Source organism: Desulfobacca acetoxidans DSM 11109 (assembly GCF_000195295.1).
Classification (GTDB): Bacteria; Desulfobacterota; Desulfobaccia; order Desulfobaccales; family Desulfobaccaceae; genus Desulfobacca; species Desulfobacca acetoxidans.
In genome coordinates this window covers 3130001-3187671 of the sequence record NC_015388.1, presented here as the reverse complement: position 1 = coordinate 3187671, position 57671 = coordinate 3130001, and the positions used below count along the sequence as shown (strand labels likewise).

Sequence of the window (57671 nt, the reverse complement as noted above, 5' to 3'; positions counted from 1 at the left end):
CGTCGATACCATGAATTATTTGACCAGAGGGCAGACGCCTGCCCACTTTTTTCGGGTCGATGTCGAAGACCGCCACAAATTCATAGCCCTGCTTGGGAAAATTCTCATGGGCTATCAGTGCCAGTCCCAGGTTACCGATGCCAATCAGGGCCATGCGCCAACTGCGATTGAGTCCAAGAATTTTTTTGATTTCGAATAGTAATTCCTTAACAAAATACCCCACCCCGCGCACCCCAAATTCTCCAAAGTAGGCAAGATCCTTGCGTACCTGAGCCGGGTTGACGCCGCATTTCTGGGCCAGTTTATCAGAGGCGATGATATTAATGTGACTGCTGAGTAATTCCTCGAGCACTCGGGAATAGAGGGACAGCCGGGTAATCGTGGCAGCAGGGATTTTAGAGAACTTCATGGGATTTTCTGCAACGGAAATATTCAAGCCGATCTTTAATGTGACTAGAGTTTAGAGTTTCACGTCTCAAATCATCAGAGGAAATAGTATTATCCGCATCTTTCATTGGATAGGTACAAGATGTTTATCCTTTGATTGCAATCTCGGATCTTGAAACAGGGAATACAAAAATATATTGAGGCACTATTTTTTGTGATTGTTTGCACAAAAGATGTTTTTAAAAAAGAGGGGCCCGCAGGGGCCCCCCCCTCTTCGGTTACAAGAGATTGACTGCTTAAATCTTGAAGCCCAAGGCTGCGGCGATGGGTTTGGTCATCGGGTAAGCGTAGAGGATGATCAGGGCGATGACCAGAGCATAAATACAAAGAGATTCGATCATGGCCAAGCCGATGAGCATGGTGACGGTGATTTTACCGGAAGCTTCAGGATTGCGGGCAATGCCTTCCACCGAGCTCTTAACGGCGAGACCCTGGCCGATGCCGGTACCGAAAGCGGCGATGCCGATGCCAAAACCGGCGGCGATCATAGCTGCGGAAAAAAAGCCGCCTAAACCAGCGCCACCGCCAGCGGCTTCAGCCGCCATAGCCAGAGAGGCTAGCCCCAGGGTGAATAACAGGGTCATTCCGGCAATCATCAGTTTTTTCATTGAAAAAAACCTCCTTAGAAAATGTGATTATATAGTGAAGTGGCCTTCTTCCAAAAATTAGTGGGCTTCTTCCATGGAACTGGCGAAGTACATCATGGAGAGCAGAGAAAAGATAAACGCCTGCACGGTACTGGTGAAGACTGCCAGGAACATCATCGGCAGGGGGGCCAGGAATTTCCCCGCTAACAAGAGCAGGATAGCCAGGACCAAATCTTCACCCATGATATTGCCAAACAGACGCAACGTCAGGGAAAGCACCCGAGCGGAGTGGCCGATGATCTCAATCGGCAGAAACAAAGGCGCCAAGGCCGGCAAGGGGCCGGTGAAATGTTTGATATACTTTACCCCGTGATATTTGACCCCCAGGTAATGGGTAAAGATAAAGACGCACAGAGCCATGGACAGAGGCGTATTGATGTTGGACGTGGGGGAGAGGAACCCCGGGAGCAATCCGATTAAATTGCATAACCAGATATAGATAAAGATGGTGGCGATAAAGGGGAAGAAGGAACGACCTTCTTCGCCGGTGATGTCCACCATGAATTCTTCCAGACCGCCAATCAATAGCTCAAAAAAGCTCTGCCCGCCGGCCGGCACCACTGCCCGCGGTTTGGCCGCCAGATAACCCAAGCCGACGAGGATGGCCATAATCAGCCAGGAATAGGTGACATGGGGCGGGATGTGGAGCCCAAACATCCCTTGCAGGACATCAAGAATGAGAATTGGATGTTCCATCGACTGCTAACGCCTCCTTAAAAAAAATCTTCCGGAACTCAAAAATGCCTAACACAATGAGGGTGAGCATCACCGTGGACAATCCCAGCACCAGGCCAAAAATGTCCACCCATTCATACTTAACCAAAAAGAAAATGATCACCGCCAGAACCGAGAAACGCAGGATGTATTTGAGTGTCATAAAAAAGACGGCCTGCCGTCCGGCAGTCTGCCATTCTTCTCGGCTGCGATAGGTGCGATTAAGGGTCGAGCGCAAGATGTAGGCCATCGTATAAAAATTGCCTATGATCAAAAGACCACCCACCAGGATGCCGCCGGCACATTGCGGCCCGCGCCCCAACCAGCCCAGGCAGGTAAGAGCGGCCAAGGTGATCCAACAGGAGAGTTTCATAGTGCGAGGAGTCAGGAGTTCTCCACTCATATCACATCTTAGTCCGTTTACCCATGAGGTATACATTGCGAAAACCGGCAATGATACCTAGAATCAGGCCGATATAAAAGAATGCCATGTTATCAAACTGTTCGGACAACCAATACCCAACTCCGCCGCCGATGAGGATGGCGAAAACCAGGGCAAAACCGATGGCACTAGCTCGGTAACCACCCGAAAATAATTCTTTGAGAAATTTCTTGGTATCTTCTCGCACAATCCACCCTTGAGGCGTTGTCCCCCTCCGACTCGTGCAAAAACTCACAAGTGGCTAAATATCACACCATCGCATTCAAGTCAACCTTTTTTTCGTGAATAGAAAACTCTTCCCTACCACTGTCCTGCGTCTCCCTAAGTGCTTGGAAGTGAGGTTCTAATAGGTACCTGTTTTTGCTATCCAACCCCAAACTAAAAGGTGCAAACCGAAAAATTTTTCCAGTATCCATATTGACCGTTCACCTGACCGATTGCGGAGTTTCCGGTCTGGTGGCCGGTAGTTCGATGACAAAGGTAGCTCCGCCGGGTGCAGTCGAATCTACGTAAATACGGCCACGATGTTGTTTGATGATGCCGTAGCTGATCGAAAGGCCCAGGCCGACTCCCCGGCCCACTTCTTTGGTGGAGAAGAACGGGTCAAAGATACGATGCAGGTGTTCCGGATGAATGCCGGGGCCGTTGTCACTGACGCGAATCTCCACCGCACCGAGGACGTTCTGACCGGTGGCAACGGTGAGAACCCCGTGGCCAGCCATGGCATGGGAGGCGTTCATGAAAAGATTGATAAAGACCTGTTCCAGTTTGTTTTTATCCCCCAATACAGGCGGCAGTTCTGGGGCCAGTTTTTTTTTGATGCCGACATCCTGAAAATTCAAATGGTTTTCCACCAGGCTTAGTAGTTCTGCCAACATGCTGTTCAGGTCAACCGGTTTAAGACGAAAGGGCTGCTGCCGGGAAAAGTCCAGCAGGCCTTTGATGATCTCTTTACATCGGGTAGCCTCTCGGATGATTTTTTCCACCTGCTGGCGTTCTGGTCGATCAGGGGCCAGGTCTTCCAGCATCAGATAACTATAGACCAGAATGCCGCCCAAAGGGTTATTAATTTCATGGGCCACACCAGCGGATAACTGGCCCACGGCGGCAAGTTTCTCGGAGCGGGCCAACTGATCCTCTAACCTTTTTTTCTCCGTGATGTCTCGAATATGGGTTTGAAAGGCCCGCTGTCCTCCGAAGATAGTGGGGAACGAGACAACCTCGATGTCGAATTCACTGCCATCTTTCTTCATACCTTTGATCTCGAAGATGCGGGGGCGGTTGAATTGTCGATTAATCTCCCGCAGATGGCGCAGCAGCGGCGGGTGATGAATGGGAGAGATAAAAGAAAGGAGGGGTACGCCGGTGAGTTCCTCGGGGCAGGAATAGCCGAACATATTCAAAAAGGCGGAATTGGCAAACATGACTTGATTACGGGTATGGAGGGCGATGCCATCCAGGGAGGCCTCCACCAGCAGGCGGTACTTCTCCTCCGACTCCATAAGGTTGTGTGCCAGACGTTCCCTCTCGGTGAAATCCAGCATGGCTTGCACCGCACCTATGATCTGTCCGCGGTCATTAAAGATGGGGGAGGCCACGAGGAAGAGATACCGATCTCCTCCCGCCGGCTGCGGAAACTGTATTGAGGCTTCGTAGGCGCCAGGGAAATGGATCGACTTATGAAGTTTCTGCTTATTATAGTACTTTTCCAGGGCCTTGATATTTTGATCTACCACCAGGTCGGCCAAGGTAGGCCGCTCCTGGGTGTAAAAAGGGAGCCACTGTTTTTTACTGTCAATCATCTGCTGGCGACTATACCCAGTCAGTTCTTCACAGGCCTTATTCCAATAGATAATCCGGTGTTGGCGGTTAATCACAAAGGCCGGTACCGGCAGTCCCTCCAGGATGCCTTCGGTGGTTTTTTTCTCCTGCAACAGTTCCTGCTCATTACGCTTACGCTCGGTAATGTCTTTGGCGATGATGTCCAGACTGACGAGGTGTCCGGCCTGGTTATTGCGGGCGGCGCCGCTTAACAGAACCTGAATAGCGCCCCCATCACCCTTTAGGAGGGTTGCTTCAAAATCCTGCACCGATCCGTGAACCTTCAGTAGCTGTCGGAAGCGCTCCCAATCCCGCCAGGGATAAAAGCAATCCTGAAGGTTGACGGTTTCTAAGGCCTGGGATTTAGAGGCTAGACCTAGCATGGCAATGCCAGCCGGGTTGATATCGAGGAGACCGCCGCCGGGGGCGACCACCAGAATCATATCTTTGGAACCTTCGAAAATCCGGCGATAGCGCCTTTCGGAGATTCGCAGATCCTGGCAAAGTCTGGCATTTTGGATGGCCATGCCGATCTGATTACCGAGGATGGCGAAGAAATTTTTCCGCTCGGGGAAAAAAGGTGCGGCGGATGTGTGCCCCAGGTTTAAAAAACCGATCAATTGCCGCTGGTGGCGCAACGGAATACTAACCAGAGAACAGAAGGAGGTCTCTCGGATGAGCTCTAAGAAGGTTGAAGTTGCCAGGCGGTGATCCGTCGCAGCATCAAAAATGATCAGCGGAGAGGTAGCGTTGATCAGGTGCGGACCAACTACCTCAGCAAGATGAGCCTCATTGATGTGTGATAAGTATTCCTCGGGAAAGCCGGCCGAAGCGGCATGAGAAAGATGACCGGTTTTGGGGTCCCACAGAAGCAGCATACCGGCATCGACCCCCAGGAAGGTAACGATCCGGCGCAAAACCTGTTCCAGCATCTCGAGGATGTCCAGGTTTTGGCCGCTGAGAGCGGCAATCTCATTGAACAATAATAGTTCTTGGAACTGCTGCGACTCGCTAAGCTCGGCGGCCATGCCGCTGAAAGCAATGCCGCCTTCGTGGATTGTAAGACTCTGATCGGACATACAAAGACCCACATAAAAATAATTCGTCAGTATTCAACCGCCAACTGTTAGCAATGGGCAATAAGACGCATATTATCAGGGGGAGCAAATCTTGTATCCGTTCCATCAATCGGTGGTCGGAACTCAGAATAGATTCCAATAAACCAGGGAGCCCCGCATGAACTTCAGGACGGTGGTGGGTGCCTCATAACCCCGTCTGGCGCAGTCGTCTCCCAACTGGTAGGTCCAATAAGAGTCGCCGTTGGCCCGGGTTTCCATCTTCATGGGAGGACCTAACAGGGCCTGTACCTGCTCAGGGGTCATGTAGGGTTTTAGCTGGGAGACAGCGGTATAGGCTACCGGCCCCACCTCGTTTTGCCGCACCTGGCAGACCACATCGGCGTGATGATTGCAGGCAGAAAGGACCAGCAGGCCAACAAGGCAAAAAATCGGCACCATTTTCATTTCAACCTCCCGAGTTCATTGAAATACAGCAGTGTCCGGTTAGGTTCTCACATAATGTTGGTCAAAAAATCCGTGGCATCGGCAAATGTAGGTTGCGCACCGCCCACTATTCCCTCACGGATGCAGCCCCACCGCCTTTTCCCATTCCGGCAGCGACAGGGAGAGAAGTGTTGCCGGTCCGCCTGGTGGCACCGCCTGCCGCGCCAACACCAGGTAGGGGACGCTGGCCAAGGCACAACCCATATAGCCCTCTTCGATCCAGGCAGTCTTATAGCCCATGAAGATTTCTTTGTATTTTACCTGGGAGTTATCGCCACAATACAGGATGCTCAAGGCGATCTTTTCCATGAGGCGGTCCAGAAAAAATTGGCGGGCGGCCTCGTCCGCTGCAGGTATGGCCTCGCCGACGTCTTCGATAAACAGGTGGGCGTTCTGGCTGCGGTCTTCGGCAATGGCCACGGCCAAAGCGGCCCACAGGGAATTAGGTCCCTTGACCGCATGGGACTTGAGGGCGCAGGTGACCCTGGCTCCGGGAATCGGGGGGAAGCGTCGGCGGTCGCTCAGACCTAAAAGTTTCTGGCCCGCCTGCAGAAGCGGTTCCAGTGAATAGACCGGTATTTCCACGCCGTCCTTCCGGGTTTTAAAAAATATTGGCAGGAGAGAACCATCGGCGATCTCTGGAACCGGGGCAATATCGTATCCCCACAGGAGACCGTTGGGGCCGCAGAAAGAAGAGGCCGTAACGGCATTGATCTGTCCCAAATAGGTGCCGGTGGTTTCGGCGCTGTCATACGAGACGATCTCGGCCAGAGTGGCATCCATCTCTTCGAGAGGACTTTCCCCGATATCAAGCTTCATTAACGTCAGATAACCCAGGCCACTGGCCCCAGGATTGCCGTAGCCGTCACAGAACCGCTCATAGGGACCGATGGCCCCGGCCACGGCATCTTCTCGCGTCATGACCATATTGATGACCTCAACCTAGTCCTCTCCCGGGGGAGAGGGGATTTCAGGAAGGTTATTTTCTGACTTATCGGCAACCTTGAACCCTAGAACTTTACTATACATCAGAAATATCTATCCTAAAAGGGGAAATGCGCAGAATACCAAGGCGGTGCTGGCAGGTTCCAAAGGTTTTTCACCGCAGTTCTAACCGCGTGCAAACATTTTTCGCACAAAAAAACGATATACTTAACCTGCAACACCTGGTACAATAAAAATGTAGTCCAAGCGAGGACCAGATTCAATCTCGACCAGGTAGAGTATAATACAAAGATTTCATGCCTAAACAAGCGGCCCGGGGGTGAGTATTACGCTGCTGCAGATTCTCCAGACCACGCCAGTGAGGGGAATAGTAGGAGAGGTGAAAAAAAACTATATATTAGACACCAATGTCCTGTTGCACGACCCGGGATCGATCTTCGCTTTCGAAGACAATGACATTATTCTACCGGTGTCGGTCATTGAAGAGCTAGATAAACAAAAGACCCGAAGCGACGAGATCGGCCGCCATGCCAGGGAAGTCTCCCGGCAGTTGGATGGCTTACGCAGTCTCGGCCCGCTTTCGGGTGGGGTCCGGCTACCTCAGGGCGGCAGTATCCGGATTGAACTGAACTGCCGCAATACCTTCGAAAATGCCTGCGACATCGATTTGAATACCACTGACAACCGCATCCTGGCTCTGGCCTTCCATCTCCAACAATGCACCGATGAACCTGTGATTTTAGTGACCAAGGATTTGAATCTGCGCATCAAAGCCGATGTCCTGGGTCTCAAGGCAGAAGACTTTTATAGCGATAAAGTTGATTATCCTAAATTGTATGCTGGAGTCGGCGAGTTGGTCGTGTCTGAGGCGGAGCTGGAAGGATTCTTTAAACAAGGGGCAATGGAGTGGCCGGGTAACGGCCTGGCGCCTCACCAGTTCTGTATATTAAAGAGTGCCGAGAATCCCTCTCAATCAGCTCTGGCCCGCTACTTTCAGGGCCGCCTGCGGAAGCTGAGTTTGAACGGACTCGTGTATGGACTCAAGGCCCTCAATAAAGAGCAGAAGTTTGCCCTGGAGTTGCTGTTGGACGACGGGGTTAAGATCGTTACCCTGGTTGGCAAGGCCGGTACCGGCAAGACCATCCTGGCCCTGGCCGCCGGCCTGGAAAAGGTCTTTGAAGAAAGCGCCGGCTATAACCGGCTGCTCATCACCCGGCCGATTGTGCCGCTCGGCAATGACCTGGGTTACCTGCCTGGGGACAAGGAAGAAAAGATCAGACCCTGGATGCAGCCTATCTACGACAACCTGGAGTTTTTGTGCAATGAACATATCCAGGCCAACGGTTGTATGGACTATCTCTTTAACACCGGCAAAATCGAACTGGAGGTGTTGACCTATATCCGGGGGCGGAGTATTCCCCGGCAGTTCATCATCTGCGACGAGTCCCAAAATCTGAGTCCCCATGCTGTCAAAACCATCCTTACCCGGGTTGGTCGGGGCAGCAAGATCATCTTTACCGGCGACCCGGAACAGATCGACCATCCCTACCTGGATGCCTCCTCCAACGGCCTGAGCTACCTGGTGGACCGGATTAAAGGCGAGGAAATCTCCGGCCATGTGACCCTGATAAAAGGGGAGCGGTCGGGAATTGCCGAATTGGGAGCAAGGCTGCTGTAGTATATTTAATATTCCTGCGCCATCCTTCCCTATCCTTGGCTTCGGTGGCCACTTCCGGCCATTTGACAAGTTGGCCCCGGTAGCCCGAAAGTGTCTCGGTATACCTAACAGTGAGGGGAAATTAACATGACTGCCTTGCTCTGATTCCTGTCAGGCACCTCTCATTCCTTCAGCCTTGGGTCAATGGCCTCCCTGATGCCTTCACCCAGCAGATTATAGCCCATCACGGTGATGAGAATAGCCAGGCCCGGGAAAACCGAGAGCCACCAGGCGATCTCGATATTGTCTTTGCCGGCGGTAAGGATATTACCCCAACTAGGGGTCGGAGGCTGGACTCCCAACCCCAGGAAATTAAGGGCGCTTTCGGTGAGGATGGCCCCGGCTACTCCGAGGGTGGCGGAGACCATGACCGGTGCCAGAGCATTAGGCAGCAGGTGCCGGAAGATAATGCGGCCGTCGCTGGCCCCCAAGGCCCGAGCCGCTTGGACAAACTCACGCTCTCTGAGAGTGAGAAACTCAGCCCGCACCAGGCGAGCCACTCCCATCCAGCCTGTCAAGCCGATGATTACCATGATATTCCAGATGCTGGGCTCCAGGACGGCGATCACTGCCAGTATGAGGAAGAAGGTAGGGAAACAGAGCATGATATCCACCAACCGCATCAGCAGGTTATCCACCCAGCCGCCGTAATAGCCCGCCACCGCCCCTAAGAGCACGCCAATAAACGTCGCCAGCCCTACGGCGACAAAACCCACTTTCAAGGAAATCTGGGCGCCGTAGATGATGCGAGAAAAGACATCCCGGCCCAAGGAGTCGGTACCCATGAGGTGGGCGCCGCTGGGCGGCATGAGAATGGCCTTGATGTCAATGAAGCCGGGATCATAGGGAGCTAACCAAGGGGCCAGAATGGATACGAAAAACAGACCTGCTACCAGCAGCAGACCCCCCAGGGCCAGGCGGTTGCGGCGGAATCGGGGCCAGAATTCTCTTTTTATATAGGTTCCTGCCATAGCTTACAGCAAAATAATCCGGTTGAGGTATAAGGCCAAGGGCCAGTAACGTAGGACGGGAAAGCGAAGCGCATCCCGCCTACTGGAATTTTCCGAAAACAGGTCCTGCACCGGCTAGAAAACCTGTGCTGCCGGGGAATGTTTTTCATGGTTTGCTTTCAGTCGGTTCACATTGAAAGACCCCAGAACTGGTATCTTTTGTTTTTTCTGATAGAGTACTATAAAATGAGGAAGTTCGGCAAGGGGCCGGGACATATAAGCGAGGTCGGAATTGTTCTTTTTTCTTTGGATCGGTGGCAACGCGGCATTCTGGGTGGGGGTGCTGGCGGCAGAAATCAGCGGTTACCCACTGCAGACGGCCCCCAGCGTGGCCGTGGCAATGCTACTGGCCTTCGGGCAGGGTCTCCTGCTCTGGCGGCTGCAGTGGGGCAGAAGCCTGTTAGGTGGTCTGGTGTTGGGTCTGGTCCCGGCCTACCTAGGTTTTCACCTGCAGAGCGGACACTGGGTCAGTGAGGTGCTGATCCTGGGTTTGGTGCTGAGTTTAGCCAGCCATAATGCCTTGCTGGCCCAAAAGTGGCGGCAGGAATTATGGCAAAACGCCGGCTCCGAAGAACTTCATCACCTCGTCCACCCGCGCCAGGCCTTGCTTTATACTCTGGTAAATATATTGATGATTGGCGGGCTGCTGCTGATCTGGTATATGCCGGCGGCGCCGCTTCCAGCCCGGAAGGGTGTCTGGTTGTTGGCGGCTGTGGCAGTACTGAATCAAGAAGGCATTAAGAGGAAATGGTATGCCACGGTAAAAGGTATCGGCGCACTGGCGATAGGGGCGACAACTTTCCAGGTCGGACTTTACCTCTGGCTCCTCTTGGTTTTGTCTCTGAGATTGTGGGGGCAGGGATAAGTGGCTGCCTTCGGCGCTCAAAAGGCGGGATGCGCTGCGCTTTCCCGCCCTTCAGCAAACTGCAGCTAATGGTTTTGCGGCCTTGGCGGTAAAATGTTTGGCTTCTTGAGATGCCGGTGCAGAATTTGAAGAAATGAATCTATGATGAAAAGTCAGTGGGCCACTGGTAAGTTGATAAGCAGGGTTAGACCCTGGGGTTGGCGCCGGATTTTGGCGCTGGCGTTGATCTGTGTAATGACCCCGGCCTGCAGCCTGAATGCGGCGCAGATTTTTATCCCGCTGGCGTATGGCAGTATCGGCATGTGCATTGCCCTGTTAGTTTCTCCTTCCTTGAGCGCGGCCATTATCGGTTTTGCGATGGGAGGGATAATCGGCGCGGCCGTGTACAATAATTCCCTCAAATCAGACCTGAGGGAGCGGCCGGATCTGACCCCTGAATCCCAACCGTCACGGTAGTTGTGAGGAAAGTGATGACGGAAAGAATTGCTTCCAACGTCCTGGAACTGGATCAGGTACAGCAAGACCTGCTCATAGCCCTTAAGAAGACGGTGGCCTTTCTTTCGGGAGAGCAACTGGGGTTGCAGTTAGGCCTCAGCCGCACCGCTGTGTGGAAGCGGATTGAACGCCTGCGGGGCTGGGGCTACCGGGTGGAGGGCAGTTCCAGAAGAGGGTATCGATTGGATCCGGAACAGGACCTGTTGTTACCGGTGGAAATCGCCCAGAACCTGCCACATCGATTCCTACGAGGGCCGGTCTGGCATTTTATGAACCTTCCCTCAACCAATGATATGGCCAAGGACCTCGCCCGCCAAGGGAATCCCGAAGGTTCAATTATAGTGGCCGAGTCCCAGAGCGCTGGCCGGGGACGTATGGGACGGATATGGGAATCGCCCCCCGGCGGCGGGATTTATCTCTCCCTGATCCTTCGGCCACCGCTGCCGCCGGCCGAACTGCCCAGGCTCACCTTGACCGCAGCGGTGGCAGTGATACAGGCCATCCGAGAAGTTGCAGGGCTGGCAGCGGACATTAAATGGCCCAATGATATTCTATTGCAGGGAAAAAAGTTGGGGGGCATCCTTACAGAGATGGAGACCGAAAGCGACCAGATGAGCCATGTCATTTTGGGCCTGGGACTGAACGTAAACACCACTGTCTTCCCGGAACCGGTGCGGAGGCTGGCCACTTCTTTGGCAAGCGCGGGGAAGAGGTATTCCCGGCTAGCTATCCTCAGGAGCTTATTAGCTGCCCTGGACTCGCTTTATGGCAGGTTCTTGCAGGAGGAATTCCCGGCCATCCTGGATTTATGGCGACAATCGGCGGTAACTTTAGGTCAGCAGGTAACTGTCAGACAGGGAAAAGAGATAATTTCCGGTTTGGCCCTGGATGTAGATTCGGACGGAGCCCTGCTGCTCCAACAGCCGGACGGCAGGATAGAAAAAGTTATTTCTGGTGAGATAGCAAACGGGCCTCCCAACCCTCGGGGCCGGGAGGCCGGTTGACAAAGTGAGGTGAGAAAAACATCTATTTTTTCAATTCTTCGATCTCGGCTTTTAACCGATCTACTTCGGCTTTGTAGCGCTCCACATCTGAGTCAGAGGCGGTGGGTGCTTCGGTGGCGGGAGCCTCGGATTTCTTAAAAAATTTATCTTTAGCTTCTTCGAACCCTAAATATACCGCCAGAGCTCCACCCAGGAGCAATAAGAGGGGGATCGAACCGGCCAATAGATTCAAAAATTGTTTCCACCAAATACCCAGCCCGATGAGCCCCAAGGCCAGTGCCGCCAAGCCACCGATTAATGCCGTCATGAACGTACCTCCTTACCTTTCCGTTTAACTCTCTCATTATTTGAGCAGTTTATCTCTCTAAGCCTTTAATCCCTAGTATCAGAAGCATCCCATCAACGATCGATTGATATCACATTTAGAAAAATTAATCAAGAATATGCTGTGCAAATTTTCCCAAGTCCGGAGCCAGGCCAACTGCTTGGAAAAGTTAATTATTAGATATACTTGACAGATAGTTGAGTAAATTTTATATTTATAAAAAGGCTAGGGCTTCTCTTTGCGGTCCTGCATTAACCTTTTGACTTACGCCTCCAACCGCCAGATTGATGCGATAAATCAAGATAAGGAACAGTAATAAACTAGCAATAATAAGAGCCGGCACCGGTTGTATTGTGTTAGTTGATTGGGCAATGTCTAACTCTAAGATACATTAGCGATATTATGGTCGAACAGGATTACTATCAGATATTGGGTGTGGGACGCCAGGCCACCGCGGAAGAAATCAAAAAGGCTTATCGCAGTTTAGCGATTAAATATCATCCGGATAAAAATAAAGGTGATCATCAAGCCGAGAATATGTTCAAAAGGATCAGTGAAGCTTATGCGGTGCTGAGCAATCCGGAAAAGCGGCGGGAATATGATGCCATGGGTTCTTCCGCCTTTCAAGGGAAATTTTCTCAGGAGGATATTTTTCGCGGTTTCGATTTTGGCAACGTATTTAAGGACATCGGCCTCTCGGGGGATATGTTTGGACGTTTATTCGGCGGCCAGAGTTGGGGGCCCGGAGGATTCGGCAAGCGCGGTCGGGGAAAGATGTTTGATTTCTCCAGCTTGGGCAATTTCGGCGCCGGGGAAGAGGCGATGCGGGGTCAGGACCTGCAACTGGAATTGCCCTTGACGCTGCACGAGATGGCCTATGGCGTCGAAAAGATCGTCGAATTCCAACGGGATGGACAGTTGGAAAAGGTATCCGTGAAGATTCCGGCGGGAGCGATCCACGGCAAAAAGCTGCGGATACCCGGGAAGGGCTCTCCTCACGCGGCCGGTGGCCAATCCGGGGATCTCTACATTAAAATAAAGGAAATCAACCACCCGGTCTTTAAGCGCGAAGGCCATGATTTGTATGTTGACCGACATATAAAATTTTCCGAAGCAGTCCTGGGGACCAAGCTGACGGTTCCCACCTTAGATGGCAAGACTTTAAGTTTAAAGATTCCTCCCGGTACTAATAGCTTTACCAAGATGCGTCTCAAGGGTCACGGCCTGCCTATGGGCAATGGAAAAAGCAGGGGGGATGAATATGTCCGCATTATTGTCGACATTCCTTCCGGAGTCAATAAGAAGCAGAAGGCCTTGATCGAAGAGCTGGCCAAAGAGGGGATGTAAACCGGTCTGGAGCTCGGTTAAGGGAAGTAAAACGGCCAAGAAGATGAACCCTCTCGAGATGGGCGGGTCGGCGACATTCACCGTTCCCAGGAAGCGCCTCAATGGAATGGACCTAGCCCAGCTCCTCCATGCGGCCCAGGATTTGCGCTTTCTCTTGGGAAGGGGTTATCCCCAACTGGCCAGCCTGACCCTGGTGGGCAATCGCTATAATCTCACCTATGACGCCAGGCAACTCTTGCATCGAGGTGTTTTTGATCCGGTGTTGGCCGCTCGCAGGCGAAGCAAACTCTGTCTGGTGCGAGACCTGACCGGTCAACCCCTGGCCCTCGACGGCCATAATGCCTTGATTACCGTGGAGTGTGGTCTGTCAGGGTTGCCGCTTATCGCCGCAGATGACGGCTTCATTCGAGATATCGGCCAGATTTCCCATAGGTATAAACCTTCAGCCATTACTGCCCGGGCCCTGATCCTGATAAGCCGGTTCCTAGCCGATGGCGATGTTGGACCGGTGATGGTTTGGTATGACGCGCCTATGAGCCGCAGCGGTGAACTGGCAAAGCATACACGGCAAATATTGCAGGAGTACGGCCTCCTTGGGGAGGTTGAAGCGGTGCTGCAGCCCGAAAATAAACTCATGGCCTTTCAAGGGGTCATTGGTACCAGCGATACCCAACTGATCGATCAGGCGACAGCAGTCGTCGATGTCGCCGGAGAGATTATTAGGCGACTCCCCAGGGTAAATCTCATCACTTTGGGGGAAAATGGTTTCTAAGGCGCTCCTAGCCGTAGGGCAGGTATTAGAGGAGGCAATCTGTGGGGAAAACTACGGTTCGAAGTACCCGAACGACCTTTAATAGCGGGGAGATTAAAGAAAAATGACTTGACAGCCGATATAATTCAGATAAAATTTCAATTCTTGACAACCAGACGGATTAGGGGATTGCTAAGAATCTATAAGATAATTATCTACATACGGTATAGTTGGAATCGATTTCCCGTCAGGTTGATCTAATAGGGGAGGAGGCGAAAATGGATGCCAGGCGTGAGGGTCAAAGCGAATGAGCCCTTTGAGATCGCCTTAAAGAGATTTAAAAAACAGTGCGAAAAAGCTGGGATTTTGTCGGAGATCAGGAAGAGGGAACACTATGAAAAACCCAGCATTAAGCGCAAGAAAAAGGCTTTGGCGGCAAAGAAACGGGCTCTCAAGAGAATACGCAAATTAGGGGCCAGATAATGTCGCTTCTTACCGAAATTGATAATGGTTTCAAGACGGCGCTGAAAAATCAAGATCGCGTGAAATTATCCACGTTGCGCATGTTGAAGGCCGCCCTGAAAAACCGGCAGGTGCAAGAAAAGCGTGCCCTGGCCGAGGCCGAAGTAGTAGCCGTGATAACCAGTCAAGTAAAACAGCGGCGGGAATCTATAATGGAGTTTACCCGTGCTGGTAGGAGCGAGTTGGCCCAGAAAGAAAAGGAGGAATTGGAATTCCTCCTTTCTTTTTTGCCCCAGCAATTAACGGTTGAAGAACTGCGTCAGGAATTGACGGCCATCATGAGGGAGTTGGGTGTGACCGGTCCGGGAGATCTCGGCAAGGTAATGAAAATCGCTATGCCGAAATTTGCCGGTCGGGCCGATGGTAAAGAGGTTAACAGGTTGGTGAAGCAATTGCTGGAAGAGGTAGCCCCACACTCCTAATGGTTACAACCGGTAACTCTGCTGTTCTGCAGGTGCAATGGCCCAACAAACGCTGAAAGCCCTTGAATTTCCGCAGTTAATCAGAATCTTGCAGCGCTTCACCCGCTCTATTTGGGGGCGGCGGCGTTTGGCTAGATTGCAGCCGAGTTCAGATTTTGGGGAGGTACAGATCCTCCTGCAGGAAGTGGAGGAGCTGAGCGATCTGACGGCGGTGGAAGGTCCTTGTCCTTTTGAAGGCTGCCTTGATCTGACACCGATTTTAAAGCGTCTGGTGGCCCCGGGGAGTTTATTGCTGTCCGAGGAATTGAACCAGATCGTGGCCGTACTCCGCCTGATCAGCCGGGTGCAGCGGTATCTCCGAGGCGCTACGGACCGCCATCCGCATCTCAACCGTTATCGACAACGGCTGAGAGATCTCAGTGATTTGAAAAAAGCTATTCAAGTTGCTATCAGTCCCTATGGGTTGATTCTGGATCAGGCCAGCGAGGAACTTTGCCGTCTGCGGGCAGAGATCAGCACCACGCGGCAGCAAATCAACCGCACCCTGCATCAGCTTTTTGGCCGGGTAGAGTATCGTGAAGTCTTACAAGATCAGGTGATTTCCCAGCGCAACGGGCGCTATGTCATTCCCATCAAAGCTGATTTCAAGGGAAAGGTTACCGGAATCATCCACGATCAATCTCAGAGCAAGGCAACCTTGTTTTTCGAACCCTTTGAGATTGTCAATATCAATAACAGCCTCAATCTTCTATTCGGTGAAGAGAAACGCGAAGAAGAACGGATACTGCGGCATTTGACCAACCTGGTGAGGGCTCAGTATGAGGTCATCCAAGAAGATCTCCAGATTTTGGGAGAGTTCGACGCCCTTCAGGCCAAGGTGGCTTATGCGGAGGAGTTCAAGGCTAGAACGCCGACTTTGATTCGTCAGGGGCGGGTCCGATTGAAACAGGCCCGACACCCCCTCCTGCTGTACCGTGATCGGGAGGAACAGGGATTTCATGCTACTATCCCGATCGATTTGGAATTGACCCCGTCAGAGCGGTTTTTGGTACTTTCCGGGGCTAATACCGGTGGCAAGACAGTTACTCTGAAGACGTTGGGCCTGTTGTGCGTTATGGTCCAGTGTGGCATCCCCCTGCCGGTGGCGGAGGGCAGTGAAGTCTGCATTTTTGACGCCATTTTTGCGGATATCGGGGATACCCAAAACCTGGCCCAGAATCTCAGCACTTTTTCGGCGCATATAAAGCGGACGGCCGATATTTTGGCCAAGCTTCAGGGTCGCTGCCTGGTGCTGCTGGATGAACTGGGTACAGCCACCGATCCGGCGGAAGGCGGGGCCCTGGCCCTAGCGTTGTTGAGGGCTTTGGGACGGACGGGCGCCTATGGAGTAGCGACTACTCACTATCATCTGCTCAAGGCCTTTGCGCATGAGGAGCCGGGGTTTGCCAATGTCGCGGTATTGTTCGATGACCGGACGCAGAAGCCTCTGTATCGTTTGGCTTACGGCGTTGCCGGGCCGAGCAATGCCTTGAGCATCGCCCGCGAGTTAGGGTTGCCGGAGGAGATCATCGCCGAAGCCGAGCGCCAGATCGGTCAGGAAGGAATGCAGGCCCTGCAACAGTTGGCCAGGTGTGAAGCAGCCCAGCAGCATCTCGCCCAGCGGGAGCAGCTTATCCGGCAGGAAGAAGAAAACCTCCGCCGCCAGGAAGAGAAGTTGGCCGTGGTGCGTGAGAAATTGGAGCAAGAGCGCCGGCAACTCTTGGATGAAGGGCGGCAGGCGATGGTTAAAGCCATCAGACAGGCGGAAAACGAGTTTAAGGACATTCTCACCCGGTTGGAGGATCGCCAAGATTCCTGGGGGCGCTTGCGCCAGGAGTTCACCACCAAACAGCGCCAGCTCCACAAGCGTCTTGTTCCGAAGGCGACGGCGGTAGACCGGCAGGAATTAAGCCTCGCCCTTGGACAGAAAGTCTTCCTTCCCGCATTGGGGCAGACCGGAGTAGTGGCATCAAGTCCTGACAAGGAAGGCCGCCTCGAGATTTTGGTAGGAGCGGTGAAAATCCGCCTGTCCAGTGATGAAATCAAAGAAGTTAGGGCTGGTGATGAGCTTGGACGGATCTATCGCGGCCGCTGGCACGGAGGGGTGGAGTTACCAGAGACAGCGCCCTGGCAGTCGTCTTCGCTCAACATTATTGGCCTGCGGGTTGAGGAAGCCCTGCCATTGGTGGATCGGCTGCTTGATCAGGCTGTGCTGCACGGTTGCCGACAGGTAGATATTATCCACGGTATCGGTGCCGGGCGTCTGCAGCAGGCGGTACGAGAGCATCTGCGAGGACACACGTTGGTGAAACAACTGCACCATGGAGAGCAGGGGCAAGCCGGTCGGGGCGTCACAGTGGTAGAGATCAAGGATTGAAGCCAAGATTGTGTCGCGCTGGCCATTAGGCGGCAATAATCGGACTGCGAGAGCCTGGTGGTTTAAAGCCGCGACGATTGGTGAAGCAATCTGACGGCTGAGCACCTTACCGGAAAAGTCTTTTTAGCAGTTGTGGAGTGAACTTATTTTATGGCGTCTTTTATCCCGGAAGCGAAGCTGCTGGAGATTAAAGAGGCGGCGCCCATCGCTGAAGTAATCGGTCAATACGTCAGCCTGAAGCCGCGTGGGCGCTATTTGGTCGGCCTATGCCCTTTTCACGCGGAGAAGACCCCCTCGTTCACTGTTTACCCCGAGCGCAATATCTTTCATTGTTATGGCTGCGGCGTTGGGGGGAATGTTTTTACCTTTCTCATGCAGCATCTGCGCCTGACTTTCCCCGAAGCAGCAACTGAACTAGCCAAAAAATACGGTATTCCCCTGAATTTGAAGAAAGATCTGACCCCGGCCGAGGCCCGCGCCAGCCGTCAGCGACAGGCCTTGTATGAGGTAAACGAGCTGGCGGCGAAATTTTTCACTGAGAATCTGGGCCATCCCCATCTGGGAAAGCCGGTGCGGGAGTACTTAGCCCGACGCGGCTTGCCTGAGGGGGTGGCGGCATCATTCCGATTAGGTTTTGCCCCCGATGATTGGCGTCTGCTAATTCGCGCCCTGTCGGAGCGCGGGGCTTCACTCGAAGCGGCGCAGCAGTTGGGTTTGATAGTCCCGCATCATAGCAGTGGACATTACGATCGATTTCGCGGACGTTTGATTTTTCCCATCTTAGATCTGCAGGGGCGGGTAATAGCTTTTGGTGGTCGGATAATTGCCGACGGAGAGCCGAAGTATCTCAATTCGCCGGAGAGCTCACTTTACTCCAAAGGGAGGAATTTATATGGGCTCTTTCAGGCGCGGGAAGCCATCCGGAAACAGAACCTGGCCATCCTGGTGGAAGGCTACATGGATCTGTTGGCATTGCGGGCTCGCAACATTGAACCGGTTGTAGCCACTCTGGGGACGGCCCTGACCCGGGAACAGGTCCGTCTCTTGAAAGGTTACACCTCACGCGCGGTGTTGGTTTTTGACGGTGATGAAGCCGGATTGAAAGCTATGCGGCGCAGTCTGCCGCATTTTGCCGGAGAACATCTGCCGGTGCGGGTCCTGGTATTGCCTCCGGGAGAGGATCCGGACAGCTATGCTGCCAAACAGGGGGTGGAAATCTTCCGAAATCCGTGGGAAGAGGCCAAGCCACTCTTTGAATATATCTTAGACGATGCCACCCGGAATATTGGGGATGAATTAGAAAAAAAACTGGCGGCGCTGGAAACACTCAGACCCTATTTTCAATCGGATGTCGATCCGGTGGAAAAAGCATTGTGGCTTCGCCTGACCGCCAAACGGTTAACGGTCTCGGAGTCGGCCCTCGAGGAATCTTTGGCAAACAAGCGCCCTGCTTTATCGGCTCCGATGGTGTGCCAGGCCACGGCCCTGAATTTAGAAAGAAGTCTGATAAAATTTATTTTGGCCAATCCCGAGATTCTGCCCCGACTGGACGTTGAAGAGTACTTAGAACAATTCACTGACATCAAATTGCAGACTATTGCTCGGCAGATCTGCAACTGCCACCGGCAGTTGGGCTATCTGGACCACAGCTTGCTCGTGACCCAATTAGACGACGATGATCTCTGCCGTCAGGTCTGTTCTTTATCTTTAGCGGCAGAAGAATATCCTCCCAACCACCTGGAACTGCTCATTGAAGATTACCGCCGGAGTTTCCGAAAAAGGCAATTAAAAAGGCAGCAAAAGAAGTTGAGACTTGAACTGCAGGAGGTTTATCAGGCGCGAAATGGAGGTGATTTTTTAGCTTTAGTGGCCCAAGTGAGGGAAATTGAGCAAAGGCTGAGGGATTTGGAGAGCTCTCATGAACCTTTGGGGGAAAAGGAGAATATGGATGGGCAAAGGAGTCAGTCTTAGTGACCTGGGGGAGTATATTCACCTGGAAGATCCGCATGGATTTATTTCCTTTGGAGAATATACCGAAGAGGGGGAGGCAGAGCCGGTATTGAAAGAAACTGCAGGGGACACGATAGTCCTGGATGATCTCGACTTTGACCTGTTAGAGCTGCCCACTAAAGTGAATTTTTCCTCACAGGGGGGGTATGAACCGGCTGAGATTTTGGTGGATCTCGAAGCCGGAGCTTCTGTGCGTCTTGACGACCCGGTGAAGATGTACTTAAGAGAGATGGGGACGGTCTCTTTACTTACCCGGGAGGGCGAAATAGAAATTGCCAAAAGGATTGAAGAGGGGTGCAAAGAAATCGTCAGTGCTTTGTTGGAAACCAAATTTGGCATCCGGGCAATACTAGAAATTGCCCACCGCTTGGAACAGGAAAAGCCGTCGCATTCTGAGGAGTGTAAAGAATTGCTCGAGGATGGGTTGGAGCAGGGCATCCAACCAGACCGGCTGCAGCAGGTCATCCAAGGAATTTATAGACTAAACGATCTTATAAAGAGACTACAGTCTTGTTTGGCCAGCAAAACTCTGTCAGAAGAGAAACGGGTGCAGTTGCAAACCCGATTGGAGAGATATCGCCAACGGATGGTGGAGCAGTTCAAAAGCCTTAAACTACCCCAGCATCAACTCAACAGGATCATTCGCCAGATCAACGATTACAGTTATGCCGTCCGGGCCTCCCAGAAGGAGATTGATCGTTGTTTACAGAAAATCGGGCTTGATGCCCCGGAATTCAGGCACCTCTGCCGTAAGTTACAAGAAAAACTCCTTTCTGGAATTTCTCCGGAGTTGGATGGTGAGCTATCGATAGTCGAAATAGCGCAATTGGCGGAGAGTTGGCGGGGGGCGCAGAGGCGATTGCAAAAAATCGAAAGCGAAACCGGATTATCAGCAGAAAAATTGCTTGAAATCCAAAAGCGGGTGCAGAGGGGAGATCGTCAGGCATCCCGGGCCAAATCCGAGTTAGTAGAAGCCAACCTCAGGTTGGTTGTCAGCATCGCCAAGAAGTATACCAACCGGGGATTGCAGTTTCTAGACCTGATCCAGGAAGGGAATATCGGCCTGATGAAAGCAGTGGAAAAATTTGAATATGAACGGGGGTATAAGTTTAGTACCTATGCCACCTGGTGGATTCGCCAGGCTATTACCCGGGCGATAGCCGACCAGGCCCGAACAATACGCATCCCGGTGCATATGATTGAAACTATCAACAAGCTGTTGCGCACCTCCCGTTACCTGGTACAGGAGATCGGGCGGGAGCCAACCCCTGAAGAACTGGCCGAAAAGATGGAATATCCGTTAGAAAAAGTGCGCAAAGTGCTCAAAATCGCCAAGGAGCCGATCTCGCTGGAAACTCCAATCGGAGAGGAAGAGGATAGTTACCTTGCTGATTTTATTGAGGATAAGAAGATTTCTTCTCCCACTGAAGCAGTGGAAAACCTCAACCTGGCCGAAATTACCCGCAAGGTTCTGTCTACGTTGACCCCACGGGAAGAAAAAGTTATCAGGTTGCGCTTCGGCATCGGCGAAAAGACGGACCATACCCTGGAAGAAGTTGGGAAGAAGTTTATGGTCACCCGGGAGCGGATACGTCAGATAGAAGCCAAGGCCTTGCGAAAGTTAAGGCATGCTTCACGCCTTAAACGCCTGCAAAGTTTTGCGGAATATTGATATATTCCATCCGGAAGCGGTTATTTTGCTAGCGAGGGGAGTAAGCCCACAGTTCTATGCCGGGAAATTTCCGTATGAAGACCGATTTTTTGCCTTTATGGCGGCGGGGCCGAGAAAAATTTTTCCCCCAGGAGATATTTGAGTTATACTATGAAAGACAAGGGCTCAGAGTTTCTTTTGCCGAGTCTTGAGAGGATATCTTGATGTCCGCCTTATCGGATAATCCGGAGATATATTCCCTTTCAGTTTGATCTCTAATCTCGAAACTTGAAGCTCGAAACCATATCAATTTATTTAGTGCGGTAAACCGCTCCGGGCCCATAGCTCAACGGTCAGAGCCACCGGCTCATAACCGGAAGGTTCCTGGTTCGAATCCAGGTGGGCCCACCATTGGCACAACTATGGTAATGAAATTGCTAGAAACATATAAGCAGTACAGTTTTAAAAGAAGGGAAAATGGGGTGCCTAAGGAGCACCCCATCTTTATTTAGTATGAGTGCTAAAGTTGGCCAGATATTGGCTTTAGTGGAAGAACAGGCGCCGGTTTCGCTGGCGTTACCCTGGGATCGGGTAGGTCTGGCTATCGGCTCCTTTCGCCAGGAGGTGGACAAACTCGTAGTAGCCTTGGAGGCCTCTGAGGCAGTCTTGCACGGAGCGGTGGAGGTAGGGGCGCAGATGGTCCTCAGCCACCATCCCTTGCTCTTTAAACCGGTGGAGCGGTTTTGCCCGGATAGACCATTGGAGAGGGCCATAAGCTTTGCTATTAAGCATGATCTGGTAGTGGCAGCGGCTCATACCAACCTGGATGTGGCAGTAGATGGCCTGAATGACTATCTGGTCCGGGTCTTAAACCTTGGGTCGGCCAAGCCGCTGGAGATCACGCAAACCGAGGCAATGCTTAAACTCAGTGTGTTCACCCCGGTGGGCTATGAAGACCGAATCCGGGAAGCGATCTGTGGAGTTGGCGCTGGGGTTATCGGTCGATACGAACATTGTTCCTTTGCCGCTCGAGGTGAGGGGACATACCGGCCTTTGGCCGGTGCAGGTCCATGGCGCCAAGACGCCGAGGGATTGACCCGGGCAGTGGAATCACGTCTGGAAGTAGTGTTGCCGGAGCGTCTGGCGGAATCGGTGCTGCGACGGCTGAAAGCGGTTCATCCTTATGAAGAAGTGGCGTATGATCTCTACCCGCTGAAAAACCCAGGGATGCCCTTGGGAATCGGCCGGATAGGGCAGTGGTCGCAACCTCGTTCTTTTGAACAGGTGCTGGTTGACTTGAAGCAATTATTCAAAGTTCCTTTTATTAAGGTAGCCGGCCGGACGCCAAGTAAGGTACAGCGGGTAGCCGTATGCGGCGGCAGCGGCGGCGATCTCATAGAACGTGCCTGGGAACAAGGCGCTGAAATCTTTATTACGGGAGATATCCGTTATCATCAAGCAGTTCCCTGGGCGCAGGAAAGAATGGCAATCTTGGATCTCGGGCATTTTGCCACTGAGGTTCTTTTTATCCCTGAATGGGGGCGGCGATTAGGGGCGGCTCTGGCTCAGGCGCACCTGCCGTTGGAGATTGTCCCTGATTCATGGGGGAGTGATCCATTCCGTTACGTCTGATGTCGCTTGACACCTGTTCTGCGGCAAGAACGGCATCACTGCTAGCGCTATCCCCCCCCGCAAAGCGAAACATTGACATTGGAGGACAACGTTGTTAGAGGAACTAACAAACCTCATCTCTCTGCAGAAGGTTGATCTGGAGATCCGCGGACTCTTCCAGATTCAAGAAGAACTTCCAGAGAGCATGAGAGAACTGGAAAGCAGGTTGGCCGAAGTTGAGGCGACGGCCGCGGAAAAACAGCAGCAACTCGAGGAGGTTAAAAAGCAGCATCGCCAGGTGGAATCGGAGATGGCTATGTTGGATGAGGGCATCACCCGTAGTCGGCAGCGCCTCATGGAGATTAAAGACAACATTGAGTATAAGGCGATGCTTAAGGAAATTGCCTTCAAAGAAGATCGAAAGGATCAGAAAGAGACCGAAATTCTTGAACTTCTGGAGCAAGTTGAACGTATCAATGCCGATCTGCTGGCCCTTAATGAAGAGCTTGCCGGTAGGCGACAGGAACTGGCAAGAATGCAGGCCAAAGTCCAGACCGAGATAGCCGAACAGATGGAAAAGATGGAGGTACTGCAATCCCAGCGCCGAAAACTGCAAGAGACCATTGGGAATCAGCTCCTGAAACGGTACGACTTCATTCGAGAAAGGCGCAATGGCACCGCCATCACCGAGGTTCGCCAGGGTGTTTGCCAGGCCTGCCATATGAACCTGCCGCCGCAGCAGTTCATCGAGCTCCAAATGAACCAGGAACTTATGACCTGTCCTCATTGCCAGCGAATTATCTATTTTGCGCCGCCGGAGGATAACGGCAGACCAGATTCGGCTCAAGCGGCTTGATCGCTGGCCCGCGGCTTTATAGCACCAGCCGCCCGCGCAGGCGGTCGATCCCGCCCCAGCCACCTGGAAAAGGCTGGCGGATAGTGGAGCAGCAGGTAACTGCTAGAAAAGTACGGCAAATCTCAGGTGGCTGTGCTGCCTGGCAAATCACCCGGAAAGACATTGAGATACGGAGTTGCCTGATTATCGAGGCCATTGACCGAGAGCGGTAAAAATCATATAATATAAATAGATAAATCATCAGAGCAGGCTGGATGATCGCTGGCCAACTCAAGGGTTGGCGGGAGGAAAGTCCGAGCTCCGCAGGGCAAGGTGCTGGGTAACGCCCAGTGGGGGCGACCCTAAGGAAAGTGCCACAGAGAATAGACCGCCGGGGTGGAGAACCCACCTCGGCAAGGGTGAAACGGCGAGGTAAGAGCTCACCAGTTCCGGCGGCGACGCCGGAAGCTAGGCAAACCCCACCTGGAGCAAGGCCAAATAGGGGAGCGTGAGAGGACGGCCCGTCCGAGGCTCCCGGGTAGGCTGCTGGAGACCGCCAGCAATGGCGGTTCTAGAGGAATGATCATCACCGGAGGACTCCGGAACAGAACTCGGCTTATGGCCTGCTCTCGATGATTTGTTTCCTGGGGGAACAAACCCGCCGGCAATTTTTCTTAATTCCAATGGAATGGGGTATATCAGCCATGAACCAGTCCTCCGGGGCTGCTTATAATGAACCACCATATCTTTCGGTGGTCATTCCGGTTTATAACGAAGAAGAAAACCTTCCGGAACTAGGCCGTCGGCTCTTCGCTACCTTAGACAAGTTAAATCAACCGTATGAAATTGTGTTTGTGGACGATGGGTCGTCGGACCGGTCCTGGGAAATTATCTCCCGGATGTATCAAGATCATTCTGGGCAGGTGCATGGACTGCAATTTATCCGCAATTTCGGCCAGCACCCGGCAATTTTTGCCGGTTTCCAAGCGGCTCGAGGTCAGGTCATCGTTACCCTGGACGCAGACCTGCAAAATCCGCCGGAAGAAATCCCGAAACTCCTTGCCAAACTGGCCGAAGGCTATGACACTGTTGGCGGCTGGCGAGAGACGCGCCGGGACTCTTTTTTCCGGCGTCTGCCATCGGCCTTTATCAACTGGTTAATGTCCAAAGTTACGGGGGTGCACCTGAAAGATTATGGGTGTATGCTGCGGGCATATCGCCGGGAAGTCATTGACAGCATCAATCAGTGCCATGAATCTACCAGTTTCATTCCGGCTCTGGCCAACATGTTCTCCCGTCGGATTGCTGAAGTGCCTGTCCGCCACGAGGAGCGCACCCGCGGCAAGTCCAAGTATAGTCTGGTAAAACTCATCCGCCTGAATTTCGACTTTATGACCGGCTTTTCGCATCTGCCCATCCACGCCGTGGGCATCCTGGGTCTGCTGATTGCTATCATCGGGTTGGGATTCGGCCTCTTCCTGATTATCCGGCGGTTCTGGGTAGGGCCGGAAGTCGAGGGCGTCTTTACCCTCTTTGCCATCCTGTTTGTCTTTTCCGGCTTGCAGATGTTCGGCCTGGCCCTCATCGGTGAATACGTCGGGCGCATCTACCGTGAGGTGCGGCAACGCCCGCGATTTGTGGTGCGAGAGGAGTTGGGGAATTCCGGGGAATAATAAAGCGAACGAATAACCTCTGCTCATAAATGTTATTACGTCAGTCTTTTCCGAAATCGCAGGACGGAAAGGGCGACCATCGCCACTCCTAATATTAGCATGCCTACCATCTGGGGCCACAGTACATCAAATCCCACCCCCTTGAGGAAGAGATCCTGTAAGACGATGATGAAGTAGCGTAGGGGATTAAAGTAGGTGAAAATTTGAGCTAATAGGGGCATGTTGTGAATCGGAAAGACCAGACCTGAGAGCAGGATAGCGGGCATAAAGAAGAAAACGCTGATCATCATGGCCTGCTGTTGGGTAGAGCTTACCGTAGAAATAAACAGGCCGCCGCCTACCGTGCTGAACAGAAAGAGGAGGGTGCCCACTAACAGTACTAGAGGGCTGCCCCGGAACGGCACTTCAAACCAGTATATGGCGACCAGGGTGACCACGGCTACATCAACCAGAGAGATTATGATAAATGGGATGGTTTTGCCCATAAGCAGCTCCAGGGGACGGATGGGTGAAACTAGAAGCTGTTCCAGGGTACCGATCTCATTCTCCCGAACTATTGACAAGGCCGTCAACTGCAAGCTGACCAACATCACCACCATGGCTACGACGCCTGGCACAAATGAAGTTGAACTGATCCGGTTCGGGTTAAACCAGGTGCGGTCCTCAATGATCAAGGGTGCACTCAATTCCCCCCCCATCCCCTGCCGGCGCAATCGCTGGCGCAGGATATCGGTAGAATAATCAAAAATAATACTGTTGGCGTAACGTGTAGTAATGATAGCAGCATTAGAATCGGTGCCGTCCAGGATCAACTGCACCGGCGCCGTATATCCTGCCTGCAGCTTCCGGCTGAAATCCCAGGGAAGATGCAAGGCCAGAGAGATTTTATTGCGATCGATAAGCTGTCGCATCTCTTCTCGGCTGTTGGTGGTATAGGTCAAGTCGAAATAATCATTCTGCGCGAACCTCATAATAAACTCACGGCTCTGGGCCGTACAGGCTTCATCCCAGACGGCTATCGGGATGTGGTGAAAATCGAAGTTAATCGTGTAGCCGTAGGTAAGCAGTTGAATAATGGGCGGCAGAACAATAAAAATTCTCAGGCGCGGGTCTCGCATGGCCTGGATGAATTCTTTTCTGATGATGTGCCGGATGCGTTTCCACATAAGCTCAGGTAATCTTTTTGGTAAACTTGCGCCCGGAGGCGATGAGAAAAAAGAGGGCAAAGACGATTAGGATCAGGGCGTCCGGCCATAGGATGTACCAGCCGATACCTTTGAGATAGATGCCCTTACTAATGTTAACCAGATAGGTGGCTGGCACCAGATACGATAGCAACTGAAGAAGATAAGGCATCTGCCCGATGGAGAAGATTGCACCCGAGAGCAGGAAGGCTGGCAGAAAGGTAGTGAGAATCGCCATCTGATAAGCCTCCAGTTGGCTCCGGGAGGTGACGGAGATGAAAAGACCCTGACCCAAGACAACCACGAGGAAGAGGGCTGACAGGCCGATAAAGAGGAGCAGATTGCCTCGAAATGGGACTTCGAATAGAAGCTGCCCCATGGCCATCGCAATAAACATGTCGATCATGCCAATGAAAAAATAAGGTCCCAATTTGCCGAAGATGAGCTCTGATTTCTTCAGGGGCGAACCCATCAGACCCTCCATGCTGCCTCGCTCCTTTTCCCGGATGATGCACAGGGCAGTAAGCAAAGCCCCCACCATGGTCATGATGATGGCGATGAGACCGGGGACGATGAAATTGCGGCTCTCGAGTTCTTCATTGAACCACAACCGGGGTTGACTTTCCAGGGGCATCGACAATTGCGCCTGCCCCCGCTGTTCCAGCCGCTCCAGGAGGAGTTTCTCGTTGTAGGCTGCGGCTATCCCCTGGGCATAGCCAATAATCAGATTGGCGGTGTTGGCGTTACTTCCGTCCACAATAAGCTGTAATTGCGCCGTCTCGGCTGACTTCAACTGTCGGGAAAAATCATAAGGAATGATGAGGGCGGCCATAATCTGGCGGGTATTGAGAAGGTGGGAGATCTCATGATAATCCGAGACATACCGATAAATTTGAAAGTATCGGCTGGCCCGGAAGCGCTGTACCAGATCTTCGCTCAGACGCCCGCCCGCCTGATTATAGACTGCGATGGGGGTATACTTCAGGTCAAAATTCAGGGCATAACCGTTGATTAACAATAGAATCACCGGAATCAATATGACCTGGATAAGACTCGCCGGGTCGCGGCGGATATGAATGAGTTCCTTGCGAAAAACTGCCCAGGTGCGGATAGGGTCCATAATTTGGTGGCCAGCGGTCAGGGGTTAGTGGTCAGTGGTATAAATGCCGATTTTGAGTAGGTGCCTAGAGGTTTCCGATTCAGGGCCTCAGGCTTTCTTTTTCCCCTTCCGCCGTTTTTCCTTTTATCCCTTTTCCCTCAACTGCGTGGTTCCCCGCCCGTTCGATGAGGGAGATAAAGGCGTCTTCCAATGTCGGTTTGATCTGGCGTAAAGCCCGAACCTTGATCCCATGTTGTGTCAAGGTCTTCCGAACAAGGTGTTCAGCCGATTCCAGATCTGTAGTTGTGAGATGCAGACCATCGCCGAATACTGCAACTTCGCCCAGCTCGGGCAGTTGCCTCAGAATATCTAAAGCCTCTCCTAACTGATCGGGATAAAGGGCCATGATATTTTCGGTCACTAAATTTTTCAGATCCCGAGGAGGTCCCTGGGCTATGAGACGCCCCTGATAAATCAACACCAGGGTGTCACAGAATTCTGCTTCCTCCATGTAGTGGGTGGTCACGAGAATGGTAACCCCGCCCTCAGCCAGGGCGTAGATCATATCCCAAAAATTGCGCCGCGAAATGGGATCGACGCCGCTGGTGGGTTCATCCAGGAAGAGGATAGGCGGCTCATGCAGTATGGCCGAAGCTAGAGCCAGGCGTTGTCTGAGACCGAGGGCCAAGTTCTTTGTCATTTCCTGGCGTCGCTCCCATAATCCTACCTGTTGCAGCACCTTCAGGGAACGATCCCGCAAACGGCGGTCGCTCAGGCCATAGACGCCGCCGAAAAACCTTAGATTTTCTTCCGCGGTGAGGTCTTCATATAGGGAGAATCTCTGCGACATGTAGCCGATATGCTGCTTGATCTCATTGGATTGACGGACAATATCCCACCCGGCAACGCTGCCCCGGCCACTGGTGGGCAACAATAGACCACAGAGCATTCGTATAGTAGTGGATTTGCCAGCCCCGTTCGGTCCTAAAAATCCGAAAATCTTGCCTGGCGGAGCCGTGAAGCTGATATGGTCTACGGCAACGAAATTGCCGAAAACCTTGGTCAGATCCTGAACGACGATGACGTCTTGGCCGTTGCTGCCCGCCATGGTTGAATGGCTCCCCAGCCATGAAAGATAAGCGGCTGCGAAGGCCTCTCATCTATCTAAAGGATAAACGGATTTGCTGGTATCAGGCCGCTACCAGGAGGTCTGCGCTACCTGATGGAATTTCAATTATCAGGGTCGGCTAATTTATCCGGCCTTGCCGTATTACCTTTTTCCAAACTCCTCGTCTCTTCTTCGCGGCAGCGTATTATCTGGACGAAGACATCCTCCAATCCCGGTTCGGCAGTCTTCAAAATTACATCGCTGATGCCGCTGGCGGCCAGATACTGCTGCAAGGTGGCGAGTGCCCGTGTACTCTGGTCAACGGTGATCATCAACCGCTCGCCCATCAGATACGTCTGCTGTACCAAAGGATGGTCATCCAGTATTTTTTTGATCTTGTGGAGCTCGGCATTTTTCAGTTCAAGGAGCTCTCCCTGAAAACTGGCGCGGACGGATCGGGGAGTGTCGGTCAACAACAGGCGCCCGCGATGCAGCAGGCCCACCCGGTGTGCTCTTTCGGCTTCGTCCATATAAGAGGTAGACAGGAAGATGGTGATGCCGGAGAGCTGAAGTTGATACAATATCTGCCAGAATTCCCGGCGAGAAACCGGATCGACGCCAAAGGTCGGTTCGTCCAGGAAGATAATCTCCGGCCGGTGTACCAGGGTACAGATCAACCCCAGTTTCTGACGCATGCCGCCGGAGAGCTTGGCTGCCAGGCGGGATTGAAACTGCTCCAACCTGGCAAACTCAAGTAATTCCTTGGTTCGACCCCGGCGCAGATCCTTCGGCACCCGATAAATATCTGCATAAAAAGCCAGATTCTCGGCCACAGTGAGATCGTCATAGAGTCCGAAGCGCTGTGGCATATAACCGATCCGATCTTTAATACGCTCCGTTTCCCGAATCGTATCATAGGTCAATACCTTACCCCAACCGCTGTCCGGGTCCATGATGCCGCAGAGCAATCGGATAGTCGTAGTCTTTCCGGCGCCATCCGGTCCCACCAAGGCAAATGATTCGCCCTTTGCCACCGTCAGGGTGAGATTATCGACTGCGACCAAGGTGCCGAAGCGTTTGGTTAGACCCTTAACGTGAATAACGTGCACCGGTGTGGTTATCTTCCAGGAGGATCACAGCTTCGGCCGGCATCCCAGGTTTAAGCTCATAATGGGGATTTTCTACGCGAATTTTAGTACGATAGACCAATGCCACCCGTTCCTTAAAAGTCTCCACGGTTTTTGGGGTGAATTCGGCCTTGGCGTTGATAAAGGAGACCCAGCCGGCGTATTTTTTGTCAGGATAAGAATCAGTTGTCACAACCGCTTTCTGACCTAAGCGCACCCGGGCCAGATCGAGTTCGGGAATATAGGCCTCCAAATATACGTTGTCAAGATCTCCGGTGGTTAAAATAATACTGCCGATAGCTGCCACCTCTCCCGGTTCGGCCGGTCGGGCCAGGACCACCCCATTAACCGGCGCCGTCAGAGTGGCATAGTTTAACCGGGTCTGGGTCAACTCCAGGTTGGCCTGCGCCTGCTTCAGCTCTGCTTTGGCCTGATCAATGTCTTCCTTGCGAGGTCCCTCTTTAACCAAACTGTAATTTTCTTCGGCTCGCCGCAATACCTCTTCTGCCATCAGGTAGGCCGCCCGGGCGCTGTCCCGACGTGACACTGGCACTGCTCCACGTTTTAAGAGCCCTTCCATGCGGCTGTTATCCAGCCTCTTGTTTTCCAGATCAGCCTGGGCCTGGAGCACTGCAGCCCTGGCTTCAGCTATCTCTTGCACTCGGGAGCCGGTCAGGAATCGTTTCAGGACAGCTTGAGCGGCACCCACTCGAGCCTCGGCGGCCGCCACTTCATCCCGTAAGTCCTTGGCGTCTAATTCAGCCACCACCTGGCCAATCTGAAGGTAATCCCCCTCCTGAAAGTTGATTTTTGCAATAATGCCAGGAACCTTAAAGGCTAGATCCGTCTCCGTCGCCTCGATGTGACCCATGAGCCTGAGCTGCCCTGGTGGACCATTATGAATCCGCCAGAACTGCCAATAACCGACGCCAGCCAGTATAATACAGAGCGCCACGAGGGCAGCCATAAATGTTCTCTTCATATGGTTTTCCGGCCCATTTCCCCCCTGGTATGCTACAGTGCTTACATCACCATTGCCATAAGCGTTATAGACTAGAAACGTGATGTGCGAATCTATTGTTCAAGGTGGAGATTTTTTAAAAAATGTCTTAGCTTTTTTCCGAAAAGTCTCGGCTGCTCTAGCGGCGGTGAATGCCCGCAAGAGTCAATGAAAGCTAATTCCGCCCGCTGGAGACCTGCCAGAAATTCATATGCCACTTCAGGCGGTGTGATCCGGTCATTGCGGCCCCAAATGAGCAACACCGGCCCCTTCAGTTGTGGTAAGAGGGATTTAACCTCAAAATTGCTTGCCGCCTTCGCCAACCGTACCAGAAACAACCTTTGCCGCCGATCCGATAGAGTAGCATAGATATCTTCAATAAAGGCGGGGGTAATAATCGATGGGTTGAAGAGTACCATAGCGGCCTGCTGCGCGATGAACTTCCGCGAGACGCGAATAAATTTTCCGCCAGCAAGGTTTCGCTCCAACAAACCGGCGCTACCCGTGAGGATTAAGGCTTTAACCCGTTCTTCAAACCGTCGACTAAAATCAATGGCCACCTGGCCGCCTAAGGAATTGCCGCAGATTGCAACTTTATCAATTCCTTTATAACTTAGAAAATCTGCAATATATACAGTAAGTTGATCGATGGTCGGCGTTTTAGAAGATAACACCCCGTCCCTATAGTGCAGGGGCAGAAAAAGGGAAATCAGGTGAAACTCGTCCTCTAACTCCTCCATTACTGATTGCCAATTCTCCGGACTGCCAAAAAGGCCATGGAGGCAGAGAACCGCCGGTTTTCCCTGACCTCTCTCCAAGTAATTGAAACCGGTCGGCAACCTGAGGCTCGCCAAATTGTCTGGATTTTTTTAACAAGATTCATAACCACATTATAAATAGTGGATTCTTTTGTCAATACTAGAAATAAAAAAAACCTTGACATGCTAATATATAGTATATTATTATAATCTTAATACAATATATAGTATATCGATTCTATCCATACCCGGTTAGCAAATAGTTCGCGAGGAGGTGGCCATGGAGGCAGGTTTGGTGACATCACTATTGTCGGAAGATATTTTCTTGACTCCCAACGCCGTGACGGTCCTGAAAAAAAGATATCTAAAAAAGGACGACCACGGTGACGTCTGTGAACAGCCGGTCGATATGTTTTTGCGGGTGGCCAAAACCATAGCGGAGGTTGACCGCTGCTACGACCCGGAGGCTGATATTGAAGAAACGACGCGGTGTTTTTACCATCTCATGGCGTCTAGATCTTTTATGCCCAATTCTCCTACTCTGATGAATGCCGGCCGCGAGTTGGGGCAGTTATCCGCCTGTTTTGTGCTGCCGGTGGATGACGATATCAGCAGTATCTTTGACGCCATCAAGAATACCGCCTTGATCCATAAGAGTGGCGGGGGTACGGGTTTTTCGTTCTCGCGCATCCGGCCTGAAAATGACCGGGTGCTCTCCACCAAAGGCGTGGCCTCAGGGCCCATTTCTTTCATGAATATCTTTGATGTGGCCACTGAAACCATTAAACAGGGGGGGACCCGGCGGGGGGCCAATATGGCAATTCTCAGAGTGGATCACCCCGATATCGAAAAGTTCATCACCTGTAAAAACCAAACCGATAAATTAACGAACTTCAATATTTCGGTGGCCGTCACTGACGCCTTCATGCAGGCTGTAATCAACGGCGAGGACTTTGCCCTGCTCAATCCCCGGACCCAGCAGCCGGTGCGCTCGGTCAAGGCTGCGGTTCTCTTTGACCTCATTGTGCAGAGCGCCTGGTCAACCGGCGAACCCGGCCTTATCTTTCTTGATCAGGTCAACCGCGGCAATCCTATTCCCCACGTTGGTCTCATTGAGTCCACCAATCCATGCGGGGAACAGCCTCTCCTGCCCTATGAATCCTGTAATCTCGGTTCTATCAATCTAGCCCAGATGGTCAAAAACGGGGCCGTCAACTTCGCTACCCTAAAAGAGGTTGTCTGGGCTTCGGTGCACTTTCTGGACAACGTCATCGACGCCAACCGCTTCCCACTGCCGCAGATTGAGGAAGCGACCATGAAAAATCGAAAGATCGGTTTGGGCGTTATGGGTTTTGCAGATATGCTGCTCTATCTGGGCATCTCCTACAATTCCGAAGCGGCCGTGAAGGTGGCGGAGGAGGTGATGTCATTCATTCAACGGGAATCAAAGGCCGCCTCTGCCGAGTTGGCCGAGAAGCGGGGCAATTTTCCCAATTTTCCCGGGAGCATCTACGATACCGGCAATGGCAAGGGTCGGATGCGGAACGCCACCACCACCACGATTGCTCCCACCGGCACTATCAGCATCATCGCCGGGTGTTCCAGTGGCATCGAACCCCTGTTTGGCATCTCTTTCGTCCGCCGGGTACTGGACGGCGCCGAATTACTGGAGGTGCATCCCTACTTTGAGGATGTGGCCCGCCGCCGCGGGTTTTACAACGGCGAATTGATGCGGCAGATTGCCCAAACCGGTTCTATCCGGGATCTGAAGGAAATCCCCAAGGACATCCGACGCCTGTTTGTTACGGCGCACGACATCACCCCCCAATGGCATGTACGGATTCAGGCGGCCTTTCAAAAGTACACCGACAATGCTGTCTCCAAGACCGTCAACTTCCCGGCCTCCGCCTCTCCCGAAGACGTCCGCCAGGTCTATCTTTTGGCCTACGAACTAGGTTTGAAGGGCATCACCATCTACCGCGACCGCAGCCGCGACCAGCAGGTGCTGAGCTTTGGCCAGGAAAAACCGCCCGAAAAACAATATATCGCCCCTCGACCGAGGCCCGCTCGCACCACCGGCGTCACTGAAGTGATCAATACCGGCTGCGGCAAACTCTACGTTACCGTGAATAAAGATGACCTGGGATTTTGCGAAGTCTTTGCTCAGATGGGCAAAACCGGCGGCTGCGCCTCTTCTCAGATTGAATCCACCGGTCGGCTCATCTCCCTGGCCTTGCGGGCCGGCGTCAAATTGGACGCCATCATCAAACAGATCAGCGGCATCCGCTGCCCCAATCCCCATTGGTCCAACGGCGGCCAGGTGCTCTCCTGCCCGGATGCCATCTCCAAAGTCCTGGCCGGGGTGGCCGAAGTAAATCTGGCCGCGGAAAAAGAAGAGGGAGTCGCCATGGGGTCCTGCCCCGACTGCGGCGGCGCCGTCGAGCACGAAGGCGGCTGCATCGTCTGCCGGGCCTGTGGGTTTTCGCGGTGTAGCTAAAGAGCACGGGCGGAAAAGTGCCGCGCCTCCCGTCTTTGGAGTTTTCCTGATAAAATCTAATGTGTTATTACATCGTCAGACTTGGGGGCTAATATGGCATTAGATAGTGAAGCGAGTCTGAAGGAAACCTTGACCCCGCAATATCTCGAAAATCTCATGAAAAAGGTTGAGGCGATTGTTATGGGCCAAAATCGCGATTTATTGGTGAGATTTATCGAGATTCTTTACAACCAGGAATACTTCGAAGAAGAAGTATTTTCACCCGAGGATCTGGCCGATATTCAAGCCGGCTTGGAGGAAATCCGCCGGGGAGAAACGGTCTTGTGGACTGACTTTAAGAAGGAAAACAATCTGTGAGGTATGGCGCCGAATTATCGCACCGGGCCGCCAAGATCCTAAAAAATCTCGACCAGACAACCAAAAAGCGCTTGCAGGCCCGGATTGACGAATTGGCCCTCGACCCGCTTTCCCCAAACGTATCCAAACCACTCATTATGGTCGTTGGCCAGCGCTACTCCCGGTTCGGCGACTGGCGCATTATCTATGAAATCCAAGAATCATCGTCCAATATTTATATTGTCACCATTCAACCTAGAGGGAAAGCGTACCGCAAATTATAAATTGCTGCCGGGCCTGTGGGTTTTTGCGGTGTAGTTGATGATTAATTTTTAAAATTATGGATCAAACCCATAGTTTTCCTCTCTAGATTGTATAAACACTGTTATACAAAGTCTATGGATCTTGGAGGTTCTTTATGCAAATCATACTCAATCAAACAGAGAGGGATATTCTATTCCGTCAAGACCCTACGACCCGACATGATGGCGGTTATCAGAGTTTCCTTATTCACTTGCAAAAAAATACAAACCGTGCTACGGGCGATCTGACACTAACTATGCAAGACTTGGAAAAAATTCCGCGTTACGCTTTTGATTACGGTAATGGTGGGTGGGAGGGACGCCTGAAAAATATTTTCCAGCGGCATTTGGGTCTTCGGCTTGGAAGGGAGTAAAATAATCGCCATTAAACTTTTGCTCTGATTCACAATTTATGCTTGGGAACCCAACTTATGCGCCAAGCTGAGCTTGGCAACCTTATTCCTTGGAATCCGAATGCTTAATCCGGAAAAGCGCGGCGTCTCCTGCGTCAGAACATAGGCATTTCTAATTTATGTTAAATCTGCCCATTCTCATCTCCGAAGCAGTCAGCCGCTACTGGCAGACCCGCTCTGAACAAAAGAGGAAACAGGAGCAAGGCGGGGAAAGTCTTAGCTGCCCATGTGGCTTCTTGTCTATAAACGATGGTGTCTCCATTCCACAGACTGATCAATGGTGACGCTCGAGATTTATCTTTCTTGGAAGATGAATCTATACATCTCGTCGTCACCTCTCCGCCATATTGGAATCTCAAACATTATAATGAGAATCCGGACCAATTGGGACATTTTAAAAATTATGAAACCTTTCTTAACGAGCTTGAAAAAGTCTGGAGGCAGGTTTTTCGGGTTTTTGTACCCGGCGGCCGACTTGTCTGCGTCGTTGGTGACGTCTGCGTGGCCAGGCGCGCTTTTGGCAGGCACCTGGTTTTCCCGCTTCATGCCGATATTTGTGTTACATGTCGGAAGATCGGCTTCGACAATCTTAACCCCATCATTTGGCATAAGATTGCCAATGCCTCTTATGAAGTCGCCAACGGTTCCAAGTTCTTAGGTAAACCGTATGAACCTAATGCGATAATAAAAAACGATATGGAATTTATCCTCATGCAGCGAAAACCCGGAGGATACCGAAAACCATCGGATTACCAAAGGAATGAAAGCAAAATATCAAAAGAAAAATTTAATCAATGGTTTAAGCAGATCTGGCATATTCCCGGTGCCTCTACCAGGCATCATCCGGCGCCCTTCCCCTTGGAACTGGCCACCCGACTTATCCGGATGTTCTCATTTGTCAATGATACGGTTCTTGATCCATTTTGTGGCTCAGGAACAACCATGATTGCCGCTATGAGAACTAAACGTAACAGCATTGGTATAGAAGTCGATCCGGATTATTGTAAGCTTGCAGCAAAATACCTGAAAGTCGAAAATACCGATCTTTTTTCACGGACCAATTTAATATTTGAAAAAGCTTCGATGAGCAGCGCTTCTTCAGTTCAAGAAGATCATGAATTGTACAAAATTAAACCTGCCAAGCATAAACTTGCATAGTAGTATTTACCACTTGTAATCAATTCATAAAGTGGATCATTCTTATTGGTTAGGTTGGTAACCGAACCCCAAAAAATAATCAATCCTCCGTCTCACTCCGGAGTACCGCCACAAAGGCGCTCTGAGGAATCATGATATTGCCGACCATCTTCATCCGCTTTTTGCCTTTCTTCTGTTTTTCAAGGAGCTTGCGTTTGCGGGTAATGTCGCCGCCATAGCATTTGGCGGTAACGTCTTTGCGAAAGGCGGAGATAGTGGAACGTGAGATGATCTTGCCGCCGACGGCCCCCTGGATGGCAATTTTAAACTGCTGCCGGGGAATTTCCTCCTTGAGCCGGTCGCAGATGCGCACCCCCCACTCCCGAGCCTTGTCTTTGAAGACGATAGTAGAGAGAGCATCTACCTTCTCACTATTCACCAATATGTCCAACTTCACGAGGTCGCTCTCCCGGTAATCGATAAGCTCATAATCAAAGGACCCATAGCCCTGGGTAACGGTCTTGAGTCGGTCATAAAAGTCAAAAACCACTTCGGCCAGAGGCAACTCAATGGTGATTTCAATCCGCCCAGGAGACGGGTAGCTGAAAGTGGAATTGACCCCCCGTCGTTCCAGACAGAGCTTCATGACTGCGCCCATATAACGCTCCGGGATGATGAGCGCCGCCCGAATAAAGGGTTCGAAGGCCTTCTGAATACGCACGGGATCGGGATAGAACTGCGGATTGTCAATAGCTGCCTCACTGCCATCGGTCAACTGAAACTTATAGCGGACACTGGGGGTGGTCATGATCAAAGACTGATTATACTCACGCTCCAGACGTTCCTGGACGATGTCCAGGTGCAGCAACCCGAGGAAGCCGCAGCGGAAACCCTGACCTAAAGCGGCGGAGGAGTCCTTGGTATAGACCAGGGCGGCATCGTTGAGCTTATATTTTTCCAGGGCCTCGGCCAGGGACTGATAGTCATCTGAGGCAACCGGATAGAGGGAGGAGAATACTACAGGCTTCACCTCTTTAAAGCCGGGTAGGGGCGCCGCTGCAGGGTTGGCGTCCAGGGTGATGGTGTCGCCCACCCGGGTATCGGCAACGGTCTTGATGCCGGCGATGAGATAGCCCACCATACCGGCGGCCAGTTCGGGCGACGGCTGCCGCTGTAATCGAAAGAGACCTACTTCCTCCACCTTATAAACCGCGTTATGAAACATGAAGCGGACCAGGTCGCCAGCCTTGAGGACGCCGTCAAACACCCGAAAACTAACTATGACCCCCCGGTAAGGATCATAGTAGGCGTCAAAGATGAGAGCCGAAAGTGGTCTGCCGCGATCACCTTGAGGGGGCGGGATCTGAGCCACAATGGCGTCCAGGACGGCTTCGATGCCGATCCCCTCCTTGGCAGAACACAGAATGGCCAGCTCCGGGTCCAGACCCAGCTCTTGGTCGATCTGCTCCTTGACCATGTTAACGTCCGCCGAGGGCAGGTCGATCTTGTTGATTACCGGAATGATGGCCAGATCATGCTCCATGGCCAGATAGAGATTGGCCAGGGTCTGGGCCTGCACTCCCTGGGAGGCGTCCACTACCAGGAGGACCCCCTCGCAGGAGGCCAGGGCCCGGCTCACTTCGTAGGAAAAATCCACATGTCCGGGGGTATCGATGAGATTGAGGGCATACTGCTCCCCATCCTTGGCCTTATAGGGTAGGGTGATGGTATTGCTCTTAATCGTAATCCCCCGCTCCCGTTCGATGTCCATGGTATCGAGGAGCTGATCCCGGAATTCCCGCTCTCCCACCATGCCGGTGTGCTGGATCAAACGGTCGGCCAGAGTGGACTTGCCGTGATCGATATGGGCTATGATGCTAAAATTGCGAATATTGGGCATATGAATTAACTGAGTGAAAAAAAGTCCGAAAACTCCAAGAATCTGATACAATAAAATTACCTCAACCCATTGATCAGACGGGGAGAATTCGGTTTATGGCATATTGTAACACAATACTTCATCAGATGCTCACATTTATTCCGAGGCAGGTATTCGGCAAACCTGAGCGGTAACATGGCACTGGCCGTTTGCTTAGGTTTCTTCTTCGCCGGCATCAATGTTTCCCCTACCTTGTCATGTCAGTTATCGAATGGTAATCTCTCGCTTTGAAGATTGTCAATGAAAATTGCCCCCCGGGCCTTGGTGAACTTCAGGAGGTCTGTAAAGCAGAATCGAGAAAATAATTGTTATCATTAGGGTCCGGCAGACTTCTTGGGTGATTCTATAAACTCCTCCAAGGAGTGATAATCAGCTTTTTAGGAAGGGTTATCCCAAGTTGTCATCCTGAACACAAAGACCCAAGAAATTATCTATTCAACCCATCTCCGCGCTGATGCTTTTTTCTAACAGCAAGGACCTGGCAAAAAGGAGGAAGATATGAGCTGGGTGACGTCAACGGTGGGAAACGGCATTGCCACGGTTTGCATGCAGCGGGGGAAAGTCAATGCCCTCAATGAGTTGATGGTGGGAGAGCTGCAGCAGGCTTTTCAAGACCTCAAAGCTGACTCCTCAGTGAAGGCTGTCATTCTGACCGGAAGCGGTAAATTCTTTTCCTTCGGCTTTGATATTCCAGAATTTATCAGCTATCCGCGAAACGCCTTCGAGGCCTATATCCAGCGTTTCTCCCGTTTTTGCAACGATTTGTTTCTCTTCCCTAAACCCCTCGTGGTGGCCTTAAATGGCCATACCATTGCCGGGGGCTGTGTTTTGGCCATTGCCGGCGATGCCCGCATCATGGTATCCGGCAAAGCCAAGATTTCCTTAAATGAGATTACCTTTGGGTCCACGGTGTTCCCCAGTATTATGGCCCAGTTGCAATATTGGGTAGGCTCCCGGCAGGCGCAGGCCATGCTCTTCAGCGGGGAGATGTATAGTGCCGAAGCCGCCTTGGCCATGGGCCTGGTCGATCAGGTCGTGGAAGAAGCGGATATCATCCCGGTATCCCGGTTGGAAGCAATGGAATTGGCGGAACAAGACACCACGGCCTTTGCCAGTCTCAAAAAGCTGTTGCGGCGGCCTCATGTCGAGGCCATGCAACCCTATGAAGCGGCATCGATCCAGGAATTTTTGGATATCTGGTACTCCCCCGCCACCCGGGAAAAATTAAAGCAGATTCAAATCCATGAGTAGACGGGGCAGCAATAACGACGGGATAGCGAATTGCTTTTTGAAGTGGCTGTCATTGATTAGTATAATTTGACAATAGTTAACCTCTGGCGACATCAAGAAACCCGATCACCGCTTAGGCCTTGACCCCCAGCCTTGTGTCGGACCGATGGGAATGTCGCGGCGTCCTGTTTTTTCCAGCCAGTCAGTGGCACAGGCTTCCAGCCTGGGTGCACAGGCCAGAGGCCTGTGCCACGGCGATGGGTGCTTGGTCGAACCGAATTGTGCAACTCATCCATCATCCTATAATCATTATTGATTCGGATTATGTCAATTTTCCGAAATTGATCGGGTAATGGAAGACCCCCCCATACCGGGCAGAGATTCCAAAGCCGAGGGGACGCCATTTTTAGAAATAGTCCTTGACACCGGCAGGAGTATTCAATATACATATACTGAGTATGTGTATAAGGGAGGGTAAGATGGCCCTGTGTGGTGATGATCATCCCAAATTGATTGCGCGGATAAATCGAATTGAGGGACAGATACGCGGTCTCAAGAAAATGGTAGAAGAGAATCAAGACTGCATGCAGGTGTTAAAACAGATAGCAGCCGCGGGAGGCGCCTTGAGGTCGTTGGGCGCGATTATTTTAGAAGATCATCTGAAAGGTTGCGTTGCGAATGCGATTCGAAATCAGGACCACGAGTCGGAACTGATAGCGGAAGTTGTCGATATTTTTAATAAGTTCAGTAAATAGGAGGCTGTCAGATGATCGGGCGTTTTGCAAAGTTGGGGGTTTATCAGGAACTGTTCAGGTCGCGTGATTTTTGTATCGCCTTCAGTGCCGGATTGTTGGCGTTGGCCAGTTACATCGTCGACTACAGCAGCCTGTCTCCTTGGATTCATGAAGACCTATTTCTCCCGATTACAACTGCGATAAGAAAACTGTTGGGCAGCGCCAGCGTCGGTTTTGACAGCCGGTCTCCGAGCGTCTACGGGATTGTCCTTGCTCTGTTTTCAGTTGCCATTAATGGTCTGCCCATTATTTGGGGGGCCATCAAGGGGTTGGCTGAACGCACCGTTAACGTCGATGAACTTGTCAGCCTCGCCATCATCGCCAGTCTGATCCAGGGAGAGTTTTTAGCCGCCGCGGTGGTAAGTTTTGTGATGACCATCGGTGGCTTGATCGAAGAAGCGACCAGTGATTCGGCTCGCCGAGCCATTAAATTTTTGATTCGGATTTCGCCGCACACCGCCACTGTTGTGAGAGACGACAAAGAACTTCTGGTTCCCATCGAAGACCTGAGGGTCGGGGACCACATCCTTGTCAAACCGGGGGAACGTGTTCCCGTCGACGCGGTTATCATTTCGGGTGTTTCGGCGGTAGATGAATCGATTATGACCGGGGAATCATTGCCCCTAGACAAACTGGCCGGCGACACCATCCTGGCCGGCACCCTGAATTACAACGGCGTGCTGACAGCCAAAGCCCTCAAGGTGGGGAGCGATACCACGTTGGGCCAGATCATCAAGTTGGTTAGTGAGGCCGAATTGTACCGGCCTCAAACCGTTAGACTGATCGATCGATATGCCCGGTGGTTTACGCCCGTAATCCTGTTGTGCGCCAGCGTTGCCTGGATACTCACGGGCGATCTCAGCCGGGCCATTGCCGTTCTAATCGTCGGTTGTCCCTGCGCCTTGATTTTGGCGGCTCCCACGGCAACGGTGGCGGCATTGGGCCGGGCCGCCAAGGCGGGAGTACTCGTGAAGGGAGGGCAGTACCTTGAACAGGCGGCATTTACCAAGGCGGTCCTTTTTGATAAGACCGGAACCTTAACACTGGGAGAGCCGAGGGTGGTGGAGATCATCTCCTCTGAAGGACTCACCAAAGAAGACGTTCTCTCCTATGCGGCAAGCGCCGAGCAGCATTGCACCCACCCGTTGGCTCGGGCGATTATTAAGGCAGCCCATTATGCCAAGGTGGTAGTCAGCGGCGCGGAAAACGCTTTTCATGAGATCGGGCTTGGTGTTCGGGCCATGGTTGCCGGTTCAATGATTGAGGTCGGTAACGCCTCAGCTTGTGCGAGCACCATGGCATTTTCCCGGCCTCTCCAAGAGTATGTGGACAGGTCAATTTCGCTCGGCATTACCCCGCTTGTCGTTTTACGGGATCAGCAACCTGTTGGATTATTCGGGGTGACGGATAAGATTCGACCGGCGGCGGGTCCAACCATCCAGGAGTTTAAAAATCTTGGGATCGATGAGGTAGCGATTGTATCCGGTGATCACGAAAATTCGGCTAGACGCATTGCCCTGTCGGTTAATATTGACAAGGTTTACGCAAACTTAAAACCTCAGGACAAAGTGGCTATCATCAAAACCTATCAACTACAGAATTTGCCGGTAATGTTTATTGGCGACGGCATCAACGACGCCCCGGCTCTCGCAACTTCACAAATCGGTGTGGCCATGGGCGCCGCCGGGACCGATGTTGCTCTGGAAACGGCAGATATAGCCCTCACCCACGATGATATCTCACGATTGCCTTGGCTGATTCGACTTTCTCGAAGAATGCTTGGCATTATCAAGGCCAATATCATTTTTGGATTGACCTTTAACGCCATGGCGGTCCTGGCCAGCGGCATGGGATGGTTAACCCCGATCATGGCTGCCATAACCCATAATCTAGGAAGTGTTTTGGTCGTTATGGCATCAGCCAGCCTGGCAATGTATCCCGACAATGTACGAAATTCCAGTTCTAAAATTAAACCGCGGTAATAGTTCAGTATTCTGATAGTTCAGTAGAATAATATGCTTAACCCTTCTCTTATCTCCCCGTAAACGGAGGGAAGATTTCTTATTCACAATGGCGTTTGCCCATGCCGTCCGCCAGGGGTGGAATGCCTGCGCCCTCCACGCGCAGATAATGGTTTGGTCTTGAGAGGCGCCGTGAAAACTTGATAGACTAAGATCAACAGGAGAATCACATGTCCGCAAAGGCTTTTGTGATTAGAATGATAGTGGCACTTATGGCCGTCCTAGGTTTCGCCGTTCATAATTGGACTGGTATGGCGCCGCTCAAGTGGTTCGGCCTGGTTTTCTATTGTATCTGTTTCGCCATGTACGCGAAATCGTTGGTTACGGCACTAACCCAAACCAAGAGGGTAACAGCGGATCTGCTAGTTGTAACAGTTATGGTAGTTTCGTTACTTGCCGGACAACCGTTAAGCGGTGCACTCGTAGCATGGTTTATCAGTATGGGTCTTGCCATTTCCTTTTACATTATCGAAAGGACCCGAAGCAAAATTGAGGCTCTTACGAAAGAGAGGCGCAGACTTGTCCGGGTCGTCAGAAACGAAAAGATCATGGAATTGCCCGTCGAACAGGTTTGTCAAGGTGATACGGTCATTGTAGCGCAAGGTGAGATGATACCGGTGGACGGGGAGATTGTAGAAGGTGCTTCCTCCATCGACGAATCCGTGATCACCGGTGAGCCGTTTTCGGTTTTCAAGATGACCGGCGATCGTGTTACCTCGGGGGCCATCAGCCTTACTTCGCAGTTGAATGTCCGGGCCACCAAACCCGGCGACAAGGGGTTCCTCTATGTGATAGCTAAAGAAATTGAGGCATCATTGAAAGTTAAGCCCAAGATTCAACGAAAAGCCGATACGATTGTTCAGTTTTTCATCTCCGGTGTAGTCCTGTATGCAATCGGCGTGTTTCTCTTCACCGGCGTCCTAACCGGCGATGTTGCTGCAGGTCTCATTCGTATGGCCGCCGTGACCGCGGTAGCATGTCCCTGCGCCTGGGCGCTGTCTGTGCCCACGGCCTTTGCCGCAGCCATCGGCAGTCTGAGCGGCCGCGGCATTTTAGTGCGCGGCGGCACTCCTTTGGAGATTGCGGGGCAAGCGTCTTCCGTGGTTCTCGATAAAACCGGCACGGTCACCCTGGCCGAGCCGAAAGTGGTTGGGATTGAGTCCTTCGGGGCATCTTCTGATGAATTGCTTCGGATCATCGCTTCAGTTGAATCTGGTTTTAACCATCCCATTGCCAATGCGATCATATCTTACGCCTCTGCCAAAGGGGTGCGGCCGCTAAAGGCAGAAGGCTCCGAATACCTTCCCGGTCTTGGCATCAAGTCATTTGTCCAAGGGCGCGAGGTAGTCTTGGGATCGACCAAAACAGTCAAGGCATTAGGCATGACCGTGCCCTCGGAGATTGATCTTAAGGGACGGGCCACCTGGATCGGAATTGATGGCGAAGTTGTGGGGGCTGTCGTCATCCAAGACGAGCTTAGAGAATATGCCGGGGGGCTTGGCAAAGCGCTTCATGCCTTTGGCCTAAAAAATGTCGTGCTGGCAACCGGAGACAATGAGGAAGCCGAAGCGCGACGTGTGGCCCAACTCATCGGAGCAGACGGCTATTACTGGGGTTTGAAGCCTGATGACAAGATATCGCTCGTAAAAGAGCTTGGCGCCCAAGGGCTTACGGTGATGGTTGGTGACGGCGTCAACGACGCCACCGCGCTTGCGGCAGCAGATGTGGGAGTTTCCATCGGCCGCACCAAAGCTGACCTGGCCATTAAATCTTCCGATATCATCATATTGCGTGATGACGCCACTTGTCTGTTGAGCATTTTCCAAACAGGTAAGAAACTTATCCGGGTTATCAAGCAGAATTACGCCTGGGCCATCGGTTTTAATGTAGCCGGGATTGCGCTGGCAACAGGAGGGCTTCTAAGCCCATGGCTGGCGGCCCTGTTTCATCATATCAGTTCAGTACTGGTCGTACTCAATTCCGCCCGGTTGGTTCGCATGAGAATCTTGACAGATATAATTTGCCAACCCAAAAAAAACCCGGTCTGTTGCCAGACCGGGCATAAAAATTAAATTCGACGGCGTCCTCCTTGCCCACGCAGCTGCCCACGTCGTATCATCGGCCCGACGGGGCTCAACCTCCAACTTCTGGACGAGGGATCAATAAACTTCTTCGTGCGTTCCTATGGATATTAACACCACGTCCTCATGAATAAATTTAAATACCACCCGCAAATGCTATCCTAAACCAAAGGCATAATGACCCTTCAACTTTCCTGAGAGCTTATGGGTGCCAAGAATAGGGTGGTATGGATCATTGACGAATATTTTTAAAGCCTTCTCTAATTTTTCGGTGATTTCAGGATATTTCCTTCTGGTCTTTTTAAAATCCCTGATAAAGCTTTTATGCCAGACCAGATTAATCACTCTCTAAATCCTTCATTAAGTCAGATACTGATCCCCGTTTTACTAAATCCTTATTGTAGGCCCGCATGGTTTCACGGGAATCTTTGAGAATTTGATCCCGTTTTCGTTCAATATGACGCTGTCTGATGATATGTAATAACATCTCCTCATCGTCAAGAGATAAGGAGGCTATTTTATCTAAAATCTGGTCCAGATCAGATTGCGTCGCAACCATGGCTTCCTCCGCATAGAATATAATGCCATTTAATCATGACTCGTAAAAATTGCAAACCATAAAAAAAACCCGGTCTGTTGCCAGACCGGGTCTGTAAATTAATTTCGGCGGCGTCCTACTTTCCCACGCAGCTGCCCACGTAGTATCATCGGCCCGACGGGGCTTAACTTCCGAGTTCGGGATGGGATCGGGTGTGACCCCCGTGGTATGGCCACCGAAAACTTGTTGACCTGCAAAACACCGGTAGGGGAGGGTCTGAAACCCGCCGCTACAAATAATCTTGAAAAGTGAAGCGAAGAGAGAGATTCAGGGATATTCCAGAAACAAAGGAAAAAATATGGTCAAGCCGCACGGCCTATTAGTACCAGTTAGCTGAACGCATTACTGCGCTTACACACCTGGCCTATCAACCTCGTGATCTTCGAGGGGCCTTTAGGGACCCGAAGGCCCGGGAGATCTAATCTTGAGGTCGGTTTCCCGCTTAGATGCTTTCAGCGGTTATCCGGTCCGAACATAGCTACCCAGCGCTGCGCCTGGCGGCACAACTGGAACACCAGAGGTTCGTCCATCCCGGTCCTCTCGTACTAAGGACAGATCCTCTCAAATCTCCAACGCCCGCAACAGATAGGGACCAAACTGTCTCACGACGTTTTAAACCCAGCTCACGTACCGCTTTAATTGGCGAACAGCCAAACCCTTGGGACCTGCTTCAGCCCCAGGATGCGATGAGCCTGCGTATAATAAGATGTGTAATCTAGAGATGTTGCAATATTTAATATATTAAAGCCTGTTTAAAAAAGCCTGTTTAAAAGTATCTCCAGAAATAAGGTTCAAAATTGAGCGGCGTGTTTTTTAAAGCAAATTTTGGCAACTCAACGAGTTGGCATCAATCTTTTGGTATGAAAAAACCCAGACTTAAAATTTTCATGGCTTTTTTTATCAGGTTATCAAAGCCCAAGAATATAGGTTTCCACCAAGAGGTCATGCCAGCTCTTTTGAATGCTTTATTTTGATTGGTTTGGCGTCTTAGGCCGCCAACTGCAATTGCTTGGGTCGATGCTTCTTTTCTGACGATTGGTGGTGCCTGGCAATTTCCATGAGTCCGGTGGCCAATTGCGCAAAAGTTACGGCGGCCATCACACTCTGCTGTGATTTCAGGCGTAAGCGTTCTAAGCCAGCGCCATGCTTGAACAGATTGTACGATCTTTCCATATGCTTGCGAAGCTTGCGGATCTGGTCGACTCCCTCGAAGATATCCGGAAGTTGGCCAAATTGTCCGGAATCAAAAGGTATTTCTCGGCATTGGGGGCAAAGCGGAGCCCGAAAACATTCGTTAGTCTGGGCGTCACAGCCAAACTCGTGCCCGGTGTCGGTGGTTCCGAGATAACGCATGGGGGTTTCACAATATTCGTCCATAAAGACGTGACGCCGATCAGGGTCTACATGCTCTGGGGTCTTGACCTTCTGGCTGGGAGAGGTGACTACCGTCACGCCATACTCTTTTTTTATCTGCTGGTTCTGTTCGGCATCGCCATAGGCGGCATCAGCCGTGATCACCTGTATATTCAGGCCCATCGCCTTGGCAAAGGCGACAAGTTGGGGGAGGAGAAGATTATCATGATGATTTGCGGGGGCCACTAAAGAGAGCAGCGGATAGTTGTGGCCGCTGTCCGGGGCAATAACGTTCAGGCTATGCAACCGGTAGCCGACGAAGTATTCTGATTTATTTCTCTTTTTCCGTCGCTTGCCGCAATCGGCATCGAGTTCATTGTAAATACGGACCTTCTTCTGACCCACGGTGAGCGTTGCTAAGGGCACCGGACAGCACGAACTGGCCAGATCAGTAGAATCAACCCCGCAAATCTGGAATGGATACGGTAGGTTGATCTCTTTAACCAAAAGGTGGGTGATGTAAACCATCAGATTGACCAAGTGGGTTATGGTCAAAGTGCTCCGGAATTGACTCAATTGACTGTGATGCACCATAATTTTCCTGTGCAGGGGGAGATGTAAAAAGGCGCGAACGGATTTGTTTTCTAACCGGTTGACGTGCAAATCGCAATACTTCCGATAGCTCAGGTCAGCATACCGTAAGGCTTTCAAGAGTTCTGCCCGGAATAAGTGAGCCGGGGAGATTTGCCGCATCGACGGCGTATAACCCGGGCATGCCAGGAGGTCGTTGAGTATCCGGTCATCCAGCAGGCTGTCAATCAGGCGGAGTTCCCGATCATTGAGATATCGTTGGGAATACTGCTTGGTAAAGGGCAAGAAGCCACGAGTACGATTTTCGATAAATTTGCCCATCTCCGACAATAGGATAATACCTGCCGGGGGAACCGGCGTGTTGGTTAACTCATGGAGCGACACAGGCATGGCTTGACTTGGCTGGTAATTTTCCATGACATCGCGCAACGCTTCTTCAACCAAGGCTTTCTTCTGTTTCTTGGTAAGGCGTCGCCAGTAAGGAAATTTGATCTTGAGTTGCTTAATCACGATCCGCTTGATATCTTTTTCTTGCATGGAAAGCTCCTGGTATTTATTAAGATCGACCATCTCAATTATACCAGCTTTCCATGCATAACTCTATAATATAATTAATTATATTGTATTTTTCTTAACAGACTTTAATAGAGTATTCATAGATTGAAGAATTTTTCGAGAGTTATAAATGCTCTAAAAATAGAAATGATTAAAAAATATGTCTAAGACTAGAGTATTTGATCTGGCAAAAGAATTAGGAGTGGATGCAGGAGAGCTTGCCCGTTTTCTCAAGGAAAAAATGGGTCTAGAGTCCATTCATCATCTAAGTGGTTTAGACGATCGAACGGTAAAGCAGTTTCGACAAATTTGGCCCGAAGTAATTCTTAACCAATCCCAAGCTAGTTTATTTGATCCTCTCCCTATAACCGAATCAAAAATAAGTTCAGATAATAGCCTGATTGCCAAGCTCCAGCAAGTCTTCAAATATTTGTTAGAACTTAAAAACCTGGCAATCCCACCGAAACGTGATCTTAAAGAATATGGAGACAAGACTTGGTGGCAAGCTAATCTTCCCCTTTCTCCTTTTGGGTGTTTTTTGCGTGAAGATGGCAGACTTGAAAATAAGGATGCCTGGCTGGAAGTTCACAAGCAACAGATACCGCCTTACCCTGAGCCTCCTTCTATTCTTGCAGAATGGATTGCCATGGATGGCCGGGACCCTTCCAAGCATCCTTCTTACCATAGCTCCGTCTCAGGGTTGTCCAACGAAGAACAGGAAGAATTGGATGCAATCCCTGAGAGAATAGATGACTTGGAGAAGGATAAGCAGTATTTGGAGAGCCAGACCACTCCCGATTCAGTCGCAATATCTCAAGTAAAGGGAGTCTTAGACGAAAAATACCGGAGATGGGAGGAACTGGAAGCGAAAAAGGAGATCAAATTCGAAGACTCCTTGGATCGGGTTGCAGCATGGGAGACGTGGCGATTAAAAAAGTGGGAACCCTGGGCGGCAGAGGCATTACCGAAGACCCGGATTCAAAAGTTTTACGGGGAACTTTTTGCCGCTTACCAGCGTTTCCAAAAAGAAGGGGAAGATATAGAGCTTGTTTGGGGACATGGCTTATTACTTTGGGTAGTAAAGAACTTTTATGTTCGCCGCCCCGTATTGACCACCAGAATGGAGCTTAATTTCGAGGCAGAAAGAGGAATTTTTTCCGTAACGCCAACCGAGGGGGTCACTCGGTTGGAAACAGATATGCTTACCCTGATAGACCTTCCCAATGTTTCTTTATTGGCGGAGCGGAATGTGTCAATGATTTTGAGACACCCGGGTTCTATAATTAGTGTATCTCTGTTAGGCTTCCCTCCTTGCTCTTGATGGGGGGATTTATCCAGACGGCCTCGGGTAGGGGGAGAGCGACTGGAGGTTTGCGGACAAAGCGTTCCGGATGCATGACATAGGCTGCTTGGAGTACTTTCTGCCGGGCGGCCCGAACACCGTCAGCGAGGCCGTAATGCACGGTCTCCGGAGTCAGCAAGGAGATGCTGCTATGACGATGTTCAGTGTTATACCACTCGAAAAAGGTTTGACAAAATAGCCGGCTATCTTCCAACGAGCCGAATCGTTTGGGAAAATCCGGTCGGTATTTCAGGGTCTTAAACTGGCTTTCTGAAAATGGGTTGTCGTTGGAAACATGCGGGCGGCTATGCGTCTTGGTAACTCCTAAATCTGCCAGTAATAAGGCCACTGGCTTGGACTTCATGGAGGAGCCCCGATCCGCATGGATCGTAAGTTGTCCAGGCACGATGCCCTGTTTGTCACAGGTCTCACGGATCAGCCGTTCGGCCAGAGCAGCGCTTTCCCGGTGCGCCACCATCCAGCCGACGGCATAACGGCTAAAGATATCCAGGATGACATACAGGTAAAAATAGGTCCATTTCACCGGCCCTAAAAGCTTGGTGATGTCCCAAGACCACACCTGGTTGGGGCCGGTAGCTAATAGTTCGGGCTTCTGGTAAGGCGGGTGGCGCAGCTGATTGCGTCGTTCCTTCACTTCGCCTTCCTGGTTCAGAAGGCGATACATGGTACTGGGCGAACACAGGTATTCCCCTTCATCGAGGAGAGTGGCATAGACCTCCCGAGGTGCTTTATCCACGAATCGTTCCTGATGGAGAAGATCGAGCACCGCCTGACGTTCACCCTGGTCTAAGGCTCGGTGATGCGGCAATGGGGAAGATATCTGAGCCTGGGGCCTTTGAGGAGTAAGATGGCGATAAAACGTGGCACGACTCAGTCCCAAAGCCTGGCAGGCAGTTGAAACCCCCAATTCCGGAGCAGACTGGGCGGCCGTCATGAATCGTTCTCTTCTGATTCGGGCTGGCTCAGGGGGATCCCCAGGATCTCCGAGATTTTTTTTTGGAAATCGATGATCGCCTCGGCTTTTTTCAGGCGGCGAGCCAAGCGCTCATTTTGGCGGCGCAATTGCTCGTTTTCCTGGATCAACGGGTCTTGCCGGCGAGATTTGCGGCCCCGTTTTTTTGGACTAAGCGCCTCGATGGTGCCGTTATCTCTCTGACGGCGCCAGGTAGTGAGGTTGGAGGAATAGAGCCCCTCCCGACGCAAGAGGGCGCCTAGCTGGCCGGACTCGCTTAAGGCGTCAACTTCTTGCAGAATGCGCAGCTTATATTCTGCCGTGAACCGACGCCGTATGGGTTTTTCTAACACCTCAGGATTGGGAACGAGCACAGGCTGGCAAGGGTTGGGAGCGGCCAGCTTCTTGGCAGAGGCCCCTCCACTTCGACCAGATTCGCTACGCTCACCTGGTCTCCGTTCCGGGGCCTCTGCCATCTCCTCCCTGGGGGATGTCATCATCTTTGGTGATCCGGTTTCTTTCATTTTTTTCCCTCCCCGCCCTACAGTAATTTATCACAGGGAGGGTGTCTCAGCTATATTGACACAGAGGGGAGATGGAACAATCTGCCGCTGGGGAAATTGATCCATGGGATAGAGAACTGATAGAGCCGTTTCTGAAACAATTTGCCCACGCTCTCCATCCAAATGGGGAGATAGATTTAGATAAGTTAATCGCCAATCCCAGCGACCGGCCAGGGAATCCATTAGTTACCAATGCTCCGGTGCTTTTTATTCGCAGGGGGCGGGGACGCCTGTGGGAGCAAGAATTTAAATCTATCATTGCCTCCCTGGAGCAGGGTTACGAAATCCCTCCTACGCTCCGCCCATTAGTTGAAGAAGAACCTACCGTTGTAAATGAAGAAACCCGATATGGATGGCGTTCATTAGGCGAAAACCTGCTTTTCCCCTTGCCTTATAATGAAGAGCAAAAAGAAATTGTGCGCAGGCTGGCCGTTCATAATGGAGTTGTTGTCCAAGGTCCCCCTGGCACAGGGAAAAGCCATACCATCGTCAATCTTATCTGCCATTTGCTTTCCCACGGCAAAAGGGTGCTGATTACCAGTCAGGGTGAACGCGCCTTGCGTGTCCTGGGAGAAATGATCGCCGAGAAATTAAAAGAAATTAAGCCATTATGCGTGAGTGTATTAGGGAGTGATAAACGTTCGGCTGATGAAATGGAGCAAGCTGTCACTCAGATATCCGAAAGACTTGCTTCGCTTGATAGGGATTCGCTTGAGCGAAAAATCCATAGTTTAAACCAAATATTAGGCGACATTCGAGAAAGGGTCGCAAGATTCAAGAACCAAATTAAGCTCATGGCTGAGCGGGAGCAAGAAACTTTTGAAATCGATGATCGCAAACTTACCCCTTTGCAGGTCAGCCGATGGCTTGGCGAGAACCAAGACCATAATTGGCTTCCCGACCCGCTCCCTCCCGATTGTCAGCCACCACTCTCAAGTGAGGAAATATCCCGACTTTTCCGTTTGCAGGGAATGCTTCGTAGAGAAGATTTGAAAGCATTGGCACTGCAAAGACCATCCTTAGATTCTTTGCCCACTCCCTTTGACCTGCAAACTCTCTTCGATAACTTAGACGAGGCTGAAAAAGAATTAGCTGACTTACAGGAACAAGAATCCAAATGGACCGAGGTTTTAAAAGAGTTGGCCTTGAAACGACCTGATCCTGCGAAAGTTCCAGGGTTTGCAGAGTTGGAAAATTATTTTCATCAATTAACTGAACTTAAAAAGCAAATAGATATTTTGAAAAGCTTAAAGGAGGAATTAAAAAGATTAAATCTGGATCGAGAAAAAGCCAATGATTTAATGGATATTTCAAGGAAATCATTAGATATCTTACATCGCGCCGAATCCTGGATGCAAATGGTCATTACTGACGCATTTGCTGGCGAAGATCAGAAAAATTATTGGAAACGGTTTTACTCAGATTGCTCCAATAAACTTCAAGACATTCTCGAACTTGAACATCGATTGTCAGAACATAATATTCTATTGCCAGATGGAATTACTTTGCCAAAATTAATTGATCATTTGCAATACTATAAAACGATATTACTCACTTCCAATTATGTAAAAAAATTTTTTCATAAGTTATTCTTGAAGAAGCACCAGATGATTATTAATCAGATTACTGTTGATGGTAATATTTCAAGTGACCTTAAAGACATAGAATTGGTGATTGAATATATTCAATGTCAGGAGCATCTGAATAGACTGGTAACAAAATGGAACAATGTTATTGGATCAATTGTTGGTGAATTGGCAAGTTCAGAACATCCACGGCTTTCTAATTGGTTTAGGTCAAATTTGGATTGGATTAATCTAATTTTAGAGTGGGCGGAGAGTGTGTCGAACAGATTACCTGCTGTTTTAGGAAGTAGTGTTATTTTAACTTTTGAAGATTGTGCCCATCTAGATTGTTGGGGCGAATTAAAGCAATTAGCTATGTGGAATATGGCTAATTTTGACTTGGAAGACCTTGAAAAAAGATATACTGGTTTTTCAAATTATCTTGAAGAAGGGGCAAATGAAGTAGAGAGAGCAAATGGGACTATAGTGGTTTGTAAAAAATGTGGAAGTAAAAATAGCATAAATCCAGAATATATCAAAAAAACAGGGGCTTGGTCTTGCGGAAAATGCAAAGTAATTCTCGAAATATATCACCAAATATGGAAACACTTGTTTAGATCATTTGTTGAGAGAGATTTGCATGGATGGCGAGAAAATTATGAGCATCTATTATATCTCGAACAGAAGCAAATAGAATTTGATAATTTCAAAAGTTTGAAACATGCAACTCAAGAAAGGCTGGAAGAGATCAAGGCAACATATTTAAATTTAATCAATTCCATGGAAAAAGGAATCAGCGATTTATTTTCTCATGAAAGTTATAGGAAAATTAGTCTGGCTCTGAAATATAAGGAGATCGAATCATATAAAGCAGCTTACGCCGAACTCAAAAGACTTGTTGAGCTTGAACCTTTATCTCAGGAACATGCTCAATTATCTGACAGGTTGGCAAAGCTGACCCCATGTTGGGTTTCTCATATAGCCCAGCAAGGGGGGGCCGGGAATCCGCTTAATTCCCCCGTGGATTGGCAACTGGCGTGGACTTTGAAACGAGCTGAATGCTGGCTGATCAAATTAGAGCAGGAAATGAATCCGGAGGAGCTACAAAAAGAAATCGAAGTTTTAAATAATCAAGAAAAGCGACTAATCGAAGAATTGGTAGCTCAAAATACCTGGCTTCGGCAGATTGATCGAATTAAAGAAAATCAAAGGAGGAGCCTAACGGCTTGGTTACACATTGTTAAAAATAAGATAGGGAAAGGAACCGGCAAATACGCCCCCTACTGGCGTCTTCAGGCCAGAAAAGAGATGGTAGTTTGCCAAGAAGCAATCCCGGTTTGGATCATGCCGTTATATCGGGTCATAGAAAACTTGCAGGTCCCGCAAGCTAAATTTGATGTGGTTATTGTCGATGAAAGCAGTCAATGTGACCTGTTTTCACTCTCCGCACTTTTTCGGGGGCAAAAGGCAGTTATCGTAGGCGATCACAACCAAATCAGTCCCACGATCATAGGGGCGATTGGATCGGATGTCATTCAGATAAAAGAGCGCTTTTTACAGGATATTCCCCAAAAGGCCCTTTTTGAACCTCGCACCAGCCTTTATGATATGTCACGCCTTATATTCCCAGGTCAATTGATGCTGAAAGAGCATTTCCGGTGTGTTCCTGAAATTATTCAGTTCAGTAATTATCAATTCTACGGTGGGGAAATCACCCCGCTACGCATGCCTCAAGAATCGGAGCGCCTCGATCCCTCAATTGTCAATGTGTTCGTGCCGGAGGGATATTTAGCTGAAAGCACTGCTAAAATTAATGAACCAGAGGCTAAGGCTCTGGTGGATAAGTTAGTGGAACTCTGTGCTAACCCTCAATATTCTGGAAAAACTATGGGGGTAATTTCGCTCCTGGGGGAAGACCAGGCACAATTAATCGAACAAATGATTAGAGATAATCTGGATGAACGAGAAATTATTAACCGCCGGATTATTTGCGGGGATGCCTATGCCTTCCAAGGTGACGAGCGTCATGTGATATTTTTGTCTCTTGTGGCAGCGACAAACCAGAGGTTTCGGGCACTGACGCAAACAGCTGATAAACAGCGATTTAATGTAGCAGCGAGCAGGGCCAAGGATCAGGTGTGGCTCTTCCACTCCATTGATCTTAAAGATATTGGAAATTCGGAATGCATGCGTTTTCAGCTTCTTAATTACTTCCTTCAACCCCATATTTCAGCACCTAGCGCACAAGAAGTAGAATCTCTTTTCGAATCAGAATTTGAAAGAGAAGTATACAGGCTAATTAAATCCCGGGGATATGCAGTGCGCCCCCAGATAAAAGTGGGGCATCACCGGATTGACATGGTAGTTTATGGAATCAACAACCGACTCGCCGTGGAGTGTGATGGAGACAAGTGGCACGGACCCGAAAAATGGGAAGAGGATCGAGAACGACAAGGAATCTTGGAAAGGGCGGGGTGGAATTTTTGGAGAATTAGAGGCAGCATGTTCTATCGCAATCGAGAGCAGGCCTTAGAATCTCTTTGGACTAAACTCTCGGAGATGAATATTTCACCATTGTAGCCTTCATCCAAATTTTGCTATTTTGTATTTATGCTTAATAAAAAAACTCGGTCTGTCTTCAGAACGGATTCCAGCGGCGTCTTACTTTCCCTTGCAACTCCTCGCATAGTATCGTTGGCCCTACGGGCTTAACTTTCGAGTTTGGGGTGGGATTGTGCTCCTCCATAATCAATAGACTTCATCATGTGTGCCCATAGTTTCCAGGAGAACTTCGTTTTTATCCAGAAATTGAAAGACTACCCGCAGATCATAACCTAAAGAGAAGGCAAAATTGCCTTTGAGCGCGCCTCCCAATTTATGTGTTTTCAAAGATGGATGAAAGGGCTCTTCAACAAATAATCTCAAACAATCAATAAGTTTTTCTTTTAAATCAGGGTCTTGTTTGACCATCTTTTTCAAAACCCTTTTAAATTTTGGGCCCCAAACGAGTTCAATCACTTCCCATATCCCTGACTAAATCATCCACCGTTCCTTTCCGCGTCAGCCCCTTACGGTGCTCTCTTTGGGCTACTTTGACATCTTGGACGATTTTCATTCTCTTTTGCTCAATGGTGCGCTTTTTGAGGATGTCCAGGAGCATTTCTTGATCTTCCAGGGAAAGCTGGGAGAATTCCGTAAGTAAATGATCAAATGTGAGATTGGGCGTTGCCATAATTCAATAGATTCTCCAAAAATTTATAGGATACAACAATCTTATAAATCTTCCCTGCGCCATTGTCAGGCAATCGTTTCAACGGGAAGATCCCACTTAAATCAATTTTATCTTATTGTACAAAATAACAAATTGAAGATGGGACGTCAAACCATAAAAAAACCCGGTCTGTTGCCAGACCGGGTCTGTAAATTAATTTCGGCGGCGTCCTACTTTCCCACGCAGCTGCCCACGTAGTATCATCGGCCCGACGGGGCTTAACTTCCGAGTTCGGGATGGGATCGGGTGTGACCCCCGTGGTATGGCCACCGAAAACTTGTTGACCTGCAAAACACCGGTAGGGGAGGGTCTGAAACCCGCCGCTACAAATAATCTTGAAAAGTGAAGCGAAGAGAGAGATTCAGGGATATTCCAGAAACAAAGGAAAAAATATGGTCAAGCCGCACGGCCTATTAGTACCAGTTAGCTGAACGCATTACTGCGCTTACACACCTGGCCTATCAACCTCGTGATCTTCGAGGGGCCTTTAGGGACCCGAAGGCCCGGGAGATCTAATCTTGAGGTCGGTTTCCCGCTTAGATGCTTTCAGCGGTTATCCGGTCCGAACATAGCTACCCAGCGCTGCGCCTGGCGGCACAACTGGAACACCAGAGGTTCGTCCATCCCGGTCCTCTCGTACTAAGGACAGATCCTCTCAAATCTCCAACGCCCGCAACAGATAGGGACCAAACTGTCTCACGACGTTTTAAACCCAGCTCACGTACCGCTTTAATTGGCGAACAGCCAAACCCTTGGGACCTGCTTCAGCCCCAGGATGCGATGAGCCGACATCGAGGTGCCAAACCTCCCCGTCGATGTGAACTCTTGGGGGAGATCAGCCTGTTATCCCCGGCGTACCTTTTATCCGTTGAGCGACGGCCTTTCCATACAGAACCGCCGGATCACTAAGGCCTACTTTCGTACCTGCTCGACTTGTAGGTCTCGCAGTCAAGCTCCCTTATGCCTTTACACTCTACGACTGGTTTCCAATCAGCCTGAGGGAACCTTCGCGCGCCTCCGTTACCTTTTGGGAGGCGACCGCCCCAGTCAAACTACCCGCCAGGCAGTGTCCTCGACCCGGATAACGGGCCTGAGTTAGAACTCTAAACTAACCAGGGTGGTATTTCAAGGTTGGCTCCATCCGGACTAGCGTCCGGACTTCATAGCCTCCCACCTATCCTACACAAGTTAGCCCAAAATTCAATGCCAAGCTGTAGTAAAGGTGCACGGGGTCTTTCCGTCTAGTTGCGGGAACGCGGCATCTTCACCGCGAATACAATTTCGCTGAGTCCCTGGTTGAGACAGCGGGGCAATCATTACGCCATTCGTGCAGGTCGGAACTTACCCGACAAGGAATTTCGCTACCTTAGGACCGTTATAGTTACGGCCGCCGTTTACCGGCGCTTCGGTTCAGAGCTTCTCCAGTTGCCCAGATGACTCCTCCCCTTAACGTTCCGGCACCGGGCAGGCGTCAGACCCTATACATCGCCTTGCGGCTTCGCAGAGTCCTGTGTTTTTAGTAAACAGTTGCCACCCCCATTTCTCTGCAACCCCCCTGGGCTCGGGACGCGAAGTCCTTCACCTACCGGGGGCACACCTTCTCCCGAAGTTACGGTGTCATTTTGCCGAGTTCCTTAACCAGGGTTCTCTCAAGCGCCTTGGGATACTCTCCCTGCCTACCTGTGTCGGTTTGCAGTACGATCACCTAGTGAACTACCTAGAAGCTTTTCTTGGCAGTATGGGATCAGCCAGTTTGCGGGCATAAGCCCTCCTCATCACTTCTCGGCGTTATGGAGATCCGGATTTGCCTAAATCTCCCGCCTACCTGCTTGAACCGGGACGTCCAACACCCGGATGGCCTACCCTCCTGCGTCCCTCCATCGGTCACTGCGCACCAGGTGGTGCAGGAATATCAACCTGCTTTCCATCACCTACGCCTTTCGGCCTCGGCTTAGGGATCGACTAACCCTGGGAAGATTAACTTTACCCAGGAAACCTTAGGCTTACGGCGAGGGGGTTTCTCGCCCCCTTTATCGCTACTCATGTCAGCATAATCTCTTGTCGGTCCTCCAGCACTCCTTACGGTATGCCTTCTACGGTTACGACAATGCTCCCCTACCGATCAATGCCAGGCATTGATCCCGCGGCTTCGGTACTGTGCTTGAGCCCCGTTAAATTTTCGGCGCAGACCCACTCGACCAGTGAGCTATTACGCTTTCTTTAAAGGATGGCTGCTTCTAAGCCAACCTCCTGGCTGTCTGGGCGTTTCCACATCCTTTCCCACTTAGCACAGATTTTGGGACCTTAGCCGGCGATCTGGGATCTTTCCCTCTCGCCCACGGATCTTATCACCCGCAGACTGACTCCCGCACTAAAGCTAGCGGCATTCGGAGTTTGATTGGGTTTGGTAATCTTGTGAGACCCCTAGCCCATTCAGTGCTCTACCTCCGCTACTCATCATGCGAGGCTATACCTCAATATATTTCGGGGAGAACCAGCTATTACCGGGTTTGATTAGCCTTTCACTCCGATCCACAGCTCATCCAATAACTTTTCAACGTTAACTGGTTCGGGCCTCCATCCGGTGTTACCCGGACTTTAC

General features: G+C 50.9%; 48 protein-coding genes, 1 tRNA gene, 3 rRNA genes, 1 other RNA gene and 2 other annotated features (2 of these 55 running past the window's edge). Of the genes, 27 read left to right on the top strand and 26 right to left on the bottom strand.

Annotated elements, in window-relative coordinates:
• The 8 genes from DESAC_RS14410 to DESAC_RS14375 all read right to left on the bottom strand — a co-directional run.
• Positions 1-409, bottom strand: the 5' portion of a protein-coding gene (locus DESAC_RS14410; protein ID WP_013707796.1) for a redox-sensing transcriptional repressor Rex. Its footprint begins 227 nt before the window's first position; only the first 409 of its 636 coding nucleotides appear in the window; its start codon is at positions 407-409; the stop codon falls past the left edge of the window.
• Positions 410-683: 274 nt separating this feature from the next.
• Positions 684-1055 carry an ATP synthase F0 subunit C gene (atpE, locus tag DESAC_RS14405; RefSeq protein WP_013707795.1) on the bottom strand — a complete coding sequence of 124 codons (372 nt, stop codon included), beginning with the start codon at positions 1053-1055 and terminating at the stop codon, positions 684-686.
• 57 nt (positions 1056-1112) lie between these two features.
• Positions 1113-1790, bottom strand: coding sequence for a F0F1 ATP synthase subunit A (atpB, locus tag DESAC_RS14400; protein WP_013707794.1), 678 nt, complete (start codon positions 1788-1790; stop codon positions 1113-1115).
• Entirely contained in the window at positions 1765-2211 is a 447-nt protein-coding gene (locus tag DESAC_RS14395; protein ID WP_013707793.1) for an ATP synthase subunit I, read from the bottom strand. Before DESAC_RS14395 ends, atpB begins: the two co-directional genes overlap by 26 nt.
• Before the next feature lies 1 nt (position 2212).
• A complete protein-coding gene (locus tag DESAC_RS14390) occupies positions 2213-2437 on the bottom strand; it encodes an AtpZ/AtpI family protein (protein ID WP_013707792.1) in 225 nt (74 codons plus the stop codon).
• Positions 2438-2675: 238 nt separating this feature from the next.
• Positions 2676-5150: a PAS domain S-box protein gene (locus DESAC_RS14385; RefSeq protein ID WP_013707791.1), complete on the bottom strand. Its 2475-nt coding sequence runs from the start codon at positions 5148-5150 to the stop codon at positions 2676-2678.
• A gap of 123 nt (positions 5151-5273) precedes the next feature.
• The gene (bamE, locus tag DESAC_RS14380) at positions 5274-5594 is read right to left on the bottom strand and encodes an outer membrane protein assembly factor BamE domain-containing protein (protein ID WP_013707790.1); all 321 of its coding nucleotides are present in this window, start codon (positions 5592-5594) and stop codon (positions 5274-5276) included.
• Between the two features lie 114 nt (positions 5595-5708).
• Positions 5709-6560, bottom strand: a complete 852-nt coding sequence (locus DESAC_RS14375) for a histidine decarboxylase, pyruvoyl type (RefSeq protein WP_013707789.1) — start codon at positions 6558-6560, stop codon at positions 5709-5711.
• A 337-nt stretch (positions 6561-6897) separates the two neighbouring features.
• Between DESAC_RS14375 and DESAC_RS14370 the strand changes: the two genes are divergently transcribed.
• Positions 6898-8256, top strand: coding sequence for a PhoH family protein (locus tag DESAC_RS14370; RefSeq protein WP_013707788.1), 1359 nt, complete (start codon positions 6898-6900; stop codon positions 8254-8256).
• Between the two features lie 161 nt (positions 8257-8417).
• On the opposite strand, the gene opp4C is transcribed toward DESAC_RS14370, so the two are convergent.
• On the bottom strand, positions 8418-9266 hold the full coding sequence (gene opp4C, locus DESAC_RS14365) for an oligopeptide ABC transporter permease (RefSeq protein WP_013707787.1): 849 nt from the start codon (positions 9264-9266) through the stop codon (positions 8418-8420).
• Positions 9267-9537: 271 nt separating this feature from the next.
• Between opp4C and DESAC_RS14360 the strand changes: the two genes are divergently transcribed.
• The 3 genes from DESAC_RS14360 to DESAC_RS14350 all read left to right on the top strand — a co-directional run bounded on the left by DESAC_RS14360 (position 9538) and on the right by DESAC_RS14350 (position 11669).
• Positions 9538-10170, top strand: a complete 633-nt coding sequence (locus tag DESAC_RS14360; protein WP_013707786.1) for a hypothetical protein — start codon at positions 9538-9540, stop codon at positions 10168-10170.
• 141 nt (positions 10171-10311) lie between these two features.
• A complete protein-coding gene (locus tag DESAC_RS14355) occupies positions 10312-10626 on the top strand; it encodes a hypothetical protein (RefSeq protein WP_013707785.1) in 315 nt (104 codons plus the stop codon).
• 14 nt (positions 10627-10640) lie between these two features.
• The gene (locus tag DESAC_RS14350) at positions 10641-11669 is read left to right on the top strand and encodes a biotin--[acetyl-CoA-carboxylase] ligase (protein ID WP_013707784.1); all 1029 of its coding nucleotides are present in this window, start codon (positions 10641-10643) and stop codon (positions 11667-11669) included.
• 22 nt (positions 11670-11691) lie between these two features.
• Here DESAC_RS14350 and DESAC_RS14345 read toward each other — a convergent pair whose 3' ends face one another.
• Positions 11692-11976, bottom strand: a complete 285-nt coding sequence (locus tag DESAC_RS14345; RefSeq protein ID WP_013707783.1) for a hypothetical protein — start codon at positions 11974-11976, stop codon at positions 11692-11694.
• A 420-nt stretch (positions 11977-12396) separates the two neighbouring features.
• Here DESAC_RS14345 and DESAC_RS14340 point away from each other — a divergent pair, with 420 nt between their 5' ends.
• The 12 genes from DESAC_RS14340 to DESAC_RS14290 all read left to right on the top strand — a co-directional run bounded on the left by DESAC_RS14340 (position 12397) and on the right by DESAC_RS14290 (position 25232).
• The gene (locus tag DESAC_RS14340) at positions 12397-13341 is read left to right on the top strand and encodes a DnaJ C-terminal domain-containing protein (protein ID WP_013707782.1); all 945 of its coding nucleotides are present in this window, start codon (positions 12397-12399) and stop codon (positions 13339-13341) included.
• Positions 13342-13384: 43 nt separating this feature from the next.
• Positions 13385-14113 carry a DUF434 domain-containing protein gene (locus DESAC_RS14335; RefSeq protein WP_013707781.1) on the top strand — a complete coding sequence of 243 codons (729 nt, stop codon included), beginning with the start codon at positions 13385-13387 and terminating at the stop codon, positions 14111-14113.
• A 261-nt stretch (positions 14114-14374) separates the two neighbouring features.
• Positions 14375-14575, top strand: a complete 201-nt coding sequence (gene rpsU, locus DESAC_RS14330; protein WP_013707780.1) for a 30S ribosomal protein S21 — start codon at positions 14375-14377, stop codon at positions 14573-14575.
• The gene (locus DESAC_RS14325; protein ID WP_013707779.1) at positions 14575-15036 is read left to right on the top strand and encodes a GatB/YqeY domain-containing protein; all 462 of its coding nucleotides are present in this window, start codon (positions 14575-14577) and stop codon (positions 15034-15036) included. Before rpsU ends, DESAC_RS14325 begins: the two co-directional genes overlap by 1 nt.
• 37 nt (positions 15037-15073) lie before the next feature.
• A complete protein-coding gene (locus DESAC_RS14320) occupies positions 15074-17452 on the top strand; it encodes an endonuclease MutS2 (RefSeq protein ID WP_013707778.1) in 2379 nt (792 codons plus the stop codon).
• A 150-nt stretch (positions 17453-17602) separates the two neighbouring features.
• The gene (dnaG, locus tag DESAC_RS14315; RefSeq protein ID WP_013707777.1) at positions 17603-19423 is read left to right on the top strand and encodes a DNA primase; all 1821 of its coding nucleotides are present in this window, start codon (positions 17603-17605) and stop codon (positions 19421-19423) included.
• Positions 19401-21134: an RNA polymerase sigma factor RpoD gene (rpoD, locus tag DESAC_RS14310; RefSeq protein ID WP_013707776.1), complete on the top strand. Its 1734-nt coding sequence runs from the start codon at positions 19401-19403 to the stop codon at positions 21132-21134. The genes dnaG and rpoD overlap by 23 nt, the downstream gene beginning before the upstream one ends.
• Positions 21135-21448: 314 nt before the next feature.
• Positions 21449-21524, top strand: a tRNA-Ile gene (locus DESAC_RS14305).
• Positions 21525-21626: 102 nt separating this feature from the next.
• Entirely contained in the window at positions 21627-22745 is a 1119-nt protein-coding gene (locus DESAC_RS14300) for a Nif3-like dinuclear metal center hexameric protein (RefSeq protein ID WP_041284005.1), read from the top strand.
• Positions 22746-22836: 91 nt separating this feature from the next.
• Complete coding sequence (locus DESAC_RS14295; RefSeq protein ID WP_013707774.1) at positions 22837-23580, top strand: zinc ribbon domain-containing protein; 744 nt, start codon at positions 22837-22839, stop codon at positions 23578-23580.
• A 242-nt stretch (positions 23581-23822) separates the two neighbouring features.
• Positions 23823-24193: RNase P RNA component class A (gene rnpB, locus DESAC_RS15550), an RNA gene on the top strand.
• Positions 24194-24263: 70 nt separating this feature from the next.
• Complete coding sequence (locus DESAC_RS14290) at positions 24264-25232, top strand: glycosyltransferase (protein WP_013707773.1); 969 nt, start codon at positions 24264-24266, stop codon at positions 25230-25232.
• 35 nt (positions 25233-25267) lie between these two features.
• Here DESAC_RS14290 and DESAC_RS14285 read toward each other — a convergent pair whose 3' ends face one another.
• From DESAC_RS14285 to DESAC_RS14260, 6 genes are all read right to left on the bottom strand, one after another.
• Positions 25268-26398: an ABC transporter permease gene (locus tag DESAC_RS14285; RefSeq protein ID WP_013707772.1), complete on the bottom strand. Its 1131-nt coding sequence runs from the start codon at positions 26396-26398 to the stop codon at positions 25268-25270.
• 4 nt (positions 26399-26402) lie between these two features.
• Positions 26403-27536, bottom strand: coding sequence for an ABC transporter permease (locus DESAC_RS14280; protein WP_013707771.1), 1134 nt, complete (start codon positions 27534-27536; stop codon positions 26403-26405).
• Positions 27537-27615: 79 nt separating this feature from the next.
• The gene (locus tag DESAC_RS14275) at positions 27616-28623 is read right to left on the bottom strand and encodes an ABC transporter ATP-binding protein (protein WP_013707770.1); all 1008 of its coding nucleotides are present in this window, start codon (positions 28621-28623) and stop codon (positions 27616-27618) included.
• A 122-nt stretch (positions 28624-28745) separates the two neighbouring features.
• A complete protein-coding gene (locus tag DESAC_RS14270; RefSeq protein WP_013707769.1) occupies positions 28746-29732 on the bottom strand; it encodes an ABC transporter ATP-binding protein in 987 nt (328 codons plus the stop codon).
• Entirely contained in the window at positions 29713-30732 is a 1020-nt protein-coding gene (locus tag DESAC_RS14265) for an HlyD family secretion protein (RefSeq protein WP_013707768.1), read from the bottom strand. The genes DESAC_RS14270 and DESAC_RS14265 overlap by 20 nt, the downstream gene beginning before the upstream one ends.
• 92 nt (positions 30733-30824) lie before the next feature.
• Entirely contained in the window at positions 30825-31568 is a 744-nt protein-coding gene (locus DESAC_RS14260) for an alpha/beta fold hydrolase (protein ID WP_218915691.1), read from the bottom strand.
• A 220-nt stretch (positions 31569-31788) separates the two neighbouring features.
• On the opposite strand from DESAC_RS14260, the gene DESAC_RS14255 reads away from it, so the two are divergent.
• The 5 genes from DESAC_RS14255 to DESAC_RS14235 all read left to right on the top strand — a co-directional run bounded on the left by DESAC_RS14255 (position 31789) and on the right by DESAC_RS14235 (position 36214).
• Positions 31789-34005, top strand: a complete 2217-nt coding sequence (locus DESAC_RS14255; RefSeq protein ID WP_013707766.1) for a vitamin B12-dependent ribonucleotide reductase — start codon at positions 31789-31791, stop codon at positions 34003-34005.
• Positions 34006-34098: 93 nt separating this feature from the next.
• On the top strand, positions 34099-34362 hold the full coding sequence (locus tag DESAC_RS14250; RefSeq protein WP_013707765.1) for a hypothetical protein: 264 nt from the start codon (positions 34099-34101) through the stop codon (positions 34360-34362).
• Positions 34359-34625 carry a type II toxin-antitoxin system RelE family toxin gene (locus tag DESAC_RS14245; RefSeq protein ID WP_013707764.1) on the top strand — a complete coding sequence of 89 codons (267 nt, stop codon included), beginning with the start codon at positions 34359-34361 and terminating at the stop codon, positions 34623-34625. The genes DESAC_RS14250 and DESAC_RS14245 overlap by 4 nt, the downstream gene beginning before the upstream one ends.
• A gap of 134 nt (positions 34626-34759) precedes the next feature.
• Positions 34760-35017 (top strand): hypothetical protein, encoded by a 258-nt coding sequence (locus DESAC_RS14240; protein ID WP_013707763.1) that lies wholly within the window; start codon positions 34760-34762, stop codon positions 35015-35017.
• A 288-nt stretch (positions 35018-35305) separates the two neighbouring features.
• Positions 35306-36214 carry a DNA-methyltransferase gene (locus tag DESAC_RS14235; protein ID WP_013707762.1) on the top strand — a complete coding sequence of 303 codons (909 nt, stop codon included), beginning with the start codon at positions 35306-35308 and terminating at the stop codon, positions 36212-36214.
• Between the two features lie 79 nt (positions 36215-36293).
• Here DESAC_RS14235 and lepA read toward each other — a convergent pair whose 3' ends face one another.
• Positions 36294-38093: a translation elongation factor 4 gene (gene lepA, locus DESAC_RS14230; protein WP_041284658.1), complete on the bottom strand. Its 1800-nt coding sequence runs from the start codon at positions 38091-38093 to the stop codon at positions 36294-36296.
• 537 nt (positions 38094-38630) lie between these two features.
• Between lepA and DESAC_RS14225 the strand changes: the two genes are divergently transcribed.
• The 4 genes from DESAC_RS14225 (at position 38631) to DESAC_RS14210 (ending at position 44249) form a co-directional block, all read left to right on the top strand.
• Positions 38631-39383, top strand: a complete 753-nt coding sequence (locus tag DESAC_RS14225; RefSeq protein ID WP_013707759.1) for an enoyl-CoA hydratase/isomerase family protein — start codon at positions 38631-38633, stop codon at positions 39381-39383.
• A 458-nt stretch (positions 39384-39841) separates the two neighbouring features.
• Positions 39842-40117, top strand: coding sequence for a metal-sensitive transcriptional regulator (locus tag DESAC_RS14220; RefSeq protein WP_013707758.1), 276 nt, complete (start codon positions 39842-39844; stop codon positions 40115-40117).
• 11 nt (positions 40118-40128) lie between these two features.
• Positions 40129-42138, top strand: coding sequence for a heavy metal translocating P-type ATPase (locus DESAC_RS14215; protein ID WP_013707757.1), 2010 nt, complete (start codon positions 40129-40131; stop codon positions 42136-42138).
• Positions 42139-42347: 209 nt separating this feature from the next.
• Positions 42348-44249, top strand: a complete 1902-nt coding sequence (locus tag DESAC_RS14210) for a heavy metal translocating P-type ATPase (RefSeq protein ID WP_013707756.1) — start codon at positions 42348-42350, stop codon at positions 44247-44249.
• 165 nt (positions 44250-44414) lie between these two features.
• Here DESAC_RS14210 and DESAC_RS16530 read toward each other — a convergent pair whose 3' ends face one another.
• The 4 genes from DESAC_RS16530 to DESAC_RS16690 form a co-directional block, all read right to left on the bottom strand.
• Positions 44415-44603: a type II toxin-antitoxin system RelE/ParE family toxin gene (locus DESAC_RS16530; RefSeq protein ID WP_013707755.1), complete on the bottom strand. Its 189-nt coding sequence runs from the start codon at positions 44601-44603 to the stop codon at positions 44415-44417.
• Positions 44596-44817 carry a hypothetical protein gene (locus DESAC_RS14200; RefSeq protein ID WP_013707754.1) on the bottom strand — a complete coding sequence of 74 codons (222 nt, stop codon included), beginning with the start codon at positions 44815-44817 and terminating at the stop codon, positions 44596-44598. Before DESAC_RS14200 ends, DESAC_RS16530 begins: the two co-directional genes overlap by 8 nt.
• A 102-nt stretch (positions 44818-44919) precedes the next feature.
• Positions 44920-45036 (bottom strand): 5S ribosomal RNA (rrf, locus tag DESAC_RS14195).
• 131 nt (positions 45037-45167) lie between these two features.
• Positions 45168-45431 (bottom strand) — a sequence feature (23S ribosomal RNA rRNA prediction is too short).
• 19 nt (positions 45432-45450) lie between these two features.
• Positions 45451-45554: a sequence feature (23S ribosomal RNA rRNA prediction is too short), on the bottom strand.
• Between the two features lie 289 nt (positions 45555-45843).
• Positions 45844-47337 (bottom strand): transposase, encoded by a 1494-nt coding sequence (locus DESAC_RS16690; RefSeq protein ID WP_013707752.1) that lies wholly within the window; start codon positions 47335-47337, stop codon positions 45844-45846.
• Between the two features lie 178 nt (positions 47338-47515).
• On the opposite strand from DESAC_RS16690, the gene DESAC_RS14185 reads away from it, so the two are divergent.
• A complete protein-coding gene (locus DESAC_RS14185; protein WP_041284002.1) occupies positions 47516-48676 on the top strand; it encodes a translation initiation factor IF-2 N-terminal domain-containing protein in 1161 nt (386 codons plus the stop codon).
• Here DESAC_RS14185 and DESAC_RS14180 read toward each other — a convergent pair.
• Positions 48639-50071, bottom strand: a protein-coding gene (locus DESAC_RS14180) for an IS3 family transposase (protein ID WP_148231318.1) whose coding sequence is annotated in 2 segments (ribosomal slippage) — positions 48639-49708 and positions 49708-50071 — 1434 coding nt in all. Because the reading frame shifts where the segments join, the coding sequence is not laid out codon by codon here. The two genes, DESAC_RS14185 and DESAC_RS14180, sit on opposite strands and share 38 nt — an antisense overlap.
• A 194-nt stretch (positions 50072-50265) precedes the next feature.
• On the opposite strand from DESAC_RS14180, the gene DESAC_RS15510 reads away from it, so the two are divergent.
• On the top strand, positions 50266-54378 hold the full coding sequence (locus tag DESAC_RS15510; protein ID WP_052301971.1) for a PDDEXK-like endonuclease domain-containing protein: 4113 nt from the start codon (positions 50266-50268) through the stop codon (positions 54376-54378).
• 168 nt (positions 54379-54546) lie between these two features.
• On the opposite strand, the gene DESAC_RS14165 is transcribed toward DESAC_RS15510, so the two are convergent.
• The 4 genes from DESAC_RS14165 to DESAC_RS14150 form a co-directional block, all read right to left on the bottom strand.
• On the bottom strand, positions 54547-54816 hold the full coding sequence (locus tag DESAC_RS14165) for a type II toxin-antitoxin system RelE/ParE family toxin (protein ID WP_013707749.1): 270 nt from the start codon (positions 54814-54816) through the stop codon (positions 54547-54549).
• On the bottom strand, positions 54809-55030 hold the full coding sequence (locus DESAC_RS14160; protein WP_013707748.1) for a hypothetical protein: 222 nt from the start codon (positions 55028-55030) through the stop codon (positions 54809-54811). The genes DESAC_RS14165 and DESAC_RS14160 overlap by 8 nt, the downstream gene beginning before the upstream one ends.
• 196 nt (positions 55031-55226) lie before the next feature.
• Positions 55227-55343 (bottom strand): 5S ribosomal RNA (rrf, locus tag DESAC_RS14155).
• A gap of 118 nt (positions 55344-55461) precedes the next feature.
• Positions 55462-57671 (bottom strand): 23S ribosomal RNA (locus DESAC_RS14150); it runs 802 nt beyond the window's last position.

Coding starts and splice junctions, on each gene's coding strand:
- DESAC_RS14280 (WP_013707771.1), bottom strand. CDS start 27,536: ATGGACCCTATCCGCACCTGGGCAGTTTTTCGCAAGGAACTCATTCAT.
- DESAC_RS14385 (WP_013707791.1), bottom strand. CDS start 5,150: ATGTCCGATCAGAGTCTTACAATCCACGAAGGCGGCATTGCTTTCAGC.
- atpE (WP_013707795.1), bottom strand. CDS start 1,055: ATGAAAAAACTGATGATTGCCGGAATGACCCTGTTATTCACCCTGGGG.
- DESAC_RS14325 (WP_013707779.1), top strand. CDS start 14,575: ATGTCGCTTCTTACCGAAATTGATAATGGTTTCAAGACGGCGCTGAAA.
- DESAC_RS14225 (WP_013707759.1), top strand. CDS start 38,631: ATGAGCTGGGTGACGTCAACGGTGGGAAACGGCATTGCCACGGTTTGC.
- DESAC_RS14235 (WP_013707762.1), top strand. CDS start 35,306: ATGGTGTCTCCATTCCACAGACTGATCAATGGTGACGCTCGAGATTTA.
- DESAC_RS14210 (WP_013707756.1), top strand. CDS start 42,348: ATGTCCGCAAAGGCTTTTGTGATTAGAATGATAGTGGCACTTATGGCC.
- DESAC_RS14275 (WP_013707770.1), bottom strand. CDS start 28,623: ATGGCGGGCAGCAACGGCCAAGACGTCATCGTCGTTCAGGATCTGACC.
- DESAC_RS14255 (WP_013707766.1), top strand. CDS start 31,789: ATGGAGGCAGGTTTGGTGACATCACTATTGTCGGAAGATATTTTCTTG.
- DESAC_RS14300 (WP_041284005.1), top strand. CDS start 21,627: ATGAGTGCTAAAGTTGGCCAGATATTGGCTTTAGTGGAAGAACAGGCG.
- rpsU (WP_013707780.1), top strand. CDS start 14,375: ATGCCAGGCGTGAGGGTCAAAGCGAATGAGCCCTTTGAGATCGCCTTA.
- DESAC_RS14395 (WP_013707793.1), bottom strand. CDS start 2,211: ATGAGTGGAGAACTCCTGACTCCTCGCACTATGAAACTCTCCTGTTGG.
- DESAC_RS16690 (WP_013707752.1), bottom strand. CDS start 47,337: ATGCAAGAAAAAGATATCAAGCGGATCGTGATTAAGCAACTCAAGATC.
- DESAC_RS14265 (WP_013707768.1), bottom strand. CDS start 30,732: ATGAAGAGAACATTTATGGCTGCCCTCGTGGCGCTCTGTATTATACTG.
- DESAC_RS14355 (WP_013707785.1), top strand. CDS start 10,312: ATGATGAAAAGTCAGTGGGCCACTGGTAAGTTGATAAGCAGGGTTAGA.
- DESAC_RS14340 (WP_013707782.1), top strand. CDS start 12,397: ATGGTCGAACAGGATTACTATCAGATATTGGGTGTGGGACGCCAGGCC.
- DESAC_RS14350 (WP_013707784.1), top strand. CDS start 10,641: ATGACGGAAAGAATTGCTTCCAACGTCCTGGAACTGGATCAGGTACAG.
- DESAC_RS15510 (WP_052301971.1), top strand. CDS start 50,266: ATGGAACAATCTGCCGCTGGGGAAATTGATCCATGGGATAGAGAACTG.
- DESAC_RS14160 (WP_013707748.1), bottom strand. CDS start 55,030: ATGGCAACGCCCAATCTCACATTTGATCATTTACTTACGGAATTCTCC.
- DESAC_RS14320 (WP_013707778.1), top strand. CDS start 15,074: ATGGCCCAACAAACGCTGAAAGCCCTTGAATTTCCGCAGTTAATCAGA.
- DESAC_RS14285 (WP_013707772.1), bottom strand. CDS start 26,398: ATGTGGAAACGCATCCGGCACATCATCAGAAAAGAATTCATCCAGGCC.
- DESAC_RS14335 (WP_013707781.1), top strand. CDS start 13,385: ATGAACCCTCTCGAGATGGGCGGGTCGGCGACATTCACCGTTCCCAGG.
- DESAC_RS14220 (WP_013707758.1), top strand. CDS start 39,842: ATGGCCCTGTGTGGTGATGATCATCCCAAATTGATTGCGCGGATAAAT.
- dnaG (WP_013707777.1), top strand. CDS start 17,603: ATGGCGTCTTTTATCCCGGAAGCGAAGCTGCTGGAGATTAAAGAGGCG.
- DESAC_RS14215 (WP_013707757.1), top strand. CDS start 40,129: ATGATCGGGCGTTTTGCAAAGTTGGGGGTTTATCAGGAACTGTTCAGG.
- DESAC_RS14250 (WP_013707765.1), top strand. CDS start 34,099: ATGGCATTAGATAGTGAAGCGAGTCTGAAGGAAACCTTGACCCCGCAA.
- DESAC_RS14345 (WP_013707783.1), bottom strand. CDS start 11,976: ATGACGGCATTAATCGGTGGCTTGGCGGCACTGGCCTTGGGGCTCATC.
- bamE (WP_013707790.1), bottom strand. CDS start 5,594: ATGAAAATGGTGCCGATTTTTTGCCTTGTTGGCCTGCTGGTCCTTTCT.
- DESAC_RS14290 (WP_013707773.1), top strand. CDS start 24,264: ATGAACCAGTCCTCCGGGGCTGCTTATAATGAACCACCATATCTTTCG.
- DESAC_RS14200 (WP_013707754.1), bottom strand. CDS start 44,817: ATGGTTGCGACGCAATCTGATCTGGACCAGATTTTAGATAAAATAGCC.
- rpoD (WP_013707776.1), top strand. CDS start 19,401: ATGGGCAAAGGAGTCAGTCTTAGTGACCTGGGGGAGTATATTCACCTG.
- DESAC_RS14185 (WP_041284002.1), top strand. CDS start 47,516: ATGTCTAAGACTAGAGTATTTGATCTGGCAAAAGAATTAGGAGTGGAT.
- DESAC_RS14240 (WP_013707763.1), top strand. CDS start 34,760: ATGCAAATCATACTCAATCAAACAGAGAGGGATATTCTATTCCGTCAA.
- DESAC_RS14375 (WP_013707789.1), bottom strand. CDS start 6,560: ATGGTCATGACGCGAGAAGATGCCGTGGCCGGGGCCATCGGTCCCTAT.
- opp4C (WP_013707787.1), bottom strand. CDS start 9,266: ATGGCAGGAACCTATATAAAAAGAGAATTCTGGCCCCGATTCCGCCGC.
- atpB (WP_013707794.1), bottom strand. CDS start 1,790: ATGGAACATCCAATTCTCATTCTTGATGTCCTGCAAGGGATGTTTGGG.
- lepA (WP_041284658.1), bottom strand. CDS start 38,093: ATGCCCAATATTCGCAATTTTAGCATCATAGCCCATATCGATCACGGC.